Annotated in this window: 46 protein-coding genes (1 of these 46 running past the window's edge); 24 read left to right on the forward strand and 22 right to left on the reverse strand. The window is 46.2% G+C overall.

What is annotated here, in order from left to right:
• The 6 genes from QE390_RS19755 to QE390_RS19780 all read left to right on the forward strand — a co-directional run.
• On the forward strand, window positions 1-238 hold the 3' end of the coding sequence (locus QE390_RS19755; protein ID WP_307143444.1) for a hypothetical protein. It extends 431 nt beyond the left edge of the window; 238 of the gene's 669 nt are visible here — the last part of the coding sequence; the start codon falls outside the window, past its left edge; its stop codon occupies window positions 236-238.
• A 307-nt stretch (window positions 239-545) separates the two neighbouring features.
• Window positions 546-1082 carry a hypothetical protein gene (locus QE390_RS19760; protein WP_307143445.1) on the forward strand — a complete coding sequence of 179 codons (537 nt, stop codon included), beginning with the start codon at window positions 546-548 and terminating at the stop codon, window positions 1080-1082.
• A gap of 106 nt (window positions 1083-1188) precedes the next feature.
• Window positions 1189-1803: a hypothetical protein gene (locus tag QE390_RS19765; protein WP_307143446.1), complete on the forward strand. Its 615-nt coding sequence runs from the start codon at window positions 1189-1191 to the stop codon at window positions 1801-1803.
• Between the two features lie 64 nt (window positions 1804-1867).
• Window positions 1868-2872, forward strand: a complete 1005-nt coding sequence (locus tag QE390_RS19770) for a YpdA family putative bacillithiol disulfide reductase (protein WP_307143447.1) — start codon at window positions 1868-1870, stop codon at window positions 2870-2872.
• A 175-nt stretch (window positions 2873-3047) separates the two neighbouring features.
• The gene (deoC, locus tag QE390_RS19775) at window positions 3048-3728 is read left to right on the forward strand and encodes a deoxyribose-phosphate aldolase (protein ID WP_307143448.1); all 681 of its coding nucleotides are present in this window, start codon (window positions 3048-3050) and stop codon (window positions 3726-3728) included.
• Window positions 3729-3902: 174 nt separating this feature from the next.
• Complete coding sequence (locus QE390_RS19780; protein WP_307143449.1) at window positions 3903-4823, forward strand: sugar phosphate isomerase/epimerase; 921 nt, start codon at window positions 3903-3905, stop codon at window positions 4821-4823.
• A gap of 445 nt (window positions 4824-5268) precedes the next feature.
• Here QE390_RS19780 and QE390_RS19785 read toward each other — a convergent pair whose 3' ends face one another.
• The gene (locus tag QE390_RS19785) at window positions 5269-6357 is read right to left on the reverse strand and encodes a hypothetical protein (protein ID WP_307143450.1); all 1089 of its coding nucleotides are present in this window, start codon (window positions 6355-6357) and stop codon (window positions 5269-5271) included.
• Window positions 6358-6558: 201 nt separating this feature from the next.
• On the opposite strand from QE390_RS19785, the gene QE390_RS19790 reads away from it, so the two are divergent.
• Together QE390_RS19790 and QE390_RS19795 are read left to right on the forward strand one after the other, a co-directional pair.
• Window positions 6559-7185: a hypothetical protein gene (locus QE390_RS19790; RefSeq protein WP_307143451.1), complete on the forward strand. Its 627-nt coding sequence runs from the start codon at window positions 6559-6561 to the stop codon at window positions 7183-7185.
• Between the two features lie 206 nt (window positions 7186-7391).
• Window positions 7392-8564, forward strand: a complete 1173-nt coding sequence (locus QE390_RS19795; protein ID WP_307143452.1) for a glutathionylspermidine synthase family protein — start codon at window positions 7392-7394, stop codon at window positions 8562-8564.
• 195 nt (window positions 8565-8759) lie between these two features.
• Here the strand turns inward: QE390_RS19795 and QE390_RS19800 are convergent, their stop codons facing one another.
• From QE390_RS19800 to QE390_RS19825, 6 genes are all read right to left on the reverse strand, one after another.
• Window positions 8760-9104 carry a heavy-metal-associated domain-containing protein gene (locus tag QE390_RS19800; protein WP_106635854.1) on the reverse strand — a complete coding sequence of 115 codons (345 nt, stop codon included), beginning with the start codon at window positions 9102-9104 and terminating at the stop codon, window positions 8760-8762.
• 192 nt (window positions 9105-9296) lie between these two features.
• Entirely contained in the window at window positions 9297-9635 is a 339-nt protein-coding gene (locus QE390_RS19805; RefSeq protein ID WP_307143453.1) for a four-helix bundle copper-binding protein, read from the reverse strand.
• A gap of 31 nt (window positions 9636-9666) precedes the next feature.
• Window positions 9667-11010 carry a hypothetical protein gene (locus QE390_RS19810; protein ID WP_307143454.1) on the reverse strand — a complete coding sequence of 448 codons (1344 nt, stop codon included), beginning with the start codon at window positions 11008-11010 and terminating at the stop codon, window positions 9667-9669.
• An 81-nt stretch (window positions 11011-11091) separates the two neighbouring features.
• Window positions 11092-11646 carry an AraC family transcriptional regulator gene (locus QE390_RS19815; protein WP_307143455.1) on the reverse strand — a complete coding sequence of 185 codons (555 nt, stop codon included), beginning with the start codon at window positions 11644-11646 and terminating at the stop codon, window positions 11092-11094.
• A gap of 15 nt (window positions 11647-11661) precedes the next feature.
• Window positions 11662-13881 carry a TonB-dependent receptor gene (locus QE390_RS19820; protein ID WP_307143456.1) on the reverse strand — a complete coding sequence of 740 codons (2220 nt, stop codon included), beginning with the start codon at window positions 13879-13881 and terminating at the stop codon, window positions 11662-11664.
• A 100-nt stretch (window positions 13882-13981) separates the two neighbouring features.
• Window positions 13982-14428: a hypothetical protein gene (locus tag QE390_RS19825; RefSeq protein WP_307143457.1), complete on the reverse strand. Its 447-nt coding sequence runs from the start codon at window positions 14426-14428 to the stop codon at window positions 13982-13984.
• Window positions 14429-15024: 596 nt separating this feature from the next.
• Between QE390_RS19825 and QE390_RS19830 the strand changes: the two genes are divergently transcribed.
• The 3 genes from QE390_RS19830 to QE390_RS19840 all read left to right on the forward strand — a co-directional run bounded on the left by QE390_RS19830 (window position 15025) and on the right by QE390_RS19840 (window position 17979).
• The gene (locus tag QE390_RS19830; protein WP_307143458.1) at window positions 15025-15660 is read left to right on the forward strand and encodes an HAD-IA family hydrolase; all 636 of its coding nucleotides are present in this window, start codon (window positions 15025-15027) and stop codon (window positions 15658-15660) included.
• Between the two features lie 382 nt (window positions 15661-16042).
• The gene (locus QE390_RS19835; protein WP_307143459.1) at window positions 16043-16720 is read left to right on the forward strand and encodes a response regulator transcription factor; all 678 of its coding nucleotides are present in this window, start codon (window positions 16043-16045) and stop codon (window positions 16718-16720) included.
• Entirely contained in the window at window positions 16717-17979 is a 1263-nt protein-coding gene (locus tag QE390_RS19840; protein WP_307143460.1) for a HAMP domain-containing sensor histidine kinase, read from the forward strand. The genes QE390_RS19835 and QE390_RS19840 overlap by 4 nt, the downstream gene beginning before the upstream one ends.
• A 52-nt stretch (window positions 17980-18031) precedes the next feature.
• On the opposite strand, the gene QE390_RS19845 is transcribed toward QE390_RS19840, so the two are convergent.
• The 3 genes from QE390_RS19845 to QE390_RS19855 form a co-directional block, all read right to left on the reverse strand.
• Complete coding sequence (locus tag QE390_RS19845) at window positions 18032-19285, reverse strand: DUF937 domain-containing protein (RefSeq protein ID WP_307143461.1); 1254 nt, start codon at window positions 19283-19285, stop codon at window positions 18032-18034.
• A gap of 30 nt (window positions 19286-19315) precedes the next feature.
• The gene (locus QE390_RS19850; protein WP_307143462.1) at window positions 19316-19816 is read right to left on the reverse strand and encodes a nuclear transport factor 2 family protein; all 501 of its coding nucleotides are present in this window, start codon (window positions 19814-19816) and stop codon (window positions 19316-19318) included.
• Window positions 19817-19896: 80 nt separating this feature from the next.
• Window positions 19897-20901, reverse strand: a complete 1005-nt coding sequence (locus tag QE390_RS19855; RefSeq protein ID WP_307143463.1) for an NAD-dependent epimerase/dehydratase family protein — start codon at window positions 20899-20901, stop codon at window positions 19897-19899.
• A 226-nt stretch (window positions 20902-21127) separates the two neighbouring features.
• Here QE390_RS19855 and metG point away from each other — a divergent pair, with 226 nt between their 5' ends.
• Window positions 21128-23170: a methionine--tRNA ligase gene (metG, locus tag QE390_RS19860; RefSeq protein ID WP_106635845.1), complete on the forward strand. Its 2043-nt coding sequence runs from the start codon at window positions 21128-21130 to the stop codon at window positions 23168-23170.
• 111 nt (window positions 23171-23281) lie between these two features.
• On the forward strand, window positions 23282-23815 hold the full coding sequence (mog, locus tag QE390_RS19865; protein WP_106635844.1) for a molybdopterin adenylyltransferase: 534 nt from the start codon (window positions 23282-23284) through the stop codon (window positions 23813-23815).
• 356 nt (window positions 23816-24171) lie between these two features.
• Here mog and QE390_RS19870 read toward each other — a convergent pair whose 3' ends face one another.
• Window positions 24172-24447: a hypothetical protein gene (locus tag QE390_RS19870; RefSeq protein ID WP_307143464.1), complete on the reverse strand. Its 276-nt coding sequence runs from the start codon at window positions 24445-24447 to the stop codon at window positions 24172-24174.
• A 139-nt stretch (window positions 24448-24586) separates the two neighbouring features.
• Window positions 24587-25147, reverse strand: coding sequence for a type 1 glutamine amidotransferase domain-containing protein (locus tag QE390_RS19875; protein WP_106635842.1), 561 nt, complete (start codon window positions 25145-25147; stop codon window positions 24587-24589).
• Window positions 25148-25448: 301 nt separating this feature from the next.
• Between QE390_RS19875 and QE390_RS19880 the strand changes: the two genes are divergently transcribed.
• Both QE390_RS19880 and QE390_RS19885 read left to right on the forward strand, forming a co-directional pair.
• On the forward strand, window positions 25449-25829 hold the full coding sequence (locus tag QE390_RS19880; RefSeq protein ID WP_307143465.1) for a VOC family protein: 381 nt from the start codon (window positions 25449-25451) through the stop codon (window positions 25827-25829).
• A 114-nt stretch (window positions 25830-25943) separates the two neighbouring features.
• Window positions 25944-27182, forward strand: a complete 1239-nt coding sequence (locus QE390_RS19885) for an MFS transporter (RefSeq protein ID WP_307143466.1) — start codon at window positions 25944-25946, stop codon at window positions 27180-27182.
• On the opposite strand, the gene QE390_RS19890 is transcribed toward QE390_RS19885, so the two are convergent.
• The 5 genes from QE390_RS19890 to QE390_RS19910 all read right to left on the reverse strand — a co-directional run bounded on the left by QE390_RS19890 (window position 27179) and on the right by QE390_RS19910 (window position 35604).
• Window positions 27179-27337: a hypothetical protein gene (locus QE390_RS19890; protein WP_307143467.1), complete on the reverse strand. Its 159-nt coding sequence runs from the start codon at window positions 27335-27337 to the stop codon at window positions 27179-27181. The genes QE390_RS19885 and QE390_RS19890 overlap by 4 nt on opposite strands.
• 157 nt (window positions 27338-27494) lie before the next feature.
• Window positions 27495-29378: a sodium:solute symporter family protein gene (locus tag QE390_RS19895; protein ID WP_307143468.1), complete on the reverse strand. Its 1884-nt coding sequence runs from the start codon at window positions 29376-29378 to the stop codon at window positions 27495-27497.
• Window positions 29379-29559: 181 nt separating this feature from the next.
• Window positions 29560-30663, reverse strand: coding sequence for a glycoside hydrolase family 26 protein (locus QE390_RS19900; RefSeq protein WP_307143469.1), 1104 nt, complete (start codon window positions 30661-30663; stop codon window positions 29560-29562).
• Between the two features lie 193 nt (window positions 30664-30856).
• Window positions 30857-32458 carry a RagB/SusD family nutrient uptake outer membrane protein gene (locus QE390_RS19905; protein ID WP_307143470.1) on the reverse strand — a complete coding sequence of 534 codons (1602 nt, stop codon included), beginning with the start codon at window positions 32456-32458 and terminating at the stop codon, window positions 30857-30859.
• Window positions 32459-32589: 131 nt separating this feature from the next.
• Window positions 32590-35604 carry a TonB-dependent receptor gene (locus QE390_RS19910; RefSeq protein ID WP_307143471.1) on the reverse strand — a complete coding sequence of 1005 codons (3015 nt, stop codon included), beginning with the start codon at window positions 35602-35604 and terminating at the stop codon, window positions 32590-32592.
• 312 nt (window positions 35605-35916) lie between these two features.
• Here QE390_RS19910 and QE390_RS19915 point away from each other — a divergent pair, with 312 nt between their 5' ends.
• The 6 genes from QE390_RS19915 to QE390_RS19940 all read left to right on the forward strand — a co-directional run bounded on the left by QE390_RS19915 (window position 35917) and on the right by QE390_RS19940 (window position 44282).
• Complete coding sequence (locus QE390_RS19915) at window positions 35917-36789, forward strand: AraC family transcriptional regulator (RefSeq protein ID WP_106635837.1); 873 nt, start codon at window positions 35917-35919, stop codon at window positions 36787-36789.
• A 105-nt stretch (window positions 36790-36894) separates the two neighbouring features.
• Window positions 36895-37434, forward strand: a complete 540-nt coding sequence (locus QE390_RS19920) for a gluconate 2-dehydrogenase subunit 3 family protein (RefSeq protein ID WP_232793599.1) — start codon at window positions 36895-36897, stop codon at window positions 37432-37434.
• 7 nt (window positions 37435-37441) lie between these two features.
• Entirely contained in the window at window positions 37442-39148 is a 1707-nt protein-coding gene (locus QE390_RS19925; protein WP_106635835.1) for an FAD-dependent oxidoreductase, read from the forward strand.
• 154 nt (window positions 39149-39302) lie between these two features.
• The gene (locus tag QE390_RS19930; protein ID WP_307143472.1) at window positions 39303-40379 is read left to right on the forward strand and encodes an AraC family transcriptional regulator; all 1077 of its coding nucleotides are present in this window, start codon (window positions 39303-39305) and stop codon (window positions 40377-40379) included.
• Window positions 40380-40533: 154 nt separating this feature from the next.
• Window positions 40534-43416 carry a TonB-dependent receptor gene (locus QE390_RS19935; RefSeq protein WP_307143473.1) on the forward strand — a complete coding sequence of 961 codons (2883 nt, stop codon included), beginning with the start codon at window positions 40534-40536 and terminating at the stop codon, window positions 43414-43416.
• 38 nt (window positions 43417-43454) lie between these two features.
• Window positions 43455-44282 carry a tyrosine-protein phosphatase gene (locus QE390_RS19940; protein WP_307143474.1) on the forward strand — a complete coding sequence of 276 codons (828 nt, stop codon included), beginning with the start codon at window positions 43455-43457 and terminating at the stop codon, window positions 44280-44282.
• A gap of 68 nt (window positions 44283-44350) precedes the next feature.
• On the opposite strand, the gene QE390_RS19945 is transcribed toward QE390_RS19940, so the two are convergent.
• Both QE390_RS19945 and QE390_RS19950 read right to left on the reverse strand, forming a co-directional pair.
• On the reverse strand, window positions 44351-45226 hold the full coding sequence (locus QE390_RS19945) for a phosphodiester glycosidase family protein (protein ID WP_307143475.1): 876 nt from the start codon (window positions 45224-45226) through the stop codon (window positions 44351-44353).
• Between the two features lie 217 nt (window positions 45227-45443).
• Entirely contained in the window at window positions 45444-47639 is a 2196-nt protein-coding gene (locus tag QE390_RS19950) for a S9 family peptidase (RefSeq protein ID WP_307143476.1), read from the reverse strand.
• Between the two features lie 369 nt (window positions 47640-48008).
• Here QE390_RS19950 and QE390_RS19955 point away from each other — a divergent pair, with 369 nt between their 5' ends.
• Together QE390_RS19955 and QE390_RS19960 are read left to right on the forward strand one after the other, a co-directional pair.
• Entirely contained in the window at window positions 48009-51047 is a 3039-nt protein-coding gene (locus tag QE390_RS19955) for a sensor histidine kinase (protein ID WP_307143477.1), read from the forward strand.
• Window positions 51048-51142: 95 nt separating this feature from the next.
• Window positions 51143-51787, forward strand: a complete 645-nt coding sequence (locus tag QE390_RS19960; protein ID WP_106635828.1) for a response regulator transcription factor — start codon at window positions 51143-51145, stop codon at window positions 51785-51787.
• A 45-nt stretch (window positions 51788-51832) separates the two neighbouring features.
• On the opposite strand, the gene QE390_RS19965 is transcribed toward QE390_RS19960, so the two are convergent.
• On the reverse strand, window positions 51833-52405 hold the full coding sequence (locus QE390_RS19965) for a hypothetical protein (RefSeq protein WP_106635827.1): 573 nt from the start codon (window positions 52403-52405) through the stop codon (window positions 51833-51835).
• Window positions 52406-52701: 296 nt separating this feature from the next.
• Here QE390_RS19965 and QE390_RS19970 point away from each other — a divergent pair, with 296 nt between their 5' ends.
• A complete protein-coding gene (locus QE390_RS19970; protein ID WP_307143478.1) occupies window positions 52702-53085 on the forward strand; it encodes a phage integrase SAM-like domain-containing protein in 384 nt (127 codons plus the stop codon).
• Between the two features lie 208 nt (window positions 53086-53293).
• Here QE390_RS19970 and QE390_RS19975 read toward each other — a convergent pair whose 3' ends face one another.
• Together QE390_RS19975 and QE390_RS24790 are read right to left on the reverse strand one after the other, a co-directional pair.
• Window positions 53294-56791: a PAS domain-containing protein gene (locus QE390_RS19975; protein ID WP_307143479.1), complete on the reverse strand. Its 3498-nt coding sequence runs from the start codon at window positions 56789-56791 to the stop codon at window positions 53294-53296.
• A 571-nt stretch (window positions 56792-57362) separates the two neighbouring features.
• Window positions 57363-57626, reverse strand: coding sequence for a DUF2958 domain-containing protein (locus QE390_RS24790; protein ID WP_373424553.1), 264 nt, complete (start codon window positions 57624-57626; stop codon window positions 57363-57365).
• Between the last annotated feature and the right edge of the window lie 45 nt (window positions 57627-57671).

Genomic DNA, 57671 nt, shown 5'->3' on the forward strand with positions numbered 1-57671 from the left:
TGGAAAGAAATCATTTGGGCCGTTTCATCGAGAAAATATTTCGGAGCTGGAGCACAAATGGACATCTAAAATAATTAAAGATATTACTTATTATTATCCAAATTACAGTTTCGTTGATTATCGCTTTTTACAAAAATCAATTACAGGGGTTATCCCTTTTGGTACAGGATTAGATACAGTACTTGAGCCTATTAAATTTTCTTTTTACGATATCCTATTTGGCGATAATATTTTTTAACTAGTTTTTAGTTCGCTTATGATATTTTTTATAAAAAATTAACCTAATATATATTGACTACTAATTTATATAGTTAGCTACACAATTATTAACTTATATAAATACCTTAATCGCTATAATAATCATGAATGATAAGTAAGGATAGCTCAATATTTTACTTTATTCCTGAACAACCATCTAGGCTCTTACCTAAAGATAGCCATACATCAGTTTATATTATAATTTCATGAATTTTTAAAATTAACTTGTATATCAATTAAAACAATTTGCATATTGCCACCTCAACCATTATAAACTCATCCTAACCATGAATTTTTTACGATCTTCCACCATCCTTTTATTTATTTCAATCTTCACTTTAGTTAGTTGTTCAAAAGATAACAAAGATGCCTCTAATCCCATCAAAAAATCCGATCTGGTTAACAAAAATTGGGTAGGAAACAGCGTTGATGTAAAAGTAGACGGTAACACTTACTCGGTAGATGGTGATGCTGATGCCTCTTCTACGGGTATGCTATTAAAGGAAAATGGCGAGTATGTAGGCACTGACGAAAACGGCGATAAAGAAACGGGAAAATGGACTCTTACAGATAATATTTTAAAGGTTACTGTCGATAAAGAGGATATCAGTTTCAAAATTGTTAGCCTTGATGGACAAACTTTAAAGCTATTCTTAGGAGAAAAATTGGATATTTCTAAAAGTCCAGAAACATATCTAGAACTTGATAATGAAAATTTTCTTGCTTATGTCTTAGGTTTCGCAGTCCTAGAAAAAAAGAAAGTTGATCTTACTACTGTTAAGACAAAAGAAATGGACGTTATTCTGGGCCTTAAAGCTAAGTAGCTTATGCGTTGACCCTATCCTTCAGACGACTCGCCTACCCGCGAGTCGTTTGCTTTTTATAACCTATATCATTTTGTAAACGCATACTTTTTTATAGGTTTGAGTTATGGAGGAATTGAAGGCACTTTTGCAATCGGTATCCGATCTGTCCTACGCCGAGAAGGTAATGGCTTTTCTGGATCAATATTATAGCAATACGGACGTTCGCCCGTATCATAACTGGACGCATATCCAGCATATGTTTGACCTGTTCTCAACTCACCGCGAACATTTGCACCAGCCGGATATTGTTTTGCTGAGCATCGCCTTCCATGATGTTATCTACGAACCTCTTTACACGAATAATGAACTTCAGAGTGCCGAACGAGCTCAGGAATGGCTATCAAAAACGGATTTAAGTACGGAATCCATTCGTACCATTTATGAGTACATTCTTTCGACGAAGACGCACGCCAATCATACCGAAGACAGCGATCTGGATTTTTTGCTGGACCTTGATCTGGCGATTCTGGGAGAATCTCCCGAAATCTATGATGCCTATGCCCAGAAAATAAGAACCGAATTTCAGGCTATCCCTGAGGCTATTTACGCCGATGGCCGTAAGAAAATTCTGAATGTATTTCTGGCTATGGCTAATATTTACAAGACGCATCTTTTTCAGGATCAGTACGAAACTCAGGCCAGAGCAAACATCCGTCGGGAAATTGAACGTTTGAATTAATTTTCGTTTGAACCTTTCCAACAAAATGCTCTGTTGACTTATTACATTAGTTCTTCTCTTGAAAATGGCAGATAATCAATTATACGACGTAGTCATCATCGGCGGCGGCCCCATTGGTTTGGCCTGCGGCCTGCACGCCAAACAAAAAGGCCTGCGATACGTCATTCTGGAAAAAGGCTGTCTGGTTAATTCGATTTACAATTACCCAGCCAATATGACCTTCTTCTCCACCAGTGACCGCCTTGAAATCGGTGGCGTTCCCTTCGTTTCCAACAACGCCAAACCAACCCGGGCGGAAGCTCTGGAATATTATCGCCGTGTGGCGATGTCCAACCAGCTGCATATCAGGCTATTTGAGAAAGTAGATGCGATTGAGGATCATACGCAAAGCATAGACGGCCTTGAAAATCGTCAGTACATCGTTCGAACTTCCAAAGGAACGTATCTCACTTCGAACGTAGTCATTGCGATTGGTTTTTATGACACACCTAACCTGATGCATATTCCGGGGGAAGACTTGCCCAAGGTAACGCATTACTATTCTGAGCCTCATTTTTATGCGGGAATGAAAGTACTGGTGGTCGGTGCAAACAATTCTTCGGTAGACGCCGCTCTGGAAACGTACCGCAAAGGTGCTGAAGTAACCATGGTCATTCGAGACGGTGAAATTGGTCGCCGGGTGAAGTATTGGGTAAAACCGGACATCGAAAACCGGATTGCGGAAGGTTCAATCAAAGCCTACTTCCATTCGAACCTGATGGAAATTAGAGAAACGGAAGTTGATATTCAAACACCCGATGGCCTCGTTACCATCCCCAATGATTTTGTGGTAGCAGCAACGGGTTATCAACCCAATTTCGATTTCCTCACGGGTTCTGGAATTACTTTGTCGGATGACGAAAAACGTTATCCCTCCTACGATCCCGAAAATCAGGAAAGTAATAAACCCGGCGTTTATCTGGCGGGTGTTGTTTGCGGCGGTATGGATACGCACGTCTGGTTCATCGAAAACTCCCGCATTCACGCCGAAAAGATCATCGAAAAAATCAGTGCTGATAGGCAATTATGAAGGAGAGAATCAATGTTAAAGGGTGGAAGGAGTGAATAGGAATTTGATTTATCGTCTAGGCATTGGGGTAAAACGCAACTGAACTTTTGAGATTTAAATTATTTACTCATTCATTCCTTCGCTCATTCACTCCTTCAACATTGACTCCCTCCTTCTCTCATCCAAAATTAAAATCATGTCCGTTTCTAAAATGATCGACCATGCTTTACTGCACCCTACGCTTACGGATGCGGAACTGGAAGCAGGCTGTCGATTAGCGATTCAATATGACGTAGCTTCGGTGTGTATCAAGCCGTATGCGGTTAAAAAAGCCGCCGAATGGTTATCCGGCAGCAGCGTATTGGTTTGCACAGTCATTGGCTTTCCGCATGGCAGCCCTAGCACTCAGGTAAAAGTTGCCGAAACCATTCAAGCCTGCGAAGAAGGAGCTACGGAGATTGACATGGTCGTGAATATAGGCAAAGTATTAAGTGAAGACTGGGCGTACATAAAGTCTGAAATTCAGGCCATTCAGGACGTTTGTGTCATTCACGGAGCCATTCTTAAAGTTATTTTCGAGAACGATTTCTTACCCCGCGATTCCTATAAAATTAAACTCTGCGAAATATGTACGGAAGTTGGAGTAGCCTTTGTGAAAACATCCACAGGGTTTGGATACGTTAAAAACTCAACGGGAGCGTTTGAATCACAAGGGGCTACCGAACACGATTTACGCCTCATGCTGGATCACATCGGCCCTACCGTTGCAGTTAAAGCTTCGGGTGGCATCCGTACGCTGGAGCAGGTCCTAAAACTCAAAGCAATGGGAGTCCAACGCATCGGTACCAGCTCGACGGAGTCAATTTTGAATGAGTGAAGGATAGAATGAAGGAATCATTTAAATCTCAAAAGTTCAGTTGCGTTTTACCATAATGACTGAATGATAAATCAAATTCCTACAACTATTCACTCCTTCTCTCATTCACTCCTTCAACATTGCTCTCTCACTCAAACATTCAAAATTGATTTCCTCATTAAAAATTAAATTACCATGCTTGACCTCGGCTTTGTTTCGGCTATTTTGCCAGACTATAATCTTGAAAACGTATTAAAGTTTGCTTCTCAACACGATTTTAAGTGCGTAGAACTGATGTGCTGGCCCAAGGATAACTCGGAAGCCCGCCGATACGCCGGAGTTACGCACATCGACGTGGATGAGCTGGATGCTCAGGCCGTAGCCTATATTCACAACCGGACGAAAGAGTACGGCGTATCTATTTCAGGCTTAGGTTATTACCCCAATCCCCTCGATCCTGATCCGGCGAAGGCGGAGTATTACCGCGAACACATCAAGAAAATCATCCGGGCGGCAGCTCAGTTGAAAGTGCCTGTGGTTAATACGTTCATTGGGCGGAATCCGAAGCTGACGGTTACTGAAAACTTAAAACTCTACGCCGAACACTGGCCCGCGATTGTGAAAGAAGCGGAAGAGCATAACATTAAAATCGGCATTGAAAACTGTCCGATGTGGTATACGGACGACGAATGGCCCGGGGGTAAAAACCTGGCGACTACGCCCGCGATCTGGAAGCGAATGTTTGAAATTATCCCCTCTCCGACGTTAGGTCTGAACTACGATCCTAGCCATTTAATCTGGCAGATGATGGATGAAATTCGTCCGATTTATGACTTCAAGGATCGCCTGCATCATATTCACCTGAAAGACGTAAAAGTGTATCGGGATAAGCTGAATGAAGTGGGGATTATGGCAAATCCATCCCTCTATCATTCACCCAAACTTCCCGGACTGGGAGATGTCAACTGGCGGGCTTTCTTCGCTGCTCTTACCGACGTTCGTTACCGTGGCCCCGTGGTAATTGAAGTGGAAGATAAAGCCTATGAAGGCAATCTTCGCGATGTACAGGCCGCCATTCTGACTTCCAGAAATTATGTGAAGCAATTTTTGGCGTAATTTATTTCGAGAAATTTCAGTAACTAAGTACCGCTGCCAGCGTGGCCCGGCCAGCTTTTTCGCTGGCAGCACTAATGCCAAAATACTTACGTATGCCCCCAAACAATTGCTGTCAGCGGTATTTTAGCCTTCCAGGAAGCTTGTCAAAGTTTATAATTGCCGACACTCCTAATGCCAATCATAGCTTTGGAAGAACAACGAATTCATTCGCTCTGGATGACAGGTCGGGGTATTAAATTGCTGCCAACTTTTCGCTGGCAGCGGTGTTTTATAATTTATTTCTTCTATTCAACTTCCGAAAATTAAGTGTCTTGACTTAAGACTTTCGGCAGTTAGGAGATGCTACCGCTGCCAGCTTTTTCGCTGGCAGCAACTATTTGAAGTGATACGTACGCACCTTGACCTGGGTATCAGTGCTGCCAGCGAAAAAGCTGGCAGCGATATTTTAGTCTTTCGGGAAGTTACTGTTAGCATTTCTTTGCTGTTTCAAAACCAAATACTCCGCCACTAGAGCCAGCGAATGAGCGGGGCACTCCCAGTTAATATGGCTTAATTTCCAGTGGGTTAACCAGCGGGTTTGCGGGTAATAATTCAGAATAGGGGCGATAGAAAAGTAATGATGCCGGGATTGTTCCAGTAGGGTCTCAAATGTCCAGTGGGCTGGAATTACCTCACCTGGATCTTCGCCCAGCCGTAAAAGCGTTGTCGCCAGCATGAGCTGATCCATGAACGTCTCGGATTTCCAGGCTTTCATATCCCGGATTAAAAGGGGCTTACAATCACTCAACACTGGGACTTCGGCCAGTAATCGACCGACATGATACATGATCAAGGGCGTCGTCGCATAATACGCTGAAACCTCCAGGGGTCGCTCCCGATAGTCCCCCGAACGGATGCTGTACGCAATGAATTCCAGCACATTTTGATCGAATTCGTCCAGCGGTAACTGATTCCGAAAAACCCAGAGCATCACATTGGACAGGGTGCTGGCGTCAAAATCAATTGGCATTTTTTCCCCAAACCAGGTGGAGTAAATTTTTTGCTTCCGAAATGCCAAAGGACCGGTTTTGGATAAGCCTTTGATCGTATTGGCATGAGCCCTTAACTTCGCTTTTAGCCACAGATGCTCTTCCTGTGAACGCGGCGTAATCAGGTAAATCATGACGGTATCATCCACATCATCAGGCAGTTTAAAATGCTGCGTTCGATGCATGATTCGACCGTTGGGGAAGTGATGGGAAGGCTGGGTCTGGTAAAAGTTATACGTCGCTAAACCGTGCTTATTTTGATAAAGGGGATACGTAGAAGCCGCCTTATCAGTGATGTCATCAACGATTTGCTGGCTCCGCCCCGACAAAGAAGAGCGGATTTCCTGAAGTGTAAAAATGGTAATGGCGGTAAAGAAAATATTGGAATCTTCCCGAAGGTAATTCAGTTCTTTTTTGAGACGCTGCGAAGGAAAAAGACCTGCCACATAAGTAGCGTCTCCCGTCGATTGTAGAGCTGCAATTCGTTCAATAAGTGAATCAAGCATGGTTTTCATGTGAACACAAAGAACGGTTTTATGCGTTAACTTTTCAGGAGTTCATCACGAAAAGTGCCCGTAAGGCGGGTCATTTTTTACCGCTGGACTAAATCATTCTTCCAATTATGAGCGGATTAACTCCATTTTTGTAACACATTTTCAAGAACAACTATCGAAAAATTTTACATCCATCATTCTAAATCTATATCCATGACACCCACGCGAAAAGGAAGTTTTGTTAGGAAAACCAAAGACATTACCATTGGCAGTACCATCGCTCTGGCTCTTCTGACGGGCTCGGTTGCCCTTCAGGGTTGCGGCGGCTCTAATGAACAACAATACGAGGAAAAACGAGAAACCACGTTTAGTAAAGGCGTACGTACGTACATTACGGAAACGAGTCCGGGAGAATTCAAAATTACGGACGAAGTGTCCGTAGCGGCAGACAGCAGTCAGGCGATTGTCCGGTATTACGACGGGCACCGGGATACTTTAAATGCCCAGTCGGCCAAAGCTTTAATTGACCGGGAAGTAGTGGATAACCCTCAGTATCACGCCGGACATAGCGGCTTGGGTAGTGCCCTGCTTTGGGGGGGAATGGGTTATTTTCTAGCCAACTCACTCAACAACCGCCGCTATCAGCAATACTACGGCCGTCCCGATGAAGAACAGCAACGCTCGCGTTTTTACAGTAATAGCAGTGCCTTCCGCCGTTCCAACGATGTTCGTCAGGAAGTACAAAGCTCCCGCAGTACCAGAATCGTCAAAACCTCCCGTCCATCCAGTGGTCGCAGTGGTTTCTTCGGCGGAAGCCGCAGCCGGAGCTATGGAGGATAAGTTTTATGTTAGGAGTTTTGGGTTTAGTGTTTTGAGTTAGAGCATCATCGTCGCCTTCTTCTATTCTAAATCGCATCCAATGGTTTCCCTGGGTTACCACTCGGGGCTATACAAAATGTAATCCCTCTGGGGTTATCTTGAACTCACGTTAATAATTATCAGTAACTCTAAACCCCACACTCAAAACCCATTTCAACGCTATTTTTATGATCAAAATAAAAACGTTGCCAACCTCACCAGAAACGCAGCTTCGTCAGATTGGCTGGGACTGGATGCTTGGTTCCGATACCCTGCCTTACCTTACCCACGAATTAGTCAGCGTTAATCAGACCGAAGCTCAGGCTTATTATGACGCGGCGAATGATCTTTATGAAATGTTCGTCGAAGCCGGACAGGCCGTCATTGATCAGCATCGCTTTGCAGAACTCGGCATTCCCGAAAACCTGATTGATCTGGTGAAATTGTCCTGGAATGATGACCGCCATTTGCATCTGTACGGACGATTTGACCTGGCGGGTGGAATTAGTGGTTTACCCATTAAACTCATTGAATTTAACGCCGACACCGCTACCTGCATTCCTGAAACGGGCATTGTGCAGTGGGCCCATTTAAAGGCCAATGGTTTGGATGAAGCGGCTCAGTTTAATACCTTGTACGAATCGCTGGTTGAGAATTTCGAAATTCTTCGGAACCTCAACTCCGACCTTACGCCTACCCTATTGATCTCTTCCATGCGGGATACGCCCGAGGATGATGCGAACGTGCAGGTCATCGGAGAAGCCGCCCGCGAAGCCGGCTTTGACATTGAATATGCGTATGTAGACGAAGTGGAATTCTCCCCCAGCGAAGGGTTATTCCGCCAAAATCCTCAGAATGGTACGTTCGAGAAATTTGACTTCTGGTTCAAGCTCATTCCTTGGGAATACATCGCCTGGGACGAGCCCGATTTGGCCGATCTATTAACTCAGATGGTAAAGAATCGGAAAACGGTGATTATTAACCCAGCTTATACTTTACTGTTTCAGTCGAAAGCAATCCTGAAAGTGTTATGGGAGCTTTACCCGAATCACCCTTTGTTATTACCCACCACTGATCAGGCTCCCACTGGAAAACCATCCGTTCGGAAAGTATTGTTTGGCCGCGAAGGAGCAAATGTTGAAATTCTGGATACAAACGGAGCCGTCTCCGAACAGGCGGAAGGTGAATACGGCGAGCAGGCGGTTATTTATCAGGAATATACCGAATTTCCCGCCGATGCTCAGGGGAATCGCTACCAGGCTGGCGTGTTTTTTGCCGGAGAAGGCTGCGGTCTAGGATTTAGAAGAGGCGGAAAAATTCTGGATAACTCGGCCCAGTTTTCCGGCCATTTGGTCGAATAATACTTTACAGTGACCGCTCTTTCGGATTTGCAATCCGAAAGCCATCTGCCAGGGATTTGTAATCCCAATCAGCAGCCATAACCGCCTCTACCGAGACGCAATAAAAAGGTTCGTTTCTAGAGTGAAACGAACCTTTTTTGTTATATAACTGAACCCAGTAAACGGCAAACCGTAGCGACGGCCGCCGAACACTAATTACTCATGTTTCATTTTGCTGTCCTTCTTGCAGCAGGCAGGTAATTTATCGTAGCCTTTCTGATCCGCAGGAACTGCGTTTGCGTCGTAACCCGTCTTTGTAATGGTTTCGATGATCTGAGCTTCGTCGGTCTTCTTACCATCGTAGGTTACGGTTACTACTTTGTCCTTCAAATCCAGGTTGGCATCTTTCACGCCTTTCGAAAATCCCAGATTTTTCTCGATTCGAGCTTTGCACATGCCGCAAATGGCTGAAGTTTTAATTTTCACCGTTTTAGGCTCGTCCTTCGCCCAAACCATTCCGCTAAGGAGTAAACAGAAACTTAATACCAGAGATTTTACCATGATTTTTTGATTGGTTAGTAATGAAACAATAAAGGGAGTTTTAAAAGTTTAAAATGGGTTGAAAAAGTTTGAGACGTTTGAGGTTGATAGTTAGATGAGGTTTGAGAAGTTTGAGGTTTGAAAATGTTTAGTCACTCAATATTTTCAAACCTCAAACTTCTCAAACAATCAAACCCTATTTAAACCCATCAATTAAGCAGCAACTGCCATATTTTCACATACTTCGGCACAGTATTGGCAAGCTTCGGCACAACGGGCACATACTTCATCGCCGTGAGTGGCGTGTTTTTCACATTCTGCCGCACAGGCTTTGCATACTTCCGCACACATTCGACACATATCCAAAGCAAAGTCTGAGTCACGGGCACACAAGCGAGCACAGGTGGTACAGACTTCCGCACAATCCCGGCATAACTGAATACACTTCGTACGATCCATTTCGTGCCCGGATTTGGTTACGCAATTGGTAACGCAGGCTTCACAGGTTTTTACGCAGGCCAGACAGGCCTCGATACAGGCTTCCATATTCATAGCAATCAAGGATTTGGTTGGAAAATGAATCTTACATTTTTAACCGGGTCGGCATCAGTCGCAGATAAACCTGCCCGGCTAAGGGCGTTGATCCGTATAACGAATTCAATGCCTTATCCTGCAAAAAAACAGTGCCTTGCACACCCGCTACTAGCCATAATTTTCCCATCTGGGCTACTTGATGATTATATCCTAAACTCAGAGCATTGACGTTGTAAATCAGACTGGTAGGCAAAACCAACTCCTCGGCTGATTTCTGAACAAATTCATAACGTCCATAAACCGCCCAGGTCTCATGCTGCCAGTTTGATTCCACCAAAGCTGAATGTTCGTTATGATGATCTCCCGACTGGTTATACCCCCAGGAAGCCGTCGAAGCAACCCAGCTATTCTTTCCGGCTGGAATCACGTGCTGAACCGAAGCCGTGGTTCGATTGACGTTTTCTTCAGGATGCAATCCTTCGGGTGAATGAATGTAAGCCCGGGAAGCCTGCAAAGACCAATGCATAGATGGGTTCCAGGAAACACGGTAACTATACGAATCAAAACGAGGCTTATCGAAATTGTATCGATTTTCATTCGGTTCCCGACCCGTAAAACTGGATCCTTCCAGCTTTACCTGACCAATCCGAACTCCCAGCGTCGCTACGCCAAAGGTAATATGCGTAGCATCCTGCCAGTGGTGACTCAGGGTGGCATCGGGGTTATTCATGGAGGAAAAACGGTGCATGAACGCCACGGGTCCCAAAGCTGGTTCCCCTGGGTAACCCACATAACCCGAAATATCGACTTTTGCACTTAATCGCTGGGTATAACCGACGGTCAGTCCCGAAATTAAATCGTGTGGGTGTTGACGGTCAATCAGAGGACTTCCTTTCCAGCTTTCTCCGGTTTGATACAACAAGGGGTAACCTCCACCTCCTTCGGTTAAACGATCCAGCGATACCATCAAAGAAGCCGTGAATAACCCATTCTTACCTACGGGCCGCTGGGCCATCCCCATTACCCAGTTCGGAGCTGATAATCGGCTCGCCTGCCCTCGTTTGCCCGGATTGTTTATATTCTGACCCGTATACCTCAGAAAAACACTTCCGTGAACCATGTACATCCATTTCGACTGATGTTTCATCCAGGCATACAACGGCGTAGCATCCGGCTGCCAGCCCGTTCCCGATCCATTTCGATTCATTGGTAAACTCAGTGAATACGAATGTGTCATCGAAGGGTGGCCTTCGTGGTGTTCATGATTCATGCCTTCATGCGACATTTCATGGTTGGGTTTGGTCGTATCCGCCTGCATTTGATGATGCTCATGCTGAGCATACGAGGTTACGGATAAGCCAGATAGCAAAGCGGTTATTAGTAGGTTTTTCATGGCTTTTACTGTTTGTTACTCGGTTCGTTTCTCTTTAACCTTGTCTTAGTACTAGACGCGATCAATCATGTGTCTACGATTTCAGATCTGATCCAGCGACTGGCGGGTAGACTGATGGCCGTGCCGAAACTGACTGGGGGTTACCCCGGTTACTTTTTTGAATTGATTGGATAAATGAGCAACGCTACTGTACCCTAGTAAATCCGCGATTTCACTGAGGTTACGTTCATTATAGGTCAGTAACTCTTTGGTCTTTTCAATCTTTAGCCGTATCAGATAATGCTCGATAGTCAGACCTTCCAGCTCTGAGAAAAGCTTACTTAAGGCACTGTAATCCCGGTTTAGCTCTTCTGATAAATAGCTGGATATGTTTAGCCTAGCCCGTCCCGGCTGACTGATGTATTCGAGCATCAGTCGCTTCATCTGGGTTACTAACTGCTGACGCCGATCTTCCAGCAACTCAAAGCCCAAGCTTTCTAAGTGCGTTTGAAGAACCTCCCAATCAGACACGCCATTGGCAAGGTCAACTTCACCTAAATCGACCCGCTCGGGTTTCATTCCCAGCGATTCGAACGTTTGCCGCACCACCATTTTACAGCGGTCGCAAACCATATTTTTGATATATACCGTCGTCATCCTTTGCGTTTTCGTTTACTGAATCTTGTATCTAAATCCAGCATAAATCATTCGGCCAATCACCGGCCCCCATACCATCGAGGCATCGAAGTTTTTCCCGAAGGGATCATTTGCTCCGATGATTGGATTTTTCTGGGTAAAGTTGGCCAGGTTTTCACCTCCTACGTACAAGGCCCAGGTTCTGAAATTTTTGGTTACCTGAGCATTCAGATTCGAAAAGGCTGGAGCATACACGGGTGGTGAAGTAACGTCATGAATATGCCCGGCTTCGCTATTAGGCACGCGTCGGCGACCATTCCATTGCCAGGTAAAGTCAAACTTCCATTTCTCAAATCGATCGCTAGCCCAGCCGATATTGAAGAGAACCCGGTCGCGGTTCACAAACATTTTGGGTAACAAAGTCTGGTCGCCGCCCGGCGTTCGAACCGTCTGTTGCACATCAAACCAGCGATAGGCCAGCTTAATCTCCGTGCGGGGTAAGGGCTGCACGTTCCATTCCGCCTGAAAACTGTTCGCATAACTTTTGCCACGCAGGTTATACACCACAATCCGATCCGCCGATTCCATATCTACCACCAGTTGATTCTGGAAATCCGTACGATAAAAGTCGAGCGTGAAGCTGCTGTTTTTACCGCCCCAGGGTAAGGCTTTCGTCAGACTCAGGCCATAGTTCCAGCTTTGTTCGGGATTAATGCGGGAATCGAGCATGGTCCAATTCCGGGAGTTAACCAGCATCCCGTAATTTTCGGCCACTGGGTTAGGCACCCGCCAGCCTTTTCCGGCACTCACCCGGGCATCAATTTCGGCGGGCAAGTGAACTAATACGTGTAAACGAGGCGTAAAGCGGGTTCCGTACAGGTTATGAAAATCTACCCGTCCACCAGCGACCAGCGTCATTTTCTCGGGAATTGTATAGGTATACTCCCCGTAGGCTCCGGGAACTAGTTCTTTTCTTACAAAAGCAGAATCCAGGAATTTTTCGTTGAAATCATCCAGCATGAAACTGGCTCCGAGCTTATACGTATGCCGGGTATCACCGATGATATTCTGGTAAATCAGGTTTCCATAAAGCGTTTGCTCAACTCCTGAATAACGCTTGAAACCAAAGCGAGCCGAGGCATCGTGATAGACGCCGTTAAAGATTAAGGCTAACCCCTTGTAAGGCTTTTCAGGAAAAAGCTGGGCCGTTTTACTGAAGAATTCCAGTCGGCGGGTTACGTTACCAAACTCGTACACGTTGGGTCGGTCCCGCCCCGCGTCCATTTGTCCGCCTAAACGATCTTCGTATAGAGCCTTTACGCCAAACTGCGTCATCCAGCGGTCACTTTGGTATTTCCAGCGGTTAATGATATTGCCCTGCGAATACAGCGGCACATCTATAAATCCATCCTTGTTTTTGTCCAGCCGGGTTTGCAGCGTACTCCCGTGACTTAACAGCCCCACCGACCATTTATCGGTCAGTTTTTTAGCCAGATTCAGATTCAACTCCGCCCGGCCAAAACTATTCACGTAACCGTTCAGAAAAAGTTTGTCGTCACCGTCGGGTTTAGCCAGTTCGATATTAATCGCTCCGGTCATGGCTTCGTAGCCATTCACTACACTGCCTACGCCTTTGGAAACATCAATCGAACTGATCCAGGTACCCGGTGTATAATTCAGTCCGAACGTCGTATTCAAACCCCGAATGTTAGGTATGTTTTCGGTATTGATCTGTACATACGTTCCGGCCAGACCCAGTAACTGAATCTGCTTGGCTCCCGTAACGGCATCGCCGTAACTCACCGAAACCGAAGCATTGGTCTCAAAGCTTTCGGAAAGATTACAACAGGCGGCTTTCGCCAGCGATTTTGAGGTAATAATTTCCGTATGAATCGGGTTAATGCGGTCAATGGAAGAGGCCGCACTGGTGACGGTTACTTCCTGAAGCTGATTGGCATTTACCAAAGTAACCGTCAGTGAATCCAGTGAGTTAACCTGAAGGGTATCCGAGCGATACCCCACCAGCGAAAACACCAGCTTTTGCTGATCCGAATGTTTAATAATCGAAAATTTTCCCCGACCGTCGGTCTGGGTATTAATAGAAGTTCCTAACCAATAGACGGTTACTCCTACCAAAGGTTCAAGGCTCCCATTACTCTGCTTCTCGACCACACGGCCGTTTAACGTCTGAGCAAGGGAAGTATAACAGGTCCACAGAAGCAATGCTCCAGTGAATACGAATCGCTGAATACGCATAAAATTATGGCTAAATGAATACAGAATGAAGACTTAATGCACAAGCATCAAGGCCCATCCAAGGACAGTAACTTCCTCAGAATGAATCATTCAGAGCCAATCAAATCAGGAAAGATTGCACAAAAACCAGTAAACTTCGCCCGGAAAGCGGAATGGCCGCCTGTGCATCATAGGCACTCGAAAGAAGTGAGCGAAAGGCACTGAGCAGTAACTGGAAGAGGTAATAGGCCACATGAGCCGTGAATTCCACGACCATCTTAACAAACTTTGCCGCCAGCTTGGTAATCGAAGACGTGTACGAAACGTGTTCATACCGGGTTTCTTCCTGACAGCAACTCTGTTTTTTAAGACTCTGATGGCTGGATTTAGGATGTTGCTTGTGAAGGCAAGCGGGGCAAGACTTCTTTTCATCAAACGAAACCAGTGAAACTTTCTTCTTGTGACGGATATGGCAGGTGTGCTCCACGAGTCCAAAACCCGTAGATGTCGTCAGGACGACCAATACCATAAATACGTTAAACAGTCGAAAGAGTATAGACGGTTTCATATACCGTAGAAGTTTGGACACAAAGGTATTTACTATTTTTTCCCCAATCTACCTTTTTAAATTTTTTCCATATAAATGTAAGAGGCTGTCTAAAAATAAGAGTTGAATAAACGTTTCTTCCCCGGATTTCATCCCGGGCTATCCAGCCTGGGGCTATCCATGTTGAACCCCTCCGGGGTTATTGGCCGTAAACCTTTTGTAACAACAACCCCAGCGGGGTTTAATATGAGTAGTCCCGGTCTGGATGGACCCGGATTTCATCCGGGGACACTGCGAGGAAGTTAGCTCATACCCCATCGCTTAAAATTTCAGAAGCCCTGATTTGCCATAATGTCTTCGATTATAACTTTTAGGCAACTTTTAACAAAGTGTTTCTTTTATTGCATTGACCAGTTCTGAACTTATCAAGCGTAACTTTCTTACCCGGTGGGAATAATTGCGATGAAAGCCAGTGGTCTGTTGGGCTAGTATTTTCATTGCTGGAACTGAGTTATTCAAACCTTCGGCTTAGTTTTCTGGATAATAATCGAGCGATTTATGAACAGCCGAAGCATTTTATTACCTTGAGTTTTCATTTGTTATCCACCCATGCATTCATGTATAAAACCATCATTTTCGACTTTGACGGCACTTTAGTTGATTCCAAATACATTTTCGTAGAGGTCTACAACGAGATCGCCAGAAGATATGGTTACCTCTCCTTAGATTCCGAAAACATCCATGAGCTACGAAAGCTTTCCATTCGCGAACGCTTTAAAATCATGCGAATTCCACTGTATCATATTCCCTGGATATCTTTTCTTTTTTTGAGAAAATACGGACGAGCCATGCATCGGCTGGAATGTTTTGAAGGAATCAAAACCCTGTTAAGTCAGCTCCAAAATCAGGGTTTTACGCTGGCCATTATTTCTTCCAACGCTAAATCAAACATTCAGAATTTCCTTCAATCCAATCAAATAACCGCAATTCAACACATTTATACGTCTCGAAATTTGTTCGGGAAACATAAAGTAATGAATCGCTTGATGAAAGATTTACGGGTAACGCCAAAAGAGATTCTTTATGTGGGCGATGAATTAAGGGATATTACCGCCTGCCGGGCCGCTCAGATTTCCATTGCCTGGGTGAGTTGGGGGTATGATCCGATGGAATTAATCAATCAGAATCCGCCGGATTATTACGTAAATTCTACGGACGAACTACTGACCTTACTAACGCATCCCCCTTTGTAGGGATGTGAATTCATTGTGTCAGGGTATGAGTCGGTTTTTATTACCTTTTATTCTACCACTATGACTGGTGTCTTCACCAGCCATTACTAAAAGCATAGTGGTTGGTGAGGACACCAACCAGGGCGGATGTTTCTGGGTAAGAATCGGTTTTCTACTCCCCTGGCTGGTGTCTTCACCAGCCATTACTAAAAGGTAGGGGTTGGTGAGAACACCAACCAGGGCGGATGGTAAAGGCAATTTTGTTACCCATTTATTTATACTCATCTCCCGGCCAGACGTGATGAAGCCGCGTCTCTGCGTTGGAATTTCAATGCAAAATCTCCCATTTCTTTCCCAAATTGGTACTTTATCTTCGCTGACGAAATCAGTAAATGGGTGAATTATGAAAATGTTAGTGGTTGAAGATGAGCAGGGTTTAGCCGAGAGTATAACGGCTTACCTCAGCAAAGAAGGATACCGTTGCGAGATGGCGGCTACGTATCAGGAGGCTGACGAAAAACTGTATCTCTATGAATACGATTGTATCATTGTTGACTTAACCCTACCCGGAGGCGATGGACTCCAATTGATTGAAACCCTGAAAAAACGCTCGGCTTCGACGGGAATTATTATTATCTCAGCCCGTAATGCTCTGGAAGATCGGATCAAAGGACTGGAAGTGGGCTCGGACGATTACCTGACCAAGCCTTTTCATTTATCCGAACTCAACGCCCGGGTCAAATCCCTGATTCGTCGCCGAAATTTTGGAGGGCACAATGAAATTCAGTATCACGAAATCGTGGTGCAATCGCTTTCCCGGAAAGTATTCGTGAAAGAACAGGAAACACTATTATCCCGCAAAGAATACGATTTATTACTCTATTTTCTCTCTAATATTGACGTTGCATTAACCAAAGTTTCCATTGCCGAACACCTCTGGGGCGATCATATGGACTCCGCCGATTCGCTGGATATGGTGTACTCGCACATCAAAAACCTGCGTCGCAAATTGATTGAAAAGGGTAGCCGCGACTACATTCGGTCGATTTACGGCATTGGTTATAAATTCGGCGAAGTATGAGATTACTGGAAAAAACCAACCGCATTTATCTACTCTTTTCGCTAAGTCTGTACGTCATAGCGGCATTTAGCATGTATGGCATTATCAAATGGCTGATTTACGATGAAGTGGAAAGCCGATTGCTGGTTGAAAAACGCGATTTTCTAGTCTACATCCATCATTACAACTGGAAGCAGGATTCGTATTTCGTCGAGAATAAAATTGAGGTAGAACCCGCCCACGAACCCACTGACTTCAAAGAAACGTTCAAGGACACGCTCATTCAGGATCGGTATTCGCAGAAGATGATCCCTTTTCGGCAGCTTACCTTTTACGTGCCCATTCAACGCGTTGAGCATCGGGTAACGATTCGCAAATCCATGATTCAGTCGTATCGGCTCATTGAGGCCATTACTTTTACCATGGCTCTGATGCTGGGGTTATTATTGCTGGGTACCTATTGGTTTCAAAACCAGCTTTCAGGCCGCATTTGGCAGCCTTTTTATGATACCCTTTCCCGAATTAAACATTTCGATTTAACCCAGAAACAGAAACTTCAGCTCGCTCAGCCGGAGATTATCGAGTTCAATGAACTTAACGAAGTCCTTCAGAAAATGTCGGATAAGATTTTGCATGATTATCTGAATCTCAAGGAGTTTACGGAGAATGCCTCCCACGAGTTACAAACGCCGCTAGCCCTGATTAATGCCAAAGTCGAGCAGTTGATTCAAGCCGAGCAACTCACGGAAAACCAAACACACTGGATTCAAACGATTTACGAAGCCTCGCTTCGAATGTCACGTCTGAATCAGGGTTTATTATTACTGGCGAAGATTGAAAATCGGCAATTTGTGAATCAACAGACCATCGATCTGAGCGAAGAGTTGACTGAGAAACTCGCGGATATGGAGGAAATGGTGCAGTATAAAAAGATTCAGTTGAGCGTTACTATTGAATCTCCATTTATGGTTGTGTTACCCCCAGTTCTGGCGGAAAGTCTGATTACCAATTTGGTTAGTAATGCATTACGGCACAACGTAGCCGGCGGTGAAATCCGCTTGCATTCATCCTCAGATCGTTTGTGTCTCAGCAATACCGGGCACGTCCTTCTTCACGCACCGAACGAGCTTTTTTCCCGGTTCAAGAAAGAAGGCAGTTCTTCCGAATCATTAGGACTTGGCCTGGCCATCGTGAAGGAAATCTGTGATAACTACGGCTTACAAATTCAATACACCGAGGTAAACGGCCTCCACAGCTTTTGTTTGAGCTTAAAATCATAGAAGAACTTCCCGCAACGATGCAATGGCGGGAGGTTCTTCTATCAATAAGGGATTACTGACGTATCACCTTCACGGCAATGTAGCTGCGGTTGGGCTTGGTTGAGTCCGAAGAAAGGAAACTTGCGGCATCCAGTCGCATGATGTCTACACCTGCGTTGGTTAAAAAGGATTTAATGCTATTGGCTTGCTTAAAAACGTTTTTCTTATTACCCAACTGCTTGGTCACTCCAGTGAACTTCAATTGCAGGTTAGGATTCTTTTTCATAACCTCTGCCAATGCGTTCAGGGCCGGCGTCGACTGAGCCGTAGGCTGATTTGTAATCGGATCAAAGCTCACCTCATCAAACGTGAAATAGGCTCCTGGTTTACCCAACGGATCAGCCAGATGTTTGGTGAGTTTATCCGCCAGACCACCCGCCGCCGAAGTTGCCGACGTCGCTGTATTGGGAGTAACCCCTGGCTTGACTGCTGCCGAAGTATCTGGGTATAAAGCTGTTGAATCAGCCGGAACGGCTACTTCTTCCAGCGAGGTAGAATCCTGGCTGGTGCTGGCTTTAATGGAATCTCCGTAGTTCTGCCAGGCATAATAACCTCCGCCCAGAACCGCCAGAATTCCCAACCCAGCTACGACGCTTTTCCAGGGAAAAGTGGAGCTTTCCGTCAGATCCGCGTACGGATTTTCGTTTCCTCTGGAACGTGGACGCTCCTGAACTTCCACGGTTTCTTCTTCCGCGGGCGTTACGTAACCCAACCGTTCGAACTCTTCAATGGAAAGCGTAACCGCTACCCTATTAAATAACTCAGGATCAACTTCTTTAATTAAATTATCCTTCTGATTACGAAGCAATAACGCCAGTCCAACGGCATCCAGGTTTTGATCCCTAATCTGTTTACCCAGGATATCGACCCCCAAATAGGATAAGATTCCCAGCACATTGGTCGCCGAAGAATTCCGAATTTTAACCTGACCAGTAATCATCGTGATTACCACACTCCGTTTATCAGGTAACAAATGGCTAAAGAGATTACTTCCCTTCTGGGCAATCTGTGAGATCTGATCCCGGTCTTTCAGCAATTGAGGTAGCTGAGCTGATTTTTCCGGAGAAATGTTCTCACGTTCAATCGCTTTAAATAAAGCTTTAGCTCCACTTTCGCTTGATGATCGCTTCAGAAATCCAGCAACAACGGACAAAGCGGCCAGATCTGCCGCCTGCTTTACCCGATCCGAATTTTCGTTTACATACGAAGCAATGGCTTCTACGACCTCAACAGAAAGTGAATCTTTTAGATACGAAAAAATATTCATTAGTAGTTCTTTGGAGGTTAGTTCTCAATCTCACCAACCATCATCTGACTTTGGCTTAGGCTTCGCAGCAGATTTTTTCTGCGTTACAGCGGCTTTTCCTCCTCCAACTGAGGTAATGGGCTGACTTTTGTCGGCCCGCGTAAATACTCTACTTACGATTTTCCAGTCGTTTCCGATTTTCATCAACGACAAAAAGTCAACAAATTTGAAAGCATCCAGTTGCATTTCAAGCACTGCCGAACCTGCCGTTCCTAAATAACTGTAAGAAACGATACGGCCAGTCCAGTTGGCTCCTCCCTTGGGCGTTCTGCCAATAAATTCCTTTACGGGTGTACTCGTTACCCGTCCATTTGCCAAACTTCTCAGGTTAGCCGTGGGGTAAAAAGCCCGATTCAGACTAGCAGTATCACCCGTGGCTCCGCCGTCAATGTAATTCTGTAACGTTTCTTTAATGGCAGCATCTTCACTTTGAGCCTGAGCCGCAGTAAAACTGGCTACCACGAGCGAAAGAATGGGGAGTACCTTTTTCATGTGAGTAATCTTAAAACAAGCTGGATTGAATGACAAAACAATATCTTTTTAAGTAGAGTAAAAAGCTTTCACTAAACACTTCAACTATTATAATAGGCATTTGTTAAATAGGCAACAATTCGCTGGGTGCTTTCTTCTAGTGTGCGGTATTTAAAAGGTAAGGCTGATACGAGCTTCGTTCCCGGATACGTAAAGTGTGTTTGTGAGCTTTGGGCCGTCTCCTTCGTTACCAAAGGCGGTTTTTTAGTAAAAATACTCTTAAATGCCTCCCATCGCCAGGCCACTTCCGCAATTAAAGGAGTAACGCGATAGGAAGGAGCTTTCTTGCCCATTTCTTTAGCGATCAAATCAAAAAACTGACGATACGTGGTGCGTCCGGCATTCAGAATGAACCGTTCGTTTTTAATGGTACTGTAGAGCAACTGATAAATGGCTTCGGCCACATCCTGAACATCTACGTAGTTGAAAGTCCCGTCGGTATAAAAAGGTTTTTCATCATGGACATACTTGAACAAAGCCGTGCTGCTTTTGTCCCAGTCGCCTTCCCCAATCACTACCGATGGATTTACGATCACGCTGTTGAGCCCTTCTGATACCCCCCGCCAGACTTCCAGCTCGGCCTGATACTTGGAGATGGCATAATGTGAATTTAACGGCGATTCTTCCCATTTCTGATTTTCATCCACAACCGTCGGTACATCTGGGTTTTTACTTTGTTGTGAAGGTCTTCCTAAAGCCGCTACGGAACTAATGTAGGCTAATTTCTGAACGCCTTCGCTCAGGCAGATATTGACGACATTTGCCGTCCCTTCTACATTAATTTTGTATAATTTTTCCCGTTCTTTCGGTGAAAAGGAGACTACCGCTGCCGTATGTACGACATACGTACAGCCACGAATGGCCGATTCCAGAATGGCTACATCCAGCACATCCCCTTCGATCCACTCGATTCGATCTTCTAGATCTTTTACTAAACGAAGGTCGCTACTGGCTCGACGAAGAGCCCGAACCGATACTCCTTCCAGAATAAATTTCCTTGCTACCGCACTACCAATCAGGCCATTAGCCCCGGTGAGAAATACCATCTCTTTACGCTTTGCTTCCTGTTTTCTGCGGAAAGATCGCCTCTCTCCGATCTAATTCAGCCTCTTCTGCAAACAGATCTTCTGAACCTGACCAAACGATACAAAATTACGTTTCGTCGTTGACAGGCCAAAAGTAAGGATTTTTTAACGGATCGAACGATCCCGCAAACTCTTCCCTCTATCCTCCAAAAATGCTTACTTTTGCTGACCTTAATTACCGATTTTCATGTCTGAGAAGAAATTCAACCGCACTACCGTCACCGCAGCCCTCATTTATGCCAACGGTCCGATTCACATTGGTCACCTGGCAGGATGTTACGTTCCGGCAGACGTATATGTACGTTACCTCCGGGCGAAAGGAGAAGACGTCGCTTTTATTTCGGGTACCGATGAACACGGTGTCCCTATTACCATCCGGGCTCAAAAAGAAGGCATCACTCCGCAGGAGGTGGTTGACAAGTATTACACACAAATCAACCAGTCGTTTGTGGATTTTGGAATCGATTTTGACATTTATTCCCGGACGTCCAAGCCCATTCATCACGAAATGTCCCAGGAGATTTTCCTTCAGTTATATAACCAGGGAAAATTTGTAGAAGAAGTAACCGAACAGTATTACGACGAAAAAGCGGGTCAGTTTCTGGCTGATCGTTACATCGTAGGCACCTGTCCGGTATGTGGAAACGAAAATGCGTATGGCGATCAGTGCGAGCGTTGCGGCAGCACCCTGAGTCCTCGCGAGTTGATTAACCCCCGCTCGATGCTATCCGGCGGAACGCCGATTCTGAAAGAAACCAAAAACTGGAACCTGCCGCTTGATGCGATGCAGCCAGAGCTGGAAAAATACGTAGCGAGTCACCCCGAATGGAAAACCAACGTGGCTGGTCAGGTTCGTTCCTGGCTCAACGAAGGTCTGAAACCACGGGCCATGACCCGCGACCTGGATTGGGGTATCAAAGTACCTTTGCCCAACGCCGAAGGTAAAGTCATGTACGTATGGTTCGACGCTCCGATTGGCTATATCACCTTTACGAAAGAACTGAAAGGCGATGATTGGGAGAAATGGTGGAAAGCCGACGATACCCGTCTCATTCACTTCATTGGTAAGGATAACATTGTTTTTCACTGTCTGATTTTCCCCGCCATGCTGATGGCCGATGGCCGTTTCATTGCGGGTGCGGATAACGTTCCGGCCAATGAATTCATGAACCTGGAAGGAGACAAGATTTCCACGTCTCGGAACTGGGCGGTGTGGTTACATGAATATCTGGAAGACATGCCCGGCAAGCAGGACGTGCTTCGGTATACCCTGATTGCCAACGCTCCCGAAACTAAGGATTCGGAATTTACCTGGAAAGATTACCAAACACGTAACAACTCCGAGTTGGTCGGAATTCTGGGTAACTTCGTAAACCGGGCTGTTGTATTAACGGAGAAAAACTTTGGCCCGGCAGTTCCGGCTCTCGGCGAGTTAACCGAAGCCGATCAGAAAATGCTGGAAGAGCTGGCTCTGTATCCCGCCAAAATTGCTGACTCACTCGATAATTTCCGTTTCCGGGAAGGACTGAGCCTATTTATAGAAGTAGCTCGCCTGGGGAATCAGTATCTGGCCTCTACAGAACCCTGGAAGGTCATTAAGGAAAACCCCGAGCGTGCAGCTACGATCCTGAACCTGAGTTTACAAATTACCGCTTCGCTTTCTATCCTGGCGGAACCCTTCCTGCCTTTCACGGCAACCAAACTGCGTGAAATGCTGAACCTGACGGATACTAACTGGAGTAAAGCCGGATCGGCGTCTTTACTTCCTGAAGGTCATTCCATTCAGAATAAGGGTTTATTATTTGAGAAAATTGAAGACGCAGTCATCGAGGCTCAGGTACAGAAATTGCTGGATACGAAAAAGATGAACGAGCTGGCGTCTAAAACACCAGCTCCTCAGAAAGAGGCCATTACCTACGACGATTTCAGCAAACTGGATATTCGTATTGCCACCATCACGGCGGCTGAAGCCGTTCCTAAATCTAAGAAGTTATTAAAATTAACGCTGAATACAGGAATTGATACCCGGACGGTAGTTAGTGGCATCGCTGAGCATTTTTCACCCGAAGCTATTATTGGTCAACAGGTCTCCTTACTGGCGAATCTGGCCCCCCGAAAAATGATGGGCATCGAATCGCAAGGGATGATTTTGATGGCAGAAGACCGCGACGGCAAGCTGCAATTCATCCGCCCCGGCGAACCCATCTGGAACGGCGGAACCGTTTCTTAGGTATTCAATAGTACGCGGAAGAAGGCTGGTGGAAACATCAGCCTTTTTTGTCAGTTATGAGTGTACCATGTATTCACTCTTTTGATCAATCACGCATTCAATAGTAACCTCATGAACCGGGTAAAGATTGGAATTATCAATGTGTCGGATCGGGCCAGTGCGGGTATTTATGAAGATATTCCGGGCAAAGCCATTGTATCGACCCTGAACGAGTATTTAGTGAATCAGTGGGAACCCGTCTATCGGGTTATTCCCGATGAGCAGGATCTCATTTCTCAGACGTTAATTGAACTGGCGGATCAGGAAGGTTGCTGCCTGGTAGTAACCTCGGGTGGAACGGGCCCTGCTCCCCGCGATGTCACTCCCGAAGCAACCGAGGCGATTTGTCAGAAAATGATGCCGGGTTTTGGGGAATTGATGCGAAAGGTAAGTCTGGAATACGTGCCTACGGCCATTCTTTCCCGGCAAACCGCGGGTATTCGTGGGCAATGTCTGATTGTAAATCTACCCGGCAAGCCTTCGGCCATTCGCCAATGCCTGGACGCTGTATTTCCAGCTATTCCTTACTGCATTGATTTAATCGGCGGGCCTTATCTGGAAACGAACGAAGCCGTTATCAAAGCTTTTCGGCCTAAGCAGAGTTAGGGAGGGCATTACGATTAGTTATCTCAATTGCTGGCAGCAGGTTGTTAGCATCCTTTCAGTCAAAGTAGCATTACTGAAATACACTGCTGATAGCTTTTTACTAGTTTTCTTAATGCTGCCAGCTTTTTCGCTGACAGCGGGCTGTTTTAAGTTCTTTTGTCAAAACACCATAAGTCAAAGTAGCTCTGGTAAAGGTCCATTCCAAAGCCTTTCAGCCAAAGCAAACCAACCGCAGACACTGCTGCCAGCTTTTTCGCTAGCAGCAAGCCAGTTCGTTGCAAGCTAGAATGCCGAACATAAAAGAAGCCCAATCGTTAGGTTAACGATTGGGCTTCTTTTATGTATTTCTGTCAATTTTATAATCGACTGGTTCTTTCTTCTTTTACGTATTGATCCTGCTGTGGCGTTTCGTTATTCTGATCTTCGTTTTCATAACGACCCGTGCCTAACCCTTCTCCCCCGTTACCAGGACCGTTTTGGTTACCACCTCCCCGATTGGGTTCTGCTCCCTGTTGCTGGCGTTTTTGACCCGCTTGCTGAGCTTGTTGATTTCCTTGGTCTTGGTTGCGTTGATCTTGATTTTGCGTATCAGAGCCTTGCTGCTGATTTGCCTGTTGCTGGTTATTTTCCATAGATTTATCAGGTTATCATTTTATCTCGTCATCTGACGGACTTATCTAAATTATACAAAATAAAATAGTATTCCAATTATATTTTATAGAATTTTTTCTACAAAACCAGTTAAGAACTATCGTATTGAAAATGCTACTATTAATAAGTCGTTGCGTGTTGACCTTCCGCAATTTCCTCAATCATTTTCTTATTAAATGCAGGAATATCATCGGGCTTGCGGCTGGTTACCAAACCGTTGTCTGTCACTACTTCTTCATCAACCCATTCGGCTCCGGCATTTCTTAAATCCGTCTGTAAGGATGGAAAAGAAGTCAATTTCCGACCTTCCACTACATCTGCTTCAATCAGCATGATGGGTGCGTGACAAATGGCTGCTACGGGTTTTGAAGCTTCAAAGAAGTGTTCTACAAAAGCTACAGCATCTTTGTCCATCCGTAGATTATCAGGATTCATTACCCCACCGGGCAATAATAAGGCATCATAGTCTTCGGGATTTGCCTCTGATAAGGGCACGTCTACTGCGAATGAATCGCCCCAATCTGTGTGATCCCAGCCTTTTACCTGACCCTCTTTGGGAGAAATAATTTTTGTTTCAGCACCGGCGTCTATTAATGCTTGTTGTGGTTCGGTTAATTCTACTTGTTCGAATCCATCGGTAAGTAAAATTGCTACTTTTTTTCCTTGCAGTTTCTGTTCCATGACTTAAGTAAGTTTATACTTGTGTGATGCCTCTTAAGTAGAAAAACATATTCCTTCAACCTAGTTATTCTAGTGCTTTAGTAAGCCCATTATTCAACTTACACTCTCTTAAAACACTGATTAACAGAGGCTATTTATAATACCTAGATCTATTCTATCCTCGTAATCAGTCCTAACAAAAGATAGATTTTTTATAGAAAAGCCTCCGCACCCTTGCGGTAACTATGCCTCATTAAACCCGCTATCACTCATTCTTTTTCTTTACATTTGAAGTAATTCCGTGCTTAATACGTCCTCACGAATGAAACTATTTCCCCATCATCACCAGTCGGTCATGCCGTACTTTATTTTGGAAGGTGCTTTTCAGTTCATTGACTTCATTAAATATGTGTTTCAGGCCAAGGAAGTCTATCTGGCGAAACGGGACGACACTACAGTTATGCACGCTGAATATCAAATTGGTCGAAGTACCCTCATGCTTTGCGACAGCACGGAAGAATGGCGACCGCAATCCTGTAGTTTATTTGTCTACGTAGATAATGCCGACGAAGCCGTTCGCAAGGCCGTAGAACAAGGTAGTAGCATTTTGATGGAAGTGAGTGATCAGTCTTATGGCCGCAGTGGTGGAGTGATTGACCCTTTCGGTAACGTCTGGTGGATCAATAGTTTACAATCCAAGTAAAAGCATTATTTGACGAAGCAGGACTTGACTGGATACTCCAAGGAGTGTCTTGATCAGTGGTGCTGGTTTATTACTCGTTGTAACGAGCTAACCTATTTTTCCTTAATCATACCCATGGATTCTTCCCAAAAGTTTTCCAAATACGAAACCTTCGTTATTGCCATTCTGGCGATTCTTCAATTTACCATCATTCTGGATTTCATGGTGTTGTCTCCCCTCGGAGCCATCCTTATGCCTACCATGCACATTTCTCCCGCTCAATTTGGCTGGGTGGTGTCGGCCTATGCGTTTAGTGCCGGAGCATCGGGCTTATTAGCTGCGGGGTTCGCTGATAAGTTTGACCGCAAGAAGTTACTTCTGTTTTTCTACACTGGCTTTACCATCGGTACGTTCTTGTGCAGCATCGCCACTGATTTCCATTTTCTGCTTTTCGCCCGGATTTTCACAGGACTGTTTGGTGGGGTAATCGGCTCTATTTGTGCGGCGATCATTACCGACTTATTTGCTCTGGAAGTTCGCGGTCGGGTCATGGGTTTTGTGCAAATGGCCTTTGCTACGAGTCAGGTTTTGGGAATTCCCATCGGCTTATACCTGGCTAACCACTTCGGTTGGCATTCGCCCTTTACTATGATTGTCGGTTTTTGCATCATCATCGGTATTTTAATTGTGGTGTATCTAAAGCCGATTGATGCCCATTTGAAGAGTACGGAAAAACAGAATGCCTTTGTACACCTGCAGAAAACCTTATCTAAACCGAATTACCTGCTCGCTTTTGCTACCACGACGTTACTGGCCATGGGAGGTTACATGCTGATGCCCTTTGGCAGTGCGTATAGTGTGCATAACCTGCAAATTCCGTTTGCTGATTTACCTACGGTATATGTCATTACGGGTATCAGCTCTATGATTGCGGGGCCTTTAATTGGGAAATACAGCGACCGTATTGGCAAGTATCGCCTGTTCTTTGCAGGATCGGTATTGGCGATGGTTATGACGGGAATTTATGGGAACCTCGGTCCTACTCCGCTGACTACAGTCATTATTATTAATGTTATCATGTTCGTGGGAATTACTTCCCGCATTATTTCTTCTTCGGCCCTGATGACGGCCATTCCTACCTTGCAGGATCGGGGGGCGTTTATGAGTATTAACTCTTCGGTTCAACAAATAGCCGGTGGGCTCGCCGCAGTCATCGCCGGAATGATCGTTTCCGAAACGCCAACAGGATACATTGAACATTACGATATTTTGAGTTACGTCGTTATCCTGGGTATGATTGTTGGTATTGCAATGATGTATCTGGTGAACAAGATGGTACAACGAAAGGTAACCAATCCAGCCGTGCCGGTTTAATGAGGATCAGCGTTTTCTATAAAAAAGCCCCCAAACGAGGTTTTGGGGGCTTTTTTATGAATAATCATTTGAGACCATAACCCCGGAGGGGTTGAATACGGATAGCCCCGGATGTTAATCCGGGGATCTGAACGCCATTCGTAAGCTGGCATCATTCCCCGGATTTCATCCGGGGCTATTCATATTGAAGTCCGCTGGACTTCTTAGATTTATTAATGGAATTAATAATGCTGAAGAAATTGTCTCGGATGTTAATCTGGATGCCTAATAAAGCTAGTTACCTTGGTTACCACTTCTTCCTGAAGCTGGTATTTATCTTGGAAAGTCATCCAGGGTTTTGGTTAAACGGTTTCCCTTTACCAGTGGTGGTTCATCGTAGAGATGATCCCACCAGGTTCTTTTTAGGATGAGTATGCATACCCCCAGTGCCAGCAGCGTAACCGACAGTTCCAGATTCATTTTCAGTACCCAATACATGGGTGCGAGCGTTAAAGTACACTGAGCGATTATTCCAACCACGACATTTAAAGCATCTTTTCTAAAATCGGAATTAGGTTGAAAATCAGGATCTTCCTGCTGTACTAATGCCTGAATGGGTTTCCAGAAACCCCAGGGTCGAACGGTGCGGTAAAAGGTTTTCAGCGTATCTATGTTCGTTGCAGGGGTTACCAACGATCCACACACACAGCCTGCGAGTGAAATCACGAACAACAAAGGGAAATAATACAGACTCAGCGTGTGCGGGAAAACGACCGGGAAAATCAGGGCTGGAATAATGCCGGCCACCATTCCCCAGAAAAAACCACTGGCATTAAATCGCCACCAGTGCCATTTCAGCACATTAGCCGCGATGTAGCCGCCGTACAATGCCGAGACAATCCACTGTAAAATACTATTTACGTCTTTGGCAAATAGCCCCAAAAGAATGCCAATCAATGCCACCGTCAGACCCGACAGGTAATTCATTCTGGAAATGCGATGGTTGGAGGCTCCCGGATTAACGTATTTCAGATAGATGTCATTGACGATGTAGGCCTGAGCGGCATTCAGTGTTCCGGCAAAAGTGCCCATAAAGGCGGCCAGTAAGCCCGCCAGTAATAAACCCATCAGGCCTGCCGGAACAAAGTGCAAGATGGCCGCTGGAAGAATTTTCTCGAAATCAATTCCGTGCGTTCCATGCAGATTTAAGTGATCGAAATTGAGCAAGGCCAGGACTGTCAAACCCATAATCATGGCATAGCGAACGGGTAACAGGACGATTGAAACGAAGCCACTCATCCTGGCTGCTTCCTGAGGCGACTTAGTCGAAAGAATTTTCTGCATGTCGTAATTCGGGGCAGGCCCAGCCAGACTGGCCAGCACTCCCTTGAACAGCATCATCATGAAAAACACCCCAAACAAAGAAAAGCCGTCTGACTGAATTTTGTCGTTCACTTCCTCCATCATTCCCGTCCAGTCCAAATCATCGAGCCGCCAACTGAAAAAGGGGGTATACCATCCTTGCGGTACCGCCAGTGTTTTTCCCGAAAGGTTAGCCATGGCAATGACCGCGATTACCAATGCCGAGATGGTCATGATGACGTATTTCATAACATCGCCGATGACGATGCTAGTCATCCCCCCCAGAATGGCATAAAACACCGCGAAGGCTGTGAAAATGATTCCGTAAAAAGGAGCTACGTATTCCGGAGAAACCGAGAAAGGTAGATAAGGAGCGATACTCTGAAAAGGAATGAATATCTCCACAAATTTGCCCAGCCCCACAAAGCCATACGCCAAAAAACCCAGACAACTCAACAAGGCAAAAACAACCACGATGGTATGCGAAGCCTTGACCCCCTTTCCTCTTCCGAATCGCGTTCCGATCCATTCGGCCCCGGTGGTAACGTTCGAGCGTCGCAACCAGACGGACAGGTACATCATCATGAAAACCTGATTGAAGACCGGCCAGAGCCAGGGAATCCAGAGGCTTTTTAGTCCATAAACAAAGGCCAGCGAGACCATCCACATCGTCCCGGAAATGTCAAACATATCCGAAGCATTCGAGAGGCCGAGCATATACCAGGGCAAGGTTTTACCACCCAACATATACGCTTCTTTGTCTTTGGCGGCCCTTTTTTTGAGCACCAGCCCCAGCACAATAACGGCTAGCAGGTAACAAACAATAATGCAAATATCCAGTACTGATAACTTCATGAGTGCGTCGTTGCGTCAGCCTAACGTCCTGCCACCCACAAGTTTTGGGTTTTGAGTTTAGCGTTTTAAGTTGTTGGTTGTCATCAACTCAAAATAGAAGAGCAAACGCATTCATCTTCTCTTCGTCAGTTCAAGTTATCAGCTCTCATTAACTCCTAACTCTAAACTCAAAACTCCCAACTCACTTATACAGCTTCTGGGCAGCGGCTTTCTTTTGCAGGAAGACATCGGAACGCCGGGCAAACTTCTTAAAATCTTCGGCACTTGCCTGCCCGGGATACGGAGCATAAAAGTGACCGGGGTTACCATTTCGCCACACCAGTACGTAAGACAATCCCGCGTCTTTGATGATCGGGGTTAATACCTCCGACCACCAGTCAGGCATGGGGAGTTTCTCCAGTCCAGTTTCGGTAATGGCGTATACTTTCTTTTTTTCTTTACCAATCGTTCTAAGGATCTCCACCATTTTGTGGGTATCCTCCAGAAAACGATCCGGCTTGGCGGTTTGTGGTCGGTGGTAAATGTCAAACCCTACCAGATCAATCACGTCATCGCCGGGATAGCGTTCCAAGTACTCTTCACGCGAGGTAAAACGATCCGTGCTATACGCATATAACAGGTTATGAACACTTTTTTTATCCCGCAGATATTCAACGGTATAACGCCATAATTTCACGTACTCGTCCACCGTTGCGTGGTCTTTCCCCCACCAGAACCAGCTTCCGGTATGCTCATGAAAAGGCCGGAAAATGACTGGTATTAACTCTCCTTTCGGGCCTTTCAGGCTGAGGAAATAGGTGGCTACCCGGTCCAGCCAGGAATCATATCGATTTTGAATTTCCTTATCGCTGAAAATGTTGCGAATGCTAAAATCCATGGCGTCCCAACTGGTTTTAGTGGGATCAACCGGATTGTTCAGATGCCAGCTAAACGTATTCACCCCACCCTGAGCATATACCTGCTGAATCATTTTCCGCTGACTTTCGAACGGGATGCCGTCAATTTCCTTCGTGCTGTCCAGTTCAATTCGGCCCAAATCCCAACCGAAAACGGCAGGATACTCACCCGTTACGTCTTTCACATCCGAGCGACCGGCCTCGGCCCGCCAGTTTACCCCATACCCCAAATCATCCTGATGACCGAACATCGTTCCTTTTTTCGAGGCCTTCTGAAGATTGCGGTACAGGTTTCGGGTTTCTTTGGTGGCCTGACGATCAATGGGTAAGCTTTGAGCAAACAGACTTCCAGTCGTTAACCCCAGCAAAATAAGAGCAGTTCGTAGCATAAAACATTGATTAATTGCTAAAACTAAGAAGTAAAGAGACAAAAACGGGCTTCTATCCTATGATCTAGAATAGAAGCCCGATTGAGTTTTGGGTTAAGAGTTTTGAGTTTGGGGTTTTGAGTTAACAAGTTGTGTAATCAACTCTGAACCTTTAACTCAAAACCCTAAACCCTAAACTTCTCTAACTCCATTATTAATTGTATCCAGGATTTTGTTGCAGTCCCCAGGATTGTACTTCGTTCAGTGGGATAGGCAATACGGGAATCGGATTAACTGATCCCTGAATGCTGTGAGACATGGCTGAGGTACGTACGGAAGTAGGTAATGAACTCATGTACGTTCCGGTACGAACCTGATCCCAGAAGTGCAGAGATTCCATTCCCAGCTCGACCCGACGCTCATGGTAAATCGCGTTCAGCAGAGCAGTTCCCGATACCGAAGCACCGATGGCGGGTAAAGCCGAAGCAGGTGTATTCGCGGGTTCGTAAGTCATGGTATTCAACACCGAACCTTTTCCTAACGTCGATTGACGGGCCCGGGTCCGAATCTGGTTCAGAATGGTGCGGGCTTCACTTTCCATACCCAGATGAGCCGCCGCTTCTGCTTTCATCAATAACACATCCGCATAACGCATTTTACGAATATTTTGCGGCGACTGAGAAGGCGTCGTTGGCTTCACAATGGCGGCTTTCCGGTTCAGGTAACCCGTTGAGTTTTCGGAAGGATAATTAATCACCTGCAAAAGGCCCGTGACAATATCACCCGTTTTATAAACCGTTATATTCTTGCGAGGGTCGTTTGCTTCGAAGGCATCCACCAGGCTTTGCGTCGGATTATTAAAACCCCAACCCCAGGTATTCCGGTTGTTCTGGATGATGTTATTCTCCGTTCCTACGCGTTGAATTCCCCAACCTACGTTCGACTCCGCAAACTGAATTTCGAAGATCGACTCCGCGTTGTTTTCGCTTTCCTCTTCCTGAATAGCCGCGTAGTTCGTCGTTAAACTATACTGACCCGATTTTACGATGGCATCCGCGTAATCGTATACCTGCTGCCAAGTGTGGTTATTGGTATTATCCGTTCCTAACTGATACATAATGGCACGGGCCAGGTACCCACGAGCCGCACCTTTGGTAGCACGGCCAGCGTCAGCGGCATCGTATCCGTTTTTCTCGGGTAGTAAATCCAACGCCCGTTTGAAATCCGCTTCAATGAACGCATACGTTTCCCCTAAAGTCGCTCTCTTGCTGGTGCTATACTGAGACGTTTCCACGGGTTTGTCAAACAGAGGAAGCCCGCCGTACAAACGCAACATGTAGAAATAGCAATACCCCCGGATGAAGTAAGCTTCACCCAACAGACGGTTTTTCAGGGCTTCTTCAATCGGTGAATTTGCCAAGTTCTGAATAACCAGGTTAGCCCGGTACACGCCCTGAAACATGTTCTGCCAAACGGCCTGGGCGATGGTATTACTTCCATTGGCCCGCCATTCTTTCAGCTCCTGAAGTGGAGGCATGTCGCCCGGCGTACTGCCTTTCTCCGCATCTTCCGAAAGTACATCGCCAAACATCCACTCGTAGTTATGGTTGACGTAGTTCCCTAAACCGTCGTTTCCTTCGTCATAACCCAACACGTCATAAGCGGCGTTAACGGCCAGAATAGCATTGTTGGCATCCTGATAATAGGTAACGTCGGTATCCTGTCCGAGGGGATCTTTCTGAAGGAAATCGCTACAGCTCTGCATCGTGCCACTCGTAGCCAGCAACAATGCAACTATGATATATTTGAATTTCATTTTTGTTGAGTTAATCGGTTTGGAGTTTAGGGTTTGGAGTTTTGGGTTTGGAGCTTGGAGTTGGAATGACCCACTCTAAAATTACTCCCTACTCTAAACCCAAAACCTTAAACTCTAAACCCTAAACATTCTTAGAAATTAAGCGTCAATCCGGCACGCCAGGTTTGGGGTTGGGGGTAGGTTCCTACGTCAACACCAACGGCCAGCGGATTGTAACTGCGGTTGTAACCGTACTCACCAATTTCAGGATCCAGCCCTTTGTAACCCGTTACAGTCAGGAGGTTGTCTACTGACATATACGCACGAACGGTTGACATTTTCCAGCGTTCCGTTACCGTTTTAGGAATGGTATACCCCAGCGTTACGTTCCGCAGACGGAGGTAATCACCGCTTTGTACGAAACGATCACTGAAACGGTAGTTGGCATTCGCATCTTTTGCCGTCATGCGGGGCTCGTTTGTATTCGTATTTTCTGGCGTCCAGCGGTTGAGGCGATCAGGAACGGAATTCCAGATACCTTGTGAGTTTCGAGTGAAGTAATCCAGAGCATTCACTACTTCTACGCCCTGAACTCCCTGAAAGAAGATTTTCAGATCGAAGTTTTTATAGCCGAAATTAGCATTGATTCCGTAGCCGAAGTTAGGCGTGGCACTTCCCAGGTATACCCGGTCGTCACTGCTAATCACCCCATCTCCGTTCGTATCCACGAAACGAACATCGCCCGCCTGTGCTGCATTTTCAGGTTTGTACTGAGCATTATAGGCATTGGCTTCTTCCTGCGTTCTGAGGATACCATCTGTTTTCATTCCGTAGAAATAGGCAATCTCCCGACCTACTGATGTACGGGTAATGTTACCCCAGTTACCAATCACATTGGCCGATTCAATGCCCGTTCCACCGCCTAAGCTGGTTACTTCATTTTTGATTTTCGTGAAGTTCACGCCCAAGTCGTACCGGAAATCGCCTACCTCATTGCGGTAGTTCAAAGCCAACTCGATACCGTTGTTACGCATACTACCTGCGTTCACGTACGGAGGGCCAACCCCTACGAATACGGGAACGGGAACCCGCACAATCATGTCAGTAGTGGTCTTCACGAAGTAATCAGCGGTCAGACTTAAGCTATGATTGAAGAAATCCGCGTCGATACCGATGTTTGAGCTTGTCGTCGTTTCCCATTTCAGACTGGGGTTACTCGCCATTGTCGGAGCGAAGCCTTCCACAATCTGGTTTCCGAATACGTAACGGTTACCCCCTGAAATCGTCGTTACATAACCGTAGTTATTAGCCGAGTTCTGGTTACCCACCTGGCCCCAGCCTGCCCGTAATTTCAGGTTGCTGATGGCATTGAGGTTAGCCATGAAGGGTTCATCCGTGATGTTCCAGCCCGCCGCGAAAGAAGGGAACAACCCCCAGCGATTGCTCGGCAGAAAGCGGGATGAACCATCGTAACGCAAGGTTGCCGTTAACATGTAACGATCATTGTAACTGTAGTTTGCCCGACCAAAGAAAGACAGAATGGATTCGTCTGACTGCGTGCTGGTTACGTTATAGCTATTGGCGTTACGGCTCGAAGACAGGTAACGTAAGTCTGCATTCGAAGGCACGTCATACGCCGTGATTCCGAAATCAGCATACGTTAACCGTTGCGACTCCGTACCGATCATCGCTCCTACGTGGTGCTTACCGAAATCGTTATCGTAAGTCAGGTAAGTGGATGAAACCCACTGGGTTTGCTCGCCGCGTAATTCCGTCAACTGGCTATTGGCCCGTAACTCCTTAATATCCAGAAAGAATTCGGGTAAATATTGTTTGTTGTGAGTGTTCCTGTAATTCACTCCGAATTGCGAACGAAGTTTGAAGTGCTTCAGGAATGAAGCTTCTGCGTAGGCATTCGCGTTCAGCAGACTTTCGTAACCTTTGTTACCCGCCATTTCACTGGCGGCACGGGCAGGGTTATTTTCCTGCGAAACAATCGTACGGCCCCAGTTATTCGTCGTGCTATTCCAGGCAGGAGTAATAGGTTCTGCCCGCAAAGCGGTGGTTAATACCCCGGCAAACAAGTCATTGTTGGTGAACGTTTTGTTCGTGCGGGAGAAGGCTGCCGAAACGCCACCTGTCAACCAGTTCGTAAATGTGTAATCGTTGTTGAAACGCAGGAAATACTTACGCAGTGAAGAGTTTTTTACGATACCATCCTGACCAAAATACGTTCCCGTCAGGCTGTAACGTGATTTATCCGAACCACCCATGACGTTCAGCGTGTAGTTCTGGATCGAACCCGATTGCATGACTTCCTTCTGCCAATCGGTACCAACCATGTTGGACTGAACGGCGTTGGTCAGTATCTGATATTCCTGGCCCGTTGGGTCCAGCACGGTTCCATCATTGCGATACGCTTCCAGACGCAGCGTTGCGTACTGACTGGCGTTCAGCAGACTTTGTTTTCTCCAGGCATTCTGAACCCCGGCATAACCATCCAGCGTAAATTTAGCCGGACCCGAACGACCCCGTTTCGTAGTGATCAATACTACCCCGTTTGCTCCGCGAGAACCGTAAATAGCCGTTGCTGACGCATCCTTCAGAATTTCCATCGACGAAATATCCGTTGGAGCCAGGAAGCTGATATCAGCCGTCTGGAAACCATCTACTACGTACAGAGGATCGGAGTTGTTGATCGTACCCACGCCCCGAATACGAATCCGGCTGGCTCCACCCGGCTCACCCGAATTGGCCGTTACGTCCACCCCTGCTACGCGGCCCTGCAAAGCCTGGGTTACGTTAGGCGTAGCGATCTGAGTTAACTGTTCCGACTTTACCGAAGCCACTGATCCGGTCAGGTCACTCTTGCGAGCCGAACCATAACCGATTACCACTACTTCATCTAAAGCTTTGGTATCCGAGTTCAGTACAATCGCATAGGTAGATTCAGAGGTTAATGGGATTTCTTTGGATTGCATTCCGACGAAGGATACCAGCAGTGTAGTACCATTGGTGGGAACATTTAACGTAAAACGACCCTCCGCATTGGTATTGGTCCCAACCGTCGTGCCTTTCACGGAAATACTCACGCCGGGTAATAATTCGCCCTTTTCATCGGCGACGGTCCCGGAGATGCTCCTGGTTTGAGCATACAGGTTGCCCATACACCCCAGAAGCAGGCATATGGTGAAGATTAGATAAAGCTTCAATAGTTTCATAAGGTCAATTTTTTCGCAACAAAATTATGTTTCAATCTTATCAACCGAATAATACTATTTTATCATTTTTTAAAACAGATTAATATTTTTATCAGCCATATATTATCATATAATATTGATTAATTACTAAATTGACGATTATAGTGCGTATTTTTCTTTGATTATTCTAATGAAATCCACTATTAAATCTATCTTTGTTATAATACTATGTTATCATCGATTGTTGTTATTACCTAAAACTTATTTTACTTTTGCTTTATGAGTAACATTTACCGGGAGATTACGCCCCTTACTCAGCACGACTGTTTTACACTGTTTGCCCGGGTAAAGTCAGATTTTGACTTTCCACTTCATTACCATGATGAGTTTGAATTGAATTTTATCGCTCATGGTGAGGGTATTAAGCGAATCATCGGGGATCATTCCGACGTGATTGAAAACCTGGAGCTGGTGCTGGTAGGCAGTAATTTGCCGCATGGGTGGTTCAATCATCAGTGCCCTAATACCGCAATTCGGGAAATAACGATTCAGTTTCACCGGGATTTGTTTGATGAGAGATTATTACGCCGAAACCAGTTGAGTTTCATCCGGGCCTTACTCGAACGGGCCTCGAAGGGCGTGCTCTTTTCCCGCGAGACCATTGAAGCGGTTCGGCCCCGGCTGGAAGCCCTGACGCAAAAGAGCGGATTTGACTCCGTGCTGGATTTAATGTCTATTCTGCACGACCTGTCCATCTCGCGGAATATGCGTACGTTATCGAATGCATCGTTCACAAACGATACGATTCATTATAATAGTCGCCGGATTGAAAAGGCCTTTGAATACATGCAGGGAAACTACGAAAAGAAGATTACCCTGGCCGACGTAGCCAAAGTAGCCAACATGCCGGAAGTTTCCTTCAGCCGATTTATCAAAAGAAGTACTGGTAAAACGTTTATAGATAGTTTAAATGAAATCAGGCTGGGGCACGCATCCCGCATGTTGATTGATACTTCTCAAACCATTGCGGAAGTCTCTTACAAATGCGGGTTCAATAACCTCTCCTATTTCAATCGAACCTTTCTAAAGAAGAATGGGTGCACGCCACGGGAATTCAGAAGTAATTATTCCGGTTCACGAGTATTTGTATAGGCGAATTCTGCTTATGACGTTAGCTCTCACCCGGGCTCCTTTGATTATATTCGAAAGTTCAATGCTTCCTCTAAACACGATATACATTTATTAACTCCTTTACTTGTGGAACGAAGAATTGCCCTTAAAAACATGGCCGTCGCCTTCGGCGGTCTGCTGAGCCTCCCCTCCTGGGCTCAGAACTGGACGACGGAGTCTGTTGCTGCACAGACGGCAAGCCGCTCCTACCTCTCCGCTGCCGACGATGCCCTGCTGGCTGAGATTGCAGAAACGATCATTCCCGAGACCGATATTCCGGGAGCGAAAAGCCTGGGCGTTCACACCTACATTCAGAAAATCGTAAAAGATTGTATGGATACGCAGGCTCAGGATGCTCTGGAAAACGGCCTGTATACGGTTGGTGATATTTCCAAGAAAAGTAAGGGCAAAGACTTCGTGGCTATGAACCAGGCCGAACGGACTGCTTTCCTCAATGAGTTACTCACGCAGGGTGCCGACGAAGAGACGAAAACGTTTTATAATCTCGTGAAAACGCTGACGATCAAAGGTTTTACTACTTCGGAATATTACCTTACCAATGTAGCTCATTACCAGCTTGTTCCGGGCTTTTACCACGGATGTGTCCCCATTTCAACTAGCAAATAACGACAGTATGTATATTCAGGAAACAGCAGCGGGTAACCAGTTCGATGCCATCGTTATTGGTTCGGGGATCAGCGGTGGCTGGGCTGCGAAAGAGTTAACGAAACACGGGCTTAAAACCTTAGTGCTGGAACGTGGACGCGACGTCAAGCACGTCACCGATTATCCCACGGGCGTGATGAACCCCTGGGAATTTGAACACCGCAATCAGCTTCCGCTGGAAGTGAAACAGGCCAACCCGGTGGTGAGCAAGTGTTATGCTTTTTACGAAGGAACCACGCATTTTTTCGTGAAAGATGCCGAACATCCTTACGTGCAGGAAAAACCTTTTGACTGGATTCGGGGCTATCAGGTTGGTGGAAAATCCTTACTTTGGGCCCGGCAGACGCAACGCTGGAGTGACCTGGATTTTGAAGGGCCCGCCCGCGATGGTTTTGCCGTAGACTGGCCTATTCGATATGCCGATCTGGCTCCCTGGTATAGTTACGTAGAAAAATTTGCCGGAATTTCCGGGAATAAAGACGGCCTGGCCCAGTTACCGGATGGTGAGTTTCAGAAACCACACGAAATGAACTGTGCGGAAACTCACTTTCAGAAAGCCATTGCCAGCAAATATAAAGATCGTCAGGTGATTCAGGGTCGTTGTGCCCACCTGACCGAACCCAAGGACATTCACTTCCAGCAGGGTCGTGCCCAGTGCCAGCACCGCACGATTTGCGAGCGGGGTTGTCCCTTTGGAGGCTATTTCAGCAGTAATGCTTCGACTATTCCCTGGGCAATGAAAACCGGAAAAATGACCCTTCGTCCTGATTCCGTAGTTCATTCCATCATTTACGATGAGAAAAAAGGGAAAGCAACGGGCGTTCGGGTGGTGGATGCGAACACAAAGAAAATGACAGAGTATTATGCTCGTATCATTTTCGTGAACGCCGCAGCGATGAATACCAACCTGATTCTGCTGAATTCTACCTCCAATCGTTTCCCTACTGGTTTGGGTAACGACAGCGGTGTGTTGGGTAAATACGTCGCCTTCCACAATTACCGGGCTACGATCTCGGCCCAATACGATGGCGATCTGGATTCGACGACTGCCGGTCGCCGTCCGAACAGCCCTTACATTCCCCGTTTCCGGAATTTACACAAACAGGAAACCAACTTCCTTCGTGGCTACGCAGCTGGTTTCAATGCGGGCCGCAGTACCTATACCAATAACGAAGGCATCGGTGCGGACCTAAAGAAAAGCCTGCTGAATCCTTCCTGGGGCGGCTGGCACGTAGGTTCCCACATGATGGGCGAAACGATACCAAAAGAAAACAGCACGGTTAGTCTGGATGGCACCCTGAAAGATCCGTTCGGAATTCCTCAACTCAAAATCAACATGTTCTATGATGATAATGACGAGAAGATGATGAAGGATTTCTATGAGCAGTTTACGGAAATGTACGAAGCTGCTGGTTTTAAAAACATCAAAACCAGGGATTCGAAGCAGGCCCCCGGCCTGGATATTCACGAAATGGGCGGAGCACGCATGGGGAAAGACCCTAAAACGTCGATGCTGAACAAGTGGAACCAGTTGCATGCCTGTAAAAACGTCTTCGTAACGGACGGAGCCGCCATGACGTCTACGTCGACTCAAAATCCTTCCTTAACCTACATGGCTCTGACGGCTCGTGCGGTGGATTATGCAGTGAAGGAAATGAAAAAGCAAAATCTGTAATATTACAACTATAGCACTGATTTTAAGGTCTGGTACGGTTCGTGCCAGACCTTTTTTTGACTAATCCAGCCTTGGTTATGATAATAATTTCTTAATGAGAACGGCCTCAAGCTGAGAAGGGTATCGCAATATATTTACTGGAAATTCATGCGATATGCTTTCCCTCATTACCACGTTCGCTTTTGCCCAGGCTCTGATTGGTTTGTACGTACTACCCAAGCAAACCATCTTCAGTCGTCATTATTTATACCTGAAAACCTTAATTGTTCTCATCAGTATCCACCTGGGCATTAAACTGTTTTTGCTCTCGGTACTGAAAGACCCGTATCTGTTTGGCCGGCTTAATAGTTTTACGACCTTTTCCTACGGGCCGCTGCTGTACTTTCAGTATAGGCAGTTCAAGGGTCAAAAGATGTCCCGAATGCACAAGGGCCTGCACCTGATTCCTTTTCTGCTGGCCTTTCTCCTGTACGTGTCCTGTCTCATCGGACAACTTCCCAGCCAAAATCCAGCTCTGTTTCATCAAGTGTTTGAGGTATTTGTTTACCTGTTGATGCTTTCCGTAGCCAGCTATACCGCCTATCTGCTCTGGAAACTTATACCGGATACATATCTACCCTCACACGAACGCAGTCTGTTGTTGCAATGCAGTGCGTTCTTCATGATCTCGGTGTTCATGGGGTATATTACGTCATTTCTCAATAGCTGGCTGGGTACGCAGTGGGATGCTCATTTTTTCCCTTACCTCGCTTTTGGCTTCATTTGCTGGATCTGCCTGCGGTTCTTTCTAAGACAGCACACCGCTACACAGATAGGCTTCAAATCAGTAGCGTCTGTTCGTGAGACCTACGAAAAGTCAGGTCTTTCGGAGATGCAACTACAAGCCTATTTCGAAGCTCTGGAACAGTTCATGCGACGGGAAAAACCCTTTCGTAATTCTGAACTTTCTCTGGATGATTTATCCCAGGCTCTGAAAATTTCCCGCCAGCAATTATCACAGGTATTGAATCAGAAAGCCGAGAAAAATTTTTACGCATACGTGAATGATTACCGCGTACAGGAAATGATCGTTTTGTTAAAAAAGCATCCCGGAGAAAAAATTGCGGAGCTTGCTCATCAGGTCGGCTTTCAATCGAAGACTACCCTAAATACCTACTTCAAAAAAGTGACTGGGTACAGTCCCACGCAGTATCAGCAATTTCTGAGTAATCCGGTACAAGAGGCTTCCTAAATTTAACAATTCCTTAAAATTTACAAGTTCCTGATTTTCAATAATTCACAGGAACCAAAAGTCCAAGCCGAACGGGGCGAACCTGCCCGTTCGGCTTGGACTTTTTTCTTTTCGCACGTTCCTAGCTTCGCCGTCGAAACACACATACACCCCTATGAAATTGAAACAACTACTCTTGAGTCTGCTCCTATGCTTCAGCGTATCTGTCACGTTTGGGCAACATTCAGGCTCATTGACGGGACGTATTGAGGACGAAAACGGTCCCTTACCTGGAGCTGCCATTCGTATCAAAGGTACTTCCCAGGGAACCGTAACGGATCAAAGCGGGGCCTTCTGGCTAACGAATATACCTGCGGGTTCCGTTACGCTGACTGCCGGATATATCGGATACAAAACGGTAGAAGTAACCGTACAGGCCACTACGGGCGAAGTGGTGGTTCCCGTCATTAAACTGACTCCCGAAGGAAAAGCCCTGTCGGATGTCGTCGTTCGGGGGACGATGGCGGCTTCGCAAATCAAGGCGATCAGCATCAAACGAAATTCCCTTGCCATGATGGACGTGATGGCCGCCGATGCCATCGGAAAATTACCCGACCGTAACGCCGCCGAAGCCGTTCAGCGGATGCCCGGGGTGGCGGTTGCTCGCTACCACGGCGAGGCCGATCAGGCTACCGTACGGGGCGTGCCCTTTAGCTGGACATCTACCCTACTCAATGGAACCCGGATGCCGAGTGCCAGCGTGGGTGGTAGCCGAAATGCGGTACTCGATGCCGTTCCTTCCGAGATTATCCAGTACGTACAAGTTGCCAAAGCTCTTACGCCAGACATGGAAGGTGACGCCATCGGCGGTTCGATCAATTTTTTTACACGGGTGGCTCCTGAGTTTCGTAAGCTGAGTGTAAGTGCGGCGGGTGGATATAACCATTTCTCGAAAGACGGGACGTATAACGCCTCCATTACCTACGGTGACCGCTTCCTGAAAGGCAAGCTGGGCGTAATGCTGACGGCGGCCATCTGGGATCGGCAATGGGGAACGGATGAGTACGTGGTTTCTTACAATACGGCTCTATCGGTTCCGCAGCAACGGTATTCGCTCAACAGTTTATTGCTGAAACGATACATGGGCAAACGCCAGACGTATGGCCTTAATGCTGGCCTGGAATACCGTTTCAACGAAAAGCACCGCCTCTTTGGCCGGGCCTTGCATGACAAGTTCAATGATATTCGACCTGTGTACGAATCCTATCTACTTTTCAATACTAATGAGTATCAGTTGAACTATCGCTACTCGTACTATCAAACTCGAATTGACGGGGGCGAAATCGGCGGCGAACATCAACTGGCTTCGCGTTTGAAACTGGATTGGTCGGCTTCCCATTACGTCAGCGAATACTACATGGATACGCCTCCTACGTTGCCTAAAGATAAACGCGGATTACCCATTGCCACTTTCAAACAGAAACTAACCAAAGGCTTCGGCGGTCTGGCTTCGGATGGAAAACGGTATCTGTCTTTTGATTCTCCCAATGGCGTCGGCGACGATCCTATGCATATTCTTCCCCGCCTCAACGATCCAACCGAGTTAATGAATCCCAATCAACTGACCTTACGCCAGTTAGTGCTGTATCAGTTGGGAACGAAAGAAGCAGATCAGGTAGCTCAGGTTAATGCGAAATACGACCTTTCGTCACGTTTTTCGCTGAAGGTGGGTGGTAAATTCCGTCATAAGTACAAAGAATCGCAAAATGCAGCTCAGGTATACTTACCCAATGCGGCACTGGGTATCCCCGGAGCCGCTCCCCTGGTCTCACTGAGTCAGCTGGAGCGTACGGAATTTCCAGTTCGTCAGAATTTCTTCCAGAATCTGGGCAATGGTTACGATGCGTTAGCCATCAATAGCCTGACGAAAAATCAGTTATTCGATCTTTTCTCCCCTCAGTTTCAGCAGACCAATCAATTCCGGGATGTTACCCCCGTTTCCAATGCCACCGGCCGTTTCAATGGCACCGAAAATGTACTGGCTCTGTATCTGATGGGTGAATGGAACGTTATTCCCAAACTAAAACTGTTTGGCGGCGTGCGTAACGAACATACGGCAGTCGCTCTGAACGGCTCTTCGTACAAACGAGAAACAGTTACAACGAACGGGCAGTCGAAAAGTGTAGAAACGGTAACTCCCACTACGGTAAAGAACAATTACGATGCCTTTTTGCCGATGTTTCACCTCAAGTACACGCCGACGCAGAAATCGGTCATTCGGGCGGCCTTCACGCGTACTTTCATTCGTCCCAACTTCTCGGACCTGAATCCGGGTGAAAACATTAATACTACTACTAATCCGATTACTATTACGCGGGGTAATATCAACCTGAAACCCACCTTCGCCAGTAATTTCGATCTGATGGGCGAATATTACTTCGATAATATCGGCTTACTAACGGGTGGCTTGTTCTACAAAAAAATCAAGGATTATAGTTTCAGTAACCAGACGGTAGAAACCTACAACGGCGTACAGGCCTTGGTTACCCAGCCGCAAAATCTGGAAAATGCTTCTTTAAAAGGAATTGAATTGGGTATTCTCCGTCGCTTCAACTTCCTGCCGGGCTTGCTAAGTGGCCTGGGCCTTGAGCTGAACGGTACAGCTATTCAATCGTCATTACGAGTGCCCCGGCGGGTGAATAATGAAACGCAGTACGAAACAACCTCGTTACCCAATCAGTCGAAGTTCCTCTTCAATTCCATTCTGTTCTACGAACGCAAGGGCCTGACCATTCGGCTGGCCGGGAACTTCCGGGGCCGTTCCGTCGAAACGATCAACCAGCAACTAGGACCCGATTTCTATACCTGGACGGATGATAACTTCACACTCGACGGCTCAGCCGCCTACACGATCAACCCAAAACTCCGGGTATTTGTAGAAGTCAATAACCTCACCAACGAACCCGTTCGCATGTACATGGGCAAACCCGGACGAACCACCAGCACTGAGTGGTATTCGCAACGCGGGCAGGCGGGTATTCGCTGGGACATTTTCTAATCGCCTAATCCGCTTTTTTGACTCCTTTTTTCTTACGTATGAAAAAGACATTCATTCTCCTTGCTTCACTCTTGGTTTCGGGTACCGTTTCTGCTCAGCAAGATACGCTTGTGTATAACGCACGCCGGGCCGTAACTCTGGAGGGCAGCTCGAATTTTCGGGACCTGGGCGGCTATCCTACGCGGGATGGGCGTCGGGTACAATGGGGCCGGATTTATCGCTCGGCAGATATTAGCAAGCTTAGTGATAAGGATCTGAAAACGCTGGAAGCCGTGCACCTGGCCGTTGACTGCGATTTGCGGAGCCCCGAAGAAGTGCAGAAGGCTCCCGACCGTATCCCGACGGGTGTGCAATACGTTCATTTGCCCGCGGGTAGCGAACACATACAGATGGCAAAGTTTTACGAGGCGATGCAGAAAAGCACCCGGAAAGATACTTTACTGTTGCAAACGTACCGGAGTACTGAACACCTGAAAGCCAAGTATAAACCGCTGTTCGATCACCTGTTATCGCTGAAAGGGAACGAATCCTTACTCTTTCACTGCACGGCGGGTAAAGACCGTACGGGTATTGGAGCAGCTTTGATTCTTTCCGCTCTGAACGTAGATCGACAGACGATTTTAAAGGATTATCACGCAACGAATCAGTTCTGGAAAGCAGACCGGGAACGGATGCTTCAGGGCATGGCTCAGCAGGGGCTGAACCCCGAGGCTGCCCGCTCTTTGCTGGATGCGAATCCGGCCTATCTGGAAAGTACCTTTCAGGCCATCGACCAAAAATACGGGAGCATGGATCGGTTTCTGGAGAAAGAAATGGGGCTAACGGCCCGTAGTCGGAAGGCCTTGCAGGATCAGTTTTTGAAGTAATGGATGATCGTTGTGTAACGAAGCGGCCCGGTACCAATAGTACCGGGCCGCTTCGTTACCATGATTGTTTATTTCTTCCGAATATAAATCGCATTACTCACTGGACGTTCACCGAGGTGATCGAACATTTTATTATCCGACGGCATATTCACCACCCCTTTATACGGCTGACCGGAAATCACCATCGTTGAGGAACCGCCCCCGTCGAGGTTTACGGCCCGCTCACAACGCAGTTGTTTCAACAAAAAGGCGAGTTCATGCAAAGACAGCCCTTCTGCCTGGGCATTGCGACCGTCGGCAGTTAATAAAATCAAATGTTTTTCCCTGGTAATACAGGCTGCTGTTCGGGGGTGACGGTTATCATTAAATGCATTCTTCTGCAAGGGCACTGTTTCGCCATCCCACACTAATAAAGGTCCCGTTACCATGACGTTAGGGGCATTCAATTTTTTGTCCCAGCCATACTGCCTACCCGGCTCTGACGTAGGTGCTCTCTCGATGGTAACCTTTCGTTTCCGAATGGTAATAGCCGCCTGTTTATGTTCCATTAATGGTTTCCCGGGCGTATAAAAAGTGCTATCCAGCACTACCCCGTCCAGCTTGATCTGATCTTCTGAGCCCTTCTGTTTTACGAAAAAGAACGTCCCATTGACGGCGGCCACTGCTCCGGCTTTCGTCAGTAAATCACTCGTCGGAATCAACTTCCGCACGGAATCACCGGGCGTATCCGCGGACACGAAACCGAAACTAACTCGCCGATTTTTCAGCTTCGTATCCAGAATATTGATGTTCTGGTTGGAATGAAATAACTCTTTCTCTTTCAGATGAGCCTGTTTCCAGGTAACTCCGGGAGCCACATCCAGAAAATTCCAGGTAGCTTTGAGTAAGGCCACAGAATCAGCGGAGAAAGGATGCTGAGCCACTGCCGGCGGTAAGGTCAGCATGATCCAACATAGAATGAGAAATGAGGTAGATTTCATGGCAGTACTAGCTATTGATGTCCATAAGTAACTCAAAAAAGGACAGGATTCCTATCAAACAAACAATCTCCCGGAAGATAACTCACGGGAGATTGGTAGTAAGGGTGGTCCGTCGATCGATGGATAGTCAACGTTTTACAACCGAACCGTCTATTATTAACTACTTACAAGAACATCCTGCTTATTTGGCTCCGATGTAACGTTCGAAGAATTCATAAATCCGCAGCATTCGGTCGATGCGTTGACGAACGTTACCCGAACGGCTCAGTTCGTGCGTGGCTCCGGGCATGCGTACGTATTCAACGTCCTTACCCATGATCTTCATGGATTTATACATCATCTCAGATTGAATAACACCCGTACGTAAATCGTTTTCGCCGTGTTTAATTAACAATGGCGTGCGAATCTGATCGACGAAGGTATAAGGTGAGTTAGCCTCCAGAACTCGATCCGTTTTATCCAACCAGGGATACTGGAAATAGTTGGGAACCAACCGCCAGGCATTGCCTTCGCCCAGGAAGGTCGTTAAATCATAAACGCCCCGCTGCGAAAAAGCAGCCTTAAACCGATGATCGTGACCGACGATCCAGGCCGTTAGGTAACCAGCATAACTGCCGCCCGTAATGACCTGACGAGAGGTATCCGCCCAGGATTCTTTCGCGGCTTCGGTAGCGGCTCTTAACACGTCAGAAGCGGGACCTGTGCCCCAGTCTTTAATATTTCCCCGTTGAAAATCAATGCCGTAACCGCCCGAACCGCGAGGATTGGCGTAAACGACTCCGTATCCTTGGGAACAAAAGAACTGAAACTCATGCCACATACTGGCTTCACCGGGGCCCCACATGGCCGTCGGGCCGCCGTGCATGTTCAGTAATAAAGGATATTTTTTACCCGCCTGAAGCTGGGCTGGTTTCATAATCCAGTATTCTATAGTCTGGCCTTTTTCGTTCTGGAAGGTACGTTTTTCAGGAATACTGATGGCCTTCTTTGAAACCCAGTCATTCAGGTTCGTTAATTTCTGAGCGGATTGTACGGCTTTCTTCAACTCGGCTGTTGACCATTCCGTAGCCTTTCCTTTTTTAGCGGTTCCGGCTACTGAAGTCCAGTAGACTTCGTTAGGTGCCGTTACCTGCGTTTTAACGAAAATGAGTTTATCTCCTTTCAGGTCAAAATCCAGAATGCCTGAATCAAAATCGGATAAGGTTTCAACTTGATTCGTAGCTGCATTAATGCGGTATAAAGGTTCGCCACCGTTGGAAGCCGCCGTAAAGTAAACGTATTTCGAATCATTAGACCAAACAAAACCCGAAGCCGCCCGGTCGAAGGAAATAGGCGTAGGTTTGGCCTCACCCGTAGTATTAATAATGTTAACCTGAGCAAGGTTAACGCCTTCAGCGGGCGAAGTCAACACGATCATTTTCTTACCATCCTTAGAAATCGACGAAGCCATGGCCCGCTGATTTTGGGGTACGAAAAAATCCTTTTGTTCGCCCGTTTCTGGTGAAATCTGAATGATCTTGCTGGTTTGTTCCCGATCCGGGTGAATCGCGGCTTGCTGACCCGTTGTCGCAAACAGTACTTTCCCATCCGTACTCCAACCCGCGGGCTGAACGGATTTAAAGCCCGTTGTTAATACCTTCGGCTGGGCTCCCTCCTTCAATTCAACCAAACAAATGTGACTAAACGTTAACTCCGGTTGCGTGGTAGCTTCGCCCTGGAAGTTCAGTCGGTTGATAACCTTGGCTTTTTTATCCACTACGTCCTGATCCAGAAAAGCCCGGATTTCAGCAATGGAACCGTCGGGGTTAGGCTTCACTTTCGAATCGGGTTTCAGGAAATTATTATCCCGAAAGCCGGGTTTTTCGAAGGCCCACTGAGGCACCGTTTTAGTCGGGTTGAATAAACTGTCTTTTAGTAATTCATTCAAACCTAAACTAACCGAGAAAGCTATTTTAGAATGATCGGGCGAGAGATAAGCGGCTCCAATGCCGTACTTCCAGTTGGTTAACTGCCTGGGCTCTCCGCCATCGAGCGATAACTGAAATAACTGCAACTTCCCTTTCACGGGACGCATGAATAGCAAAGTCTTATCATCCTTCCAGATGCCGCGACCTACACTTTCTTCCCCCTGCGTTAGCTGACGGGCGGGATTTTTAAAATCCGTAATCCATAAATGAGTGCGGTAGTTATACTCCCACTTTTTCTCATCATCGGCCTGAGTGGTCTGCACCGCATAAATGGCCTTGGAACCATCGGGCGAAAGAGATACGCCGGAAGCAGCCTTCAGACGGGTCAGGTCCGTTACGGTAATTTTTTCGTTTTGGCTCCAGCTCAGGTACGGCAGAACCGTGAGGACTAATAAAAATCTAAACTTCATAGAGAGAAGAAGCGTTTTCAGGTAAGACCGACTGTTTTAGTCAGTTTCGCAATGGTTTTTCAATTGCTAAAAGTACGGAAGAAAAGCGGCTCCCTGTGCCTCAATAGATCAGATTGGGGGGGATGACTTCAAATGAGAAGATTTTGGCTACTATTCCTGATTTTTAAGTCTTACTTTTGAATTCGCTTAAAAACTAAAAAACAGCTCCGCAAGACAGAACTGTTTTTTCCCTTAACCAAAACTTTGTAAAAATTCTACGGGTCAAAATTATGTCAATTCTTCAAGCTATCGTATCCCACATTTAGGGGGATATATAGAAAAAAACGAGGGGATTTACCTGGGTAAAGCGGGTAAATCGTGCCGAAATACATGCGAAAGTTACTAGTAAGCCTGTTCTTATTATGGATCTGCGGAACCGGGTTAGCCCAGCCTAAACCAGTTTTGCTGGATCAGTATTCGGTCAATGAGGGGCTGTCCCAAAGTGAGGTAACCTGCCTGCTGAAAGATCAGCGTGGGTATGTCTGGCTGGGTACTCAAAACGGCTTGAATCGCTTCGATGGGCACCAGTTTGTGCATTACCATCATCAGCCTTTTCAGGCTCATAGTCTTTCCAATGATTATATTCTTTCTTTGGCAGAAAGCCGTCAGCAGATCTGGATTGGCACTCGTCAGGGTTTGAACCGTCTGGACCTAGCCACTGGACTTTTCACCCGTATCGGCGAAACGGATCTCTCCTATAAAATTACCGCCAAGGCATTAGCCGTAGATGCACAGGGCTTTATCTGGGTCGGCACAACCAATGGGCTTTTCCGGGTTTCTCCTAACGTGGGGCAGGATTTTGATTTCAATCATCTGCTCCACACCTCCAATTACGTATTAAAAGATCGCTCGATTCAGGCCCTGAAGGTGGACAGCGATGGTTTTTTATGGGTAGCTACGAATCGCGGACTTTATCGAATTTCCCCGGAGCTCAATCATAGAAGAGCCGTAACTCGCTGGAAATCGTGGGGTACCCATGTGTACGCCATTACACAAGATCACCGGAAACAACTCTGGGTGGGAACGGATCAAGGACTCAACCGTGTGGATCGTCAGTTGCCCCATCGCACCACCTTAGCATGGGTTTCTCAAAAACCCGTCCTGGCTTTACTAGCCAGCCATCAGAACCAGCTTTGGGTAACGGTAGCGAACGAAGGCGTGTATCGATTTGATCTGCGTAACCCGCTTGAATTACCCCTCCTCTCCCAATGGATCGTTGATGACAGGACTCGAAAGGGACTTAAGAGCAACCGGGTTACCTGCCTCTTTGAAGGTCCTGATCCGAAAGAAGATGTGGTATGGATGGGGACTCGGGATGCGGGCGTACAGGCCTTCAGTCAATCAAAAAATAATTTTCAGCACTGGGAATCCTTCATTTCTCCCGCCTCTTCCCTACAGTTATTCTTATCTGTTTATACGGATAAATACCAGCAACTGTGGATGGGCAGTTATCATGGACTTTATCGCATCAACCGAAATACGCTGGAAGCCAAGTCTTACCCCGATGCCGGATTGGGCGGGGCGATTCATGCGTTTCGGGAAGACCATCAGGGTAACCTCTGGATGGGCGGGGAAGAAGGTCTATGGCGTTACAACCGCTCGGCGGATCGTTTTGAATCCGTTTCTTTAGGGCATGAAAATGTTCAGGTCAAGTGCTTGTTTGAGGATCGGCAACGGAACCTCTGGATTGGAACGGATAAAGGAGTCTTTAAACGCAACCAGAACGGCGTACTCCATCGCTTTCATTTTCATTACGACGGACCCGTTTCAACCGTTGAAGCAATTCATGAGCAATCAGATGGCTCAATTTGGGTGGGAACGCTGGGCGGTCTTTTTAAAATGGACCCTCGTGGCACGATCAGCTCTTTTTATAACAAAACCGATGATGCTCATTCCTTGCTTAGCAATGAGATTTATGACTTGCACGCCTGCCGCAACGGGCAATTCTGGATCGCCAGTAGCAAAGGCCTGAGTCGGCTTTACTTTGAGGGAGACCGGGCTCGTTTTGAGCACTTTACCGAAGAACAGGGCTTGCCTAACAACGTGGTTTATGGGTTACTGGAAGATCCCCAGGGCCGTTTGTGGATGAGCACCAATAAAGGAATCTCCCGCTTCGATCCACGCACGAAAGCCTTTCGGAATTACGCTAGTTCGGATGGCTTACTCTCCAATGAATTCAACGTAGGAGCGTTTCATCAGAGCGATGACGGAGAGTTTTTCTTCGGAGGAATTGGTATCTTAATCAGTTTTCATCCCTGGCAGTTAAGAGAAAGTCAGTTTCTGCCACCCATTGTGCTGACGACTTTCCGAAAATTCGAAAAGTCATTTGCTTTCGACAGTCTTCTGGCTGCCGATAAAAAGCTGAATATCAATTACAACGAAAACTTTATTTCCTTCGTTTATACGGCCCTTGATTATAAAGATCCACAGAAAAATCAGTATGCCTATAAACTCGAAGGCTTTCAGGATGACTGGAATTACAGCGGTCAGCGACGTTACCTCAGCTTTTCCAACCTGAATCCCGGAGACTATGTATTAAAGGTAAAGGCCTCCAATGCCGATGGGGTCTGGAACGAACAAAAATTGCTGGAAATTCCGATTACCGTCATTCCCCCCTTCTGGCAACGCTGGTGGTTTTATATTTCCTGTGCCCTTGTAGCAGCAGTGGCTACCTGGCTGTTTTATACCTATCGTTTAAGAAATCAGGTGGCTCGGTTACTGGAACTGGAAAAGGTAAAGCTGGCTGAAAATGAACGCGTGCGAAAACTGGCGGCTCAGGACCTGCATGATGAATTTGGCAATACGATTACCCGCATTTCGATGTTGACCGAAATCATTAAAACCAAACTTCCCGAGCATTCAGATAACGTATTACCCCTTCTTACCAAGATCAGCGATAATGCGAACCGGATGTATCAGGGAACTAAAGATTTCATCTGGGCGATTAATCCTGATCACGATAACCTTTATGAAATTGCCATTCGTCTGAAAGACTTCGGAGATGACGTTCTTGACAAGACGGGCATTCGCTTTGATATTGAAGGGTTAACCGAAAGTCTGAAAGATTTTTCTTTACCCATGGGAGTTAGCCGACACGTAATCTTTCTTTTCAAGGAAGCCATTAGCAATACGCTAAAACACGCCCAGGCCACCGAAACCAGACTGATTTTTAAGCAGGAAAATAACCGGGCTACTATTCAGTGGATTGACAATGGAAAAGGCTTCGAGTCCAGTAAGCGAATGACTGGAAATGGCCTGCTGAACATGGAAAGTCGTGCCAGAAAATTTAATGGCACCCTACAGGTGATCAGTGCATCGGAGGCGGGAACAAGCATTACCCTGTCTCTTCCGGCACCCGCTAAAAAGTAAAACTCTTTCCGCTTAATAAGTCATTTCTCCGATTATACCATTAAACATGTATTACCGGAAAACTATGCTTTATCTTTAGTATCTTTTTAAAAGCCATGAATAGTACTTTATCTGCTCCTCAAACGATTAATGTATGTATTGTTGAAGACGACTCCGTCATTCGTGAAGGATTTGCTCTGTTAATCAATAGTACCTCTGGATTTCGAACTGTCCAGACCTATTCCAGCTGTGAAGATGCTCTTCTGCACTTGCAACAGGATAATCCCGATGTCGTATTAATGGACATTGAATTACCCGGCATGACCGGCATTGAAGGCATTACCAAAATCAAGAAAATCCGACCCCAGACGAATATTATTGTCATTACCGTCTACGAAAACGATGACCTGGTCTTCAAAGCTTTATGTGCGGGTGCGGGTGGTTACCTGACTAAAAACATGCCTCCAAGCCGATTACTGGATGCCATTCAGGAGATTCAGAATGGCGGTGCTCCTATGAGTACGAACGTAGCCCGAATGGTGGTGCAATCCTTCCAGAAAAATCGAAATTCGCCGCTTACTTCCCGGGAAACGGAAGTGCTGGAATTACTGGCCAAGGGCAAAAGCTATTCGACTATAGCGGATGAACTTTTTGTAGATAAAGAAACCATCCGCACGCATATCAAGAATATTTACTGGAAACTCGAAGTACATTCCAAAGCCGAGGCTATTGAGAAAGCCACAAAAGAGCGTTTGATTTGATTATAAAAAAAGCCGTATAACGATTGAGGTTATACGGCTTTTCTTTTACCCTATTCTTCGCTGAATCAGTCGATTGACGCCTTCGTAAAAAATCTTCGGCTTTAAAGTACGCCAGTTAGGAATTTCTTCCAGCGTACCGCCGTAGTTGATGTAATAATCCAGGTGATACTTGGTAAATTCTTCCTGAACGAAATCGCGAAAATTAAGAGCGACAATCCAGCCGTCCTCTACTTCTTCAAACCATTCGGCGTAATAATCGTCGTCGTTACTTCCGTGGAAATTAAAGACGTTTTCACCAATTAAGATGAATTTATTGATTCCTTCTGAAAGTAAGGGGTCAATGACGTTACGTTTGAAGAACATAATATCATTATGCAAGGTATCATTCCACTCGCCCAGTAACTCAATCACCGTGAAGTTTAATTCATAGTCAGCGAAAAGAATCTTACAATAGAGCGTCTCAGAACCGATTTCATCCCAATTAGGGTGGATGTAATAGTCATAAACCGTGTTCTCATATTGCTGATAATTGTACTCCCGGTTATGGAAAGGCGATTGTGGATCATCCGCAGCTACATAATATTTCTCCCATCCGTAAAAAGGCTCGATATCCTGCATGATCTGGTTTCTTATGGTTTGATATGAATCATTATAAACTGTCAATCAGTTCATTACAAAAATTATTATTCCGCATAAATTCATAAAAATCGGAATTTGTTATACCAAATCCTGTTGACTGATTGCTTTACTTTAGGTCAAAACTTGAAAGAATCGGAAGCCAAAGCTGAAAAGATTAAAAAATTCCATCCTAATTTGGCTCGTTTGAATAACCTCATTTCAAAGCGGAGTGGAAAGTCGAAGCCCATGATAAAATATTAAAACTCGCTTCCCAGCAAAAACTCATTTCGCATCAAGTGGCCCGCACTCACATTCGGCCCCAAAACAGGTTCTTCATTTTTAATCAAGCCGACCTCTTTATTGATCACTTGCGTAAGCAAGGTAAATATAACCGTGTCAATACAGACATCCCTCACATCCATCATTTTCGAGATTTTCTAAATATTGCGGATATCTCGTTTCAGGAAATAACTGTTCCATTGCTCGAACGATACCGAACCTATGTAAAAAGTAAACGTAAGGTGAGTGACTGCACTATTGTTAATCACCTGATTACCCTTCATACACTTCATAACAAAGCCATTGCAGCAGGGCTTGTGGATTATAAACATTATCCGTTTGGCAAAGAGAAAATCAATATGAAGTTTCCAGAGTCCTCGGGCTTACGGTCAACGAAGTGAAGATCTTAGAAGCCCTGAATGCTGTTTTAGATCTATAATAAAGGAGCCAGATAGTTATTGAGCCTATACGGCAGAGCCTCTAGCATATACATTTTCTAAAGAGTTGCTTATAAAAGGAAGTAAGATGACTATCTAGATACCAAGAAAAGCTTTTGTACAGGCTTCGCTTCCTTCATAGATATGAATATAATGTTTGTCTAGTAAGCACTCAGGAATGGTTAGAGGGAAGTGGAAGCCACTGAGTAAAGGCTTTTTCTAAAACTACCCGGGCAATCGGTTTGGTCAGATAGTCATCCATTCCGGCGGCCAGACACCTGTCTCTTTCTCCGGCTAGGGTGCCCGCCGTTAACGCTAAAATAGGAATCCGACCCTTCTTCTCTTTCGCCCGGATGGCCTGAGTAGCTTCGTACCCATTCATTTCAGGCATTTGGATATCCATTAAAATAAGATCTGGCAGGTAACGAAGGTAGGCTTCAAGTCCCTGCTTGCCGTCGTGAGCCTCATAAATGGTTAGATCAGGCCGTAGGGAAGCAATGAGCTTATGGGCCAGCAAACGATTAACGGCATTGTCTTCTACTACCAGCACCGAACGGGTTTTTTCTTCCAGGACCACGGCACTGGAAGCATGGTTTCCAGACCCGGCGGTAGTGGGCTCCGCCTCACTAGTTCTGAGATCCATGAGACTAGATAAAGCCTGATAAAGCTGCTGGATTTTAACGGGCTTAATTAATCGATGGGTTATGTCTAATTGCTGACAGGCTTTTTCTACGGCTTCATCTTCCGAGGAAGTATAGAGCAATACTACAGGCTGACGCTGACTATCGTAGGAATGGATTCTACGCAAACTACTTAAAGTCTCAATGCCGTTTAAATACGGCATGTGGTAGTCCATGATGATGATATCAAAAGTTTCTTTTGCTGCCAACTCCAAGGCTTGCATGCCATTGGAAGCAGATTGAGTAGGGATATGCTCCAAGGCTAACATCCGCTCTAGGATCAGCCGATTACTCTCATTATCATCGACAATAAGTACTTGCTTAAGGGAGCGTAGCTGCGGCCAGGATGCTTTGGGTTCAGCTTCAACGGGCAGCGTGAGCTCAAAGGAAAAAATGCTGCCTTTGTCTACATCGCTATCTAGCTTAAACTCACTTCCCATCAGATGTAATAAACGACTGGAGATGCTCAAACCTAACCCTGTTCCGCCAAATTTTTTAGTCGTCGAGAGATCCTCTTGCATAAAAGCTTCAAAGATTTTATGCTGATTCTCAAGAGCAATGCCAATGCCCGTATCACGAACCGAAAACTGCAACGTAACTTGATCTTGCTGACTACGAATGACTTCGATCTTAAGTTCAATTTCGCCTTTGAGCGTAAATTTAACCGCATTGCCTAACAAATTGACCAGGATCTGTCGCAGACGAATGCCATCCACCCATACCCAAGTGGGCACATCTACGTCCAGATTTAGCAGTACTTCCAGTCCTTTTTTGTGAGCCTGAGTCGTAATCATGGAAATTGCCTGCTCCGAGAGCTGCCAAAGGTTCGTCTTTTCGGAAGCTAGCTGAAGTTTATCCGCTTCAATTTTAGAAAAATCTAAAATATCATTGATAATATCTAAAAGCGACTGAGCCGATTGCAACACCACTTGCTGATATTGAGTCTGAGTCTCATCCAGACGCGTATTCATTAAAAGTTCAGTAAAGCCAATGACCCCGTTCAAAGGAGTACGGATTTCGTGGCTCATGTTAGCCAGAAACTCCGACTTGGCCTTACTGGCGGCTTCGGCCTGCTGACGGGCTTTGTCGGTTTCTTGCTCCGCCTTCTTACGCTCATCAATATCTTGAAAGGTACCATACATTCTGACACATTTTCCTTGGACAAATTCGGCTTCTCCTTGACTGCGTACCCACTTGAGTGTTCCTTTAGCCGTTCTAATCTGAGCTTCTAAATCCCAGGGAGTTCCGTGCTCCAGGGCCGCTTGAACTGCTTGACTAATGCGGGCCTGATCCTGAGCACTGGCGTAGAAGTTAATGCCTGCCCCAAGATTGGGATCAAAGTCTAAAGGTACCTCGTGAATTTCTTTGGTAACGGAAGACCAATAAAGCTTCTGGCTAGGGCATAATAATTCCCACCCGCCCACTTTGGCCATTCGGCCCGTATTTTCTAAAAATTCATGGGTCCGAAACAGCTCCATCTGAGCCTTCTTATCCCGAGTAATGTCCTGAGTAGACCCTACCAGTCGCTGACAAACACCATTTTCAAACTCGGCCTGCCCTTGACTCCGAATCCACTTTAGATTCCCTTGAGCCGTGCGGATTTCTCCTTCAAAATGCCAGGGCGTTCCTTTTTTAATGGACTCTCTAAGAAGGGTTAATGCATTCGCTCGCACCGCTTTGTCAGTGAACGCATCCAAAGCGGCATCCGCACTCAGGGATGTAAAAGTATCTTCCTCGTAGATGGCCCGGGCTACAGCCGAACGATTGACTTGCCCGGTAGCCACGATGTATTCCCAGCCGCCCACCCGGGCAATTTCAGCTGTTTGCTCAAGCAGTTGCTGGGTTCGAAGCAGTTCTGCTTCGGCCTTTTTACGTTCCGTAATATCACGGCTGGTAAACACCATTTCGCCCGTCAACTCGTAGCGATTAGCCCGGGTTTCCATCCACAGATAATGTCCGTCCCGGTGACGCATGCGGTGTTCCAATTTCCCGTACCCGATCTGGTTGGCTTGTGCCAGGGCTTCAAAAGCCATTGCCCACTCATCAGGATGAAGAAAGGTAGTGATGTTTTGTCCCAGACTTTCCTCTACCTCCAGGCCGTAAATCCGACTCCAAGAAGGCGATAGATAGTTGATAATTCCTTCGGCATTCACAATGGAAAGAATATCACTAGTCGCAGCGAGTAAAACGGATAAATCTGCCTGGTTTTTAAAGCTCTCGGTGATGTCGCGGCCCAAACAAAGAATCTCGTTAACCTGATTGCCCGTATCACTCAGGCCAATAAAGGTCCACTCATGCACTTTGAGCTGCCCTAGATCAGACTTTTTGCGAAGAATCACGGTAAAAGGTACTTCGGGTTGAGTAGCACAGGATTCGAAGGCTTGAAGTCCTATAGGTACATCTTCTTCTAAAACAGCTTCAGCAGCTAATGTCCCCATTAATTCTTGTGACGTTTTGCCCAGGGACTTTGCGTAATCTTCACTAACAAAGGTATAAGCTCCTGCTAAATTTGTTCGTGCTACGTAGAGCACCTGACTATTGGTTATATAGCGATAGAGTAAAGCCTCCCGGCGAGCACTTAGTTCGGCTTCCTTTTCCTTGGTAATATCCTGGTGAGAAACCAGCATACGCACGGGCTGACCCTCAGCATTTCGAACCGCAATGCCCCGGCAACGTACCCAGACAATCGACCCATCTTTGTGAAAGTAGCGAATTACAGGTTCAAAAGCATGGGAAGGGTCTGCCAGATGGGCCTCCAAATTACGGGTTACGGCCTGAACATCATCAGGATGCAATAAGGATACTATGGTTGAGGAAAGGGCTGTAATTTCTTGTGGCGTATAGCCTAGCTTGTCCCAGAAACTAGGACTCATCCACTGATTGTCTGGATTTACTAAATCCCAAGTCCAGATGCCCGCTTCCTGAAAAAAGTTAAAAAAACGTTCATCATTCGTCAGTAATTCAAGGAATTCTTTTTTTAAGTAGTGCATATGGCGGTCATCCTACGCTTAGAAATAACTAGAATATAGTCAGTAGTCTTGTCATTTAACAATTGTAAAACTTAACTAGTTTACAGGATGACACTTAAATTTTGAGTAGGAAGCAAGTACTATATAATCCTCTCTATACATCCCTATTTCTTAATAGGGATAATTTCATTTTTTCTCAGAAAACTTTGGCTTAACTATTTAAAATCAAAAGTCTGAAAATCAGAAAAGGGCTTACCCCTCGCAGTTTTGCCGCTGTGTATTTTAATCCGGTCGCAGGGGAAAGAGTAGAAGGTTCTTTCATCACCCCGGTCCTCGACACTTCATCTCCTCAACTTCCCTGTATAGCCTTCGTCTATAAGATCAGCCAATCATTGCTTTTAGTACGGTATTCAAGGGTGGCACCTCACACCTTTGCCCCATTCCCCCTACCCTTCCTTGATACTTCCAATCCCATAAAGCTTTCCTGCGAAATTCAAGCAATGACGAATGACCCTGAAGCGTTGAACTCACCGATCTGGCTTAGGCAATTGCTTGCCTGATAAACGCATCAGACCATCAACGGCTGCCCGTTTCAGCATATTAGGATCTTCGGTAATCCGACCGCCAGACGAGCCGCTTCCGTGTAAACAGACAAAGGGTATTCAGGCTTAAAGTGTGTATCGATTTCAATAGCTAGCATTCCCAAATTGGTGACGCTTTCTATTTCCGAGATAGATACATAGCCCAATTCAGGGGAACCCAACCCCAAATCATATAACCCAAATGCGGAGTCCCTGGGGTTAAGTTCTGTTAAAATCCAGGTAGCTCTTCCAAAAGGCGTAAAGAGCTGGATCATAGCTCCATTGGCCCTCCCCTATGCCCTTACCGTATCTATACCCTA

The sequence above is a fragment of the Siphonobacter sp. SORGH_AS_1065 genome, from assembly GCF_030818595.1.
Lineage (GTDB): Bacteria > Bacteroidota > Bacteroidia > Cytophagales > Spirosomataceae > Siphonobacter.

Coding starts and splice junctions, on each gene's coding strand:
- QE390_RS19760 (WP_307143445.1), top strand. CDS start 546: ATGAATTTTTTACGATCTTCCACCATCCTTTTATTTATTTCAATCTTC.
- QE390_RS19765 (WP_307143446.1), top strand. CDS start 1,189: ATGGAGGAATTGAAGGCACTTTTGCAATCGGTATCCGATCTGTCCTAC.
- QE390_RS19770 (WP_307143447.1), top strand. CDS start 1,868: ATGGCAGATAATCAATTATACGACGTAGTCATCATCGGCGGCGGCCCC.
- deoC (WP_307143448.1), top strand. CDS start 3,048: ATGTCCGTTTCTAAAATGATCGACCATGCTTTACTGCACCCTACGCTT.
- QE390_RS19780 (WP_307143449.1), top strand. CDS start 3,903: ATGCTTGACCTCGGCTTTGTTTCGGCTATTTTGCCAGACTATAATCTT.
- QE390_RS19785 (WP_307143450.1), bottom strand. CDS start 6,357: ATGCTTGATTCACTTATTGAACGAATTGCAGCTCTACAATCGACGGGA.
- QE390_RS19790 (WP_307143451.1), top strand. CDS start 6,559: ATGACACCCACGCGAAAAGGAAGTTTTGTTAGGAAAACCAAAGACATT.
- QE390_RS19795 (WP_307143452.1), top strand. CDS start 7,392: ATGATCAAAATAAAAACGTTGCCAACCTCACCAGAAACGCAGCTTCGT.
- QE390_RS19800 (WP_106635854.1), bottom strand. CDS start 9,104: ATGGTAAAATCTCTGGTATTAAGTTTCTGTTTACTCCTTAGCGGAATG.
- QE390_RS19805 (WP_307143453.1), bottom strand. CDS start 9,635: ATGAATATGGAAGCCTGTATCGAGGCCTGTCTGGCCTGCGTAAAAACC.
- QE390_RS19810 (WP_307143454.1), bottom strand. CDS start 11,010: ATGAAAAACCTACTAATAACCGCTTTGCTATCTGGCTTATCCGTAACC.
- QE390_RS19815 (WP_307143455.1), bottom strand. CDS start 11,646: ATGACGACGGTATATATCAAAAATATGGTTTGCGACCGCTGTAAAATG.
- QE390_RS19820 (WP_307143456.1), bottom strand. CDS start 13,881: ATGCGTATTCAGCGATTCGTATTCACTGGAGCATTGCTTCTGTGGACC.
- QE390_RS19825 (WP_307143457.1), bottom strand. CDS start 14,428: ATGAAACCGTCTATACTCTTTCGACTGTTTAACGTATTTATGGTATTG.
- QE390_RS19830 (WP_307143458.1), top strand. CDS start 15,025: ATGTATAAAACCATCATTTTCGACTTTGACGGCACTTTAGTTGATTCC.
- QE390_RS19835 (WP_307143459.1), top strand. CDS start 16,043: ATGAAAATGTTAGTGGTTGAAGATGAGCAGGGTTTAGCCGAGAGTATA.
- QE390_RS19840 (WP_307143460.1), top strand. CDS start 16,717: ATGAGATTACTGGAAAAAACCAACCGCATTTATCTACTCTTTTCGCTA.
- QE390_RS19845 (WP_307143461.1), bottom strand. CDS start 19,285: ATGAATATTTTTTCGTATCTAAAAGATTCACTTTCTGTTGAGGTCGTA.
- QE390_RS19850 (WP_307143462.1), bottom strand. CDS start 19,816: ATGAAAAAGGTACTCCCCATTCTTTCGCTCGTGGTAGCCAGTTTTACT.
- QE390_RS19855 (WP_307143463.1), bottom strand. CDS start 20,901: ATGGTATTTCTCACCGGGGCTAATGGCCTGATTGGTAGTGCGGTAGCA.
- metG (WP_106635845.1), top strand. CDS start 21,128: ATGTCTGAGAAGAAATTCAACCGCACTACCGTCACCGCAGCCCTCATT.
- mog (WP_106635844.1), top strand. CDS start 23,282: ATGAACCGGGTAAAGATTGGAATTATCAATGTGTCGGATCGGGCCAGT.
- QE390_RS19870 (WP_307143464.1), bottom strand. CDS start 24,447: ATGGAAAATAACCAGCAACAGGCAAATCAGCAGCAAGGCTCTGATACG.
- QE390_RS19875 (WP_106635842.1), bottom strand. CDS start 25,147: ATGGAACAGAAACTGCAAGGAAAAAAAGTAGCAATTTTACTTACCGAT.
- QE390_RS19880 (WP_307143465.1), top strand. CDS start 25,449: ATGAAACTATTTCCCCATCATCACCAGTCGGTCATGCCGTACTTTATT.
- QE390_RS19885 (WP_307143466.1), top strand. CDS start 25,944: ATGGATTCTTCCCAAAAGTTTTCCAAATACGAAACCTTCGTTATTGCC.
- QE390_RS19890 (WP_307143467.1), bottom strand. CDS start 27,337: ATGATGCCAGCTTACGAATGGCGTTCAGATCCCCGGATTAACATCCGG.
- QE390_RS19895 (WP_307143468.1), bottom strand. CDS start 29,378: ATGAAGTTATCAGTACTGGATATTTGCATTATTGTTTGTTACCTGCTA.
- QE390_RS19900 (WP_307143469.1), bottom strand. CDS start 30,663: ATGCTACGAACTGCTCTTATTTTGCTGGGGTTAACGACTGGAAGTCTG.
- QE390_RS19905 (WP_307143470.1), bottom strand. CDS start 32,458: ATGAAATTCAAATATATCATAGTTGCATTGTTGCTGGCTACGAGTGGC.
- QE390_RS19910 (WP_307143471.1), bottom strand. CDS start 35,604: ATGGGCAACCTGTATGCTCAAACCAGGAGCATCTCCGGGACCGTCGCC.
- QE390_RS19915 (WP_106635837.1), top strand. CDS start 35,917: ATGAGTAACATTTACCGGGAGATTACGCCCCTTACTCAGCACGACTGT.
- QE390_RS19925 (WP_106635835.1), top strand. CDS start 37,442: ATGTATATTCAGGAAACAGCAGCGGGTAACCAGTTCGATGCCATCGTT.
- QE390_RS19930 (WP_307143472.1), top strand. CDS start 39,303: ATGCTTTCCCTCATTACCACGTTCGCTTTTGCCCAGGCTCTGATTGGT.
- QE390_RS19935 (WP_307143473.1), top strand. CDS start 40,534: ATGAAATTGAAACAACTACTCTTGAGTCTGCTCCTATGCTTCAGCGTA.
- QE390_RS19940 (WP_307143474.1), top strand. CDS start 43,455: ATGAAAAAGACATTCATTCTCCTTGCTTCACTCTTGGTTTCGGGTACC.
- QE390_RS19945 (WP_307143475.1), bottom strand. CDS start 45,226: ATGCTGACCTTACCGCCGGCAGTGGCTCAGCATCCTTTCTCCGCTGAT.
- QE390_RS19950 (WP_307143476.1), bottom strand. CDS start 47,639: ATGAAGTTTAGATTTTTATTAGTCCTCACGGTTCTGCCGTACCTGAGC.
- QE390_RS19955 (WP_307143477.1), top strand. CDS start 48,009: ATGCGAAAGTTACTAGTAAGCCTGTTCTTATTATGGATCTGCGGAACC.
- QE390_RS19960 (WP_106635828.1), top strand. CDS start 51,143: ATGAATAGTACTTTATCTGCTCCTCAAACGATTAATGTATGTATTGTT.
- QE390_RS19965 (WP_106635827.1), bottom strand. CDS start 52,405: ATGCAGGATATCGAGCCTTTTTACGGATGGGAGAAATATTATGTAGCT.
- QE390_RS19975 (WP_307143479.1), bottom strand. CDS start 56,791: ATGCACTACTTAAAAAAAGAATTCCTTGAATTACTGACGAATGATGAA.
- QE390_RS24790 (WP_373424553.1), bottom strand. CDS start 57,626: ATGATCCAGCTCTTTACGCCTTTTGGAAGAGCTACCTGGATTTTAACA.